The organism is Streptomyces cyaneus (assembly GCF_004028635.1).
Lineage (GTDB): Bacteria > Actinomycetota > Actinomycetes > Streptomycetales > Streptomycetaceae > Streptomyces > Streptomyces cyaneus.
On sequence record NZ_RQJW01000016.1, the window covers coordinates 1 to 55644 of the forward strand.

A 55644-nucleotide genomic window follows, 5' to 3' on the forward strand; every position below is an offset into this window, starting at 1 on the left:
GTGTATCTGCCGTGCGCCACCGAGGACGACGGCGGACTGCTGTTGCTGCGGGCGATCAGCAACGTACGCACCCGCCGCAGCGAGGTGGATCCACTGCTGGTGCTGGCCGCGATACCGGCGGCCGCGCGGTTGCGGCCACCGGGTTCCGAACTGCCCGGGGAGCCCGGCCCGCCCGCCGCACCGCGCCCCGACGGGCCCGCCCAGGACGATCCGGAGCGTGCCTTCGCGGCGGACGCCAGGTACCAGGAGTGGGTGACCGGCCTCAACGTCGGCCAGTCCCCCGGGCGTTCGGCCGCGCTGCCGTGGATCCTGTGGATACCGCTGTCCGCCGACGAGTTGCGCCGCCGGCACTCCGCACAGCACTCCACCACACGGATCCGCCGTACGGCTGCTTGGCTGCTGTGGTCCAGGCCCTGCCTGGCGGTGGTCCTCGCCATCGCCCTCGCCCTCGGCTTCCTGGGCAACCGGTGGATGGCCCAGCGCTATTGCGAGGGCCGGCTGATCGGCTCCAACACGGACTCCGTCCTGGTGGGCGGTGAGTGTGTGGGGGTCGCGACCGGGGACGTCCGGCTGGCCGCGGGCAACGAGCTGGAACTGTACGGGGCCGGAAAGGGCGTCACCGTCGACGCCGTCGAGCAGGCGATCAGGGCCGAGAACGCGAAGATCGGCCCGAAGGACACGTATGTGACGATCGTCTACGCCGGCCCGGTCACCGCGGCGGACGAGTCCGCCACCCGCAAGGGACTTGAGGAGATCACGGGTGTCTACCTCTACCAGCACTACGCCAACGTCAGCACCCACCAGCCGACCAAGATAAGGGTCCTGCTCGCCAACGGCGGCGAGAACATGCTCCAAGTGCTGCCCATGGCCCGGCACATAGCGGAGCTGGCTCGGCGCGATCGGTCGGTCGTCGGTGTCGTCGGCCTGGGGCGCGACACCACGGAGAGCGATGACGCCGTGGAGATCCTCAAGGGCGCGGGCCTGCCCGTGGTGAGCACCACCAACTCCGGCAGCCATCTGGCGCGCGAGCTGTCGAACTGGTTCGGTCTGGCCGCGACCGACGAGGAGGAGGCGAACGCGCTGCTCGTCGTCGCCCGCCAACTCGCCCGGCGCGAGGACGGCGCCCGGGCCGTGGTGCTGGCCCGCAAGGTCGGCAGCGAGAAGGACTTCTACACGACCGAACAGGCCAGGGTGGGCAAGCAGATGCTGGACCGGGCCGGCTTCACGCCGCTGCCCTCCCACTCCTACCGGCTCAGCCCCAACGGCGAGCCGGAACTCACCGACCCGGTGGAGGACATCTGCGCGAGTGACCCGGTGCCCAGGGCCCTGTACTTCGCGGGCCGGGTGGAGGACGTGCCCAACCTGATGTCCCAACTGGGCTCCACGCCCGGCTGCTCCGGCCGGCACATCACCGTGTTCACCGGCGACGACCTGGCCAAGAGCAACTACGACGAGGGCGAGAGTCTGCGCATCCCTCCGGAGGTCACCCTCTACCACTTCGCGCTGGCACCGATGGACCTCGTCGGCGCGGCCGGCTTCTACGAGGACGCCCACCGCGTGCTCGGTGACCTGCTCCCCGCGAGCACGGCGGCGACCGCGCTGGCCGAGCCCGCCCGGCCCTGGGACGACGCGCTCTTCTCCAGCGGCCAGACGGTTCTGGCCTACAGCGCCACCGCGGTGCTCTACCGGGCCTCGAAGAACGGCGACGCCCCGCAGACCGCCCCGGAGACCTGGGCCGACCTGCGCTGGCGCCCCAACCCGAACCTGCCGGTCGGCACGGTCAGCTTCGCCGGCAGCCAGCCCTATGCCGACCAGCGGGGACACGGCTACAAGATCGTGCGGGTGACCTACCGCGGCCACAAGGTGCGCTCGGTCACCGTGTGCGGGCGACCGGCCGGCAGCGACGAACCGCTCTCCGAGCCGCCGGGCCGCAAGGGCGCAGACCCGGACACGGTGTGCCGCGAGGAGTGAATCTCGCCGTCCAGAGGTGGGGGCGGTCCCCGAGCGTCAGAGCACCGACCGGGGACTGCCCCCACCGCGCGCGCTGCGACCAGCGCCGACAACCTCGCCGTCCGCGACATCGTCCTGTCCGCATTCATCCGCACAGCGGCGAGTAGGACGCCCGGAACCAGGCCTGCGTACGCACTCTTCGCCCGCTTCGGCCTTCAGCCCTGGTGCCCCAGGCCGTAGCGATCAGACCGGTCTGGCAAGCTGTCAGCCAGCCAATGATGCTCGATCCTGCTCGGAACTGCTTTCTATCGAGCACATATTGACACGCCTCCTCGAAGCCCTCAGAGTCATGCCCCGACAGTGCCCCCGGCAGTGATGCAAGCCACCCACCGAGGAGTGTTGCCGTCATGTCCGAAACACCCGCTGTCTCACGTCGACTGCTCCTGGGCGGAGCCGTCGCCACCGGCGCGCTCGCGGCCGGGATGACCGCTGCGGCACCGGACGCGTCCGCCGCGACCGAGCCGGTACCCCGTCGCCGTCCCGGACAGAAGTCGATGATCGGCGTGCCGTTCGAGGTCCACAGAACCGTCCGCGTCGGTGTCGTCGGCCTGGGCAACCGCGGCGCAGGCATGATCACGGGATGGGCGGCCGTACCCGGCTGTACCGTGACCGCCGTCTGCGACATCCGCGCAGACCGCGCTCGAAGCGCCGCCGACCGACTGGTGAGCAAGGGCGAGCCCCGCCCCGCCGAATACGGCGGATCAACCGACTCCTACGCCCGGATGCTCCAACGCGACGACATCGACCTGGTGTACGTCGCCACGCCGTGGGAGTTCCACTACGAGCACGGCAGAGCGGCGCTGCAAAGCGGCAGGCACGCCGTGGTGGAACTCCCCGTCGCGACCGAACTGCGCCAGTTGTGGGATCTGGTCGACACCTCTGAGCGCACCCGCAAGCACCTGCTCCTCGCCGAGAACTGCAGCTACGGGCGCAACGAACTGGCCATGCTGAGGATGGCGCACGCCGGCCTGTTCGGCGACATCACCGACGGCCATGGCGGCTACCTCCACGACCTGCGTGAACTCCTCTTCTCCGACACGTACTACACCGACTCCTGGCGACGGCTGTGGCACACCCGCAGCACCGCGTCCCTGTACCCCATGCACGGGCTGGCCCCGATCGCGGCGGCCATGGACATCAACCGCGGCGACCGGATGACCACCCTGCGCGCCACCGCGACCGCCCCGAGGGGGCTTGCCGACTACCGCGAGCGCTTCATCCCCCGGGACCACCCGTCCTGGAAGGAGACGTACATCAACGGCGACCTGGTCACCTGCCTCATCGAGACCGAGAAGGGCAGGATCATCCGGGCCGAGCACGACGTGAGTTCACCCCGGCCGTACAGCAGGATCAACACCCTCGCTGGCAGTCGCGGGATCGTCGAGGACTACGCCGGACCCACCCCCACCGGCGCACGCGTCTATCTCGAACCGGACCACGCCGGCCACACCTGGCGCGACTTCGCCGACTACCGCAAGGAGTACGACCACTGGCTGTGGCGCAAGGTCGGCGACGACGCCGCGAACAACGGCGGTCACGGCGGCATGGACTACGTCCTGCAGTGGCGCACCGTCCAGCTGATGCGCGCCGGGCTGGTACCCGACATCGACGTGTACGACTCTGCTGCCTGGTGCGCGGCGGTCCCCCTGAGCGCCGCGTCCCTGGCGAGGCAGGGCCGCCCGGTCGAGATCCCCGACTTCACCCGCGGCGCCTGGGCCGGCAAGCGGCCCGGACTCGACTCCAGCCCCACGGACATGCCGCCCGCCGGCTGACGGGCGGCGCGCCGAAGCCGAGGGTCCCCCTCGCACCACCCGAGGCCGAAAACAGGCTCACAAATTTCAGGCCATTTCATACGCCTGGCACATCGGCCACACCTTCAACCGGCGATCGAAATGAAAGACCTCTCACCTCCCCGACCATGAGGACCGATCGGTCATTCGAGCCACTGATTGAATAGGCAATAGGGTCCGAATCCCAGCGGCCGGACAGAATTCAGCTCCATACTCCTGAGACGACAGCAACAAGGCGGGTACTTCGAGGCATCGAACACCGCAAACAGAAGGGAGTTACACCATGCGACCAATGACACGCTGGGCAATGACAGGAGCCCTGCTCACCGCGGCTCTTGCGGGTCCCCTGAGCGTGCCTGCCCACAGCGCGCCCGCCTCGGCACCCGCCTCCCTGTACGCCCCCTCGGCGCTGGTCATGACCACCGGCCACGGGGAGAAGGCCGCCACGACCACACCGGAGCGCGCCGTGACTGTGAACTGTGCGTACAGCACCTCGGGAACCCACCCCGATCCGCGTCAGGCCTGTGCGGATCTGGATCGTGCGAACGGGGACCTCGACCGCTTGGCCACGCTCCGCGGGAATGGCGCGGGGCAGCCCTGCACCAGGGAATACCGTCCCATTGTCGTGACCGTTCAAGGGGTATGGCGTGGTACACGCATAAACTATGAGCACACCTTCGCCAATCCTTGCATCAAGGAAACTCAGGGGGCCGCTGCATTTGCCTTCTGAGCCACCACGGCCGAGGTAAATCGCACATCGACGGGGCGGGGCGCACACTGGCGGGCGGCCCGCCCCTTCCGTATGCGCACTCCCTTTCCGCATGCGCACTCCACCCGGACCGTGGTCACGGCAGCAGACGTCGCTCCTTCGCGACCGCCACCGCGCCCGCGCGCGTGTCGACGCCGAGCTTGTCGTAGATGCGCCGTAGGTGGGTCTTGACCGTGGCCTCGCTGATGTACAGGGCGCGGGCGATGTCGCGGTTGCCGATGCCTCGGGCGAGCTGGGCGAGGATGTCGCGTTCTCGTTCGGTGAGGGTCGGGCGGGGTCGGCGCAGGTGGGCCATGACGCGGCCGGCGACCGGTGCCGACAGGGCGGTACGTCCCTCGGCGGCGGCGTGGATCGCGGCGAACAGCTCGTCGGGGGGTTCGGCCTTGAGCAGGTAACCGGTGGCGCCCGCCTCGATGGCGCGGGTGATGTCGGCGTCGGTGTCGTAGGTGGTCAGGACCAGGACATGGGTGCCGGAGCCGGGGGTGGAGGCGAGGCGGCGGGTGGTCTCCACGCCGTCGATGCCCTCGCCGAGCTGCAGATCCATCAGCACCACGTCCGGAGCAAGCTTCGCGGCCAGCGCGAGCGCCTCCTCGCCGGTGCCCGCCTCGCCGACGACCTCGATGTCCGGGGCGCTGTCCAGCAGGGCGAGCAGCCCGGCCCGTACGACGGCGTGGTCGTCGCAGACCAGGATCCGCACGGGGGCGCGGTCGGGGGTCATCGGGGCGCCTCCAGGGGGACGGCGGCGGACAGGACGGTGCCCTCGCCGGGCGCGGATTCGACGGTCAGGGTGCCGCCGAGGGCACGTAGCCGGGCCCGCATCGCGGGCAGGCCGTGGCCGCGTTCCGCGTCCGGGGAGGCAGGCAGTGCGGTGGGGTCGAAGCCGTGGCCGTCGTCGGTGACGTCCAGGACCACCGCGTCGTCGAGGAGGGTGAGGGTGAGGGCGGCGTTGTCGGCGGCGGCGTGTTCACGGACGTTGGCCAGGGCTCCCTGAGCGATGCGCAGCAGGGCGGACTGGACCCGGTCGGGCAGCTCGGGGAGGCGGCCGTCGTCGTCGACGTGGACGACCACAGCAAGGTGCGCCCCGGGACCGGAACCGGAACCGGATTCCCGTGCGGCCAGGGCGCGCAGTGCCTGAGCGAGGCCGCCGCCGCGGGCGAGGTCGGCGGGGGCCAGGTCGTGCACGAAGCGCCGGGCCTCGGTGAGGTTGTGCTCGGCGACGGACGCGGCGGTGCGGACGTGGGCGCGGGCCTTGTCCGGTGCGGTGTCCCACACCCGGTCCGCCGCCTGGAGCAGCATCCGCTGGCTGGACAGGCCCTGGGCGAGCGTGTCGTGGATCTCCATGGACAGCCGCTGGCGTTCGGCGAGGGTGCCCTCGCGGCGTTCGGAGGCGGCGAGTTCGTGGCGGGTGCGGATCAGGTCGTCGATCAGGACGCGCTGGCGTGCGGTGTGCCGTTCCATCTGGAGGAAGACGGCGGTGGCGAGGGCGGCGACGGCGGGCGGCGCCAGGACCAGGTTGGGGTCGAAGCGGCCCCCGAGCTGCACCTGCGCGGCGACGACGAACACGGTCAGGAGCGCCACGAGCGCGAGGGCCGCGCGTGGCGGCAGGGTGCGCAGGCCGGTGTAGAACAGGGGCACGGCACACCAGGCGAAGCTGGGGGCGAGGACGACCAGGATCATCCACACCACGACGACCTGCACCAGCCAGGCCGCGTGCCGCCGTGTGGGCCGTGGGCCCGCGTCACCGGCCTTGGGGCCCAGCAGATGCAGCACGGTGAGCACGACGCACAGCGCGATGATCCACGGTGTGCGCGGTTCGCCGGGGTGACGCAGCAGGAAGCGGGCGAGTGCTCCGCCGAGCAGCAGGAAGAACGCCGCGTGCATCACGGCGCCGAGCCACCGGGTGTCCACGGTGTCCGGTTCGCACGGCCGGTTCCCCATGCGGGGTCGCCTCCCTTCCTGCTCGTGGGCGCTGAACTGGGCAAACACCTCCATTGTGGCCCGGTGAACGGGCCGGTCAGGTCAACCGATCGGATGACACCGGTGTCGTCCGTCGCGCGACCGGGAGGCAGCCGGAACGTCGACCGTCGCGGCCTGGTTCCGGGTCGAGGGTGGAGAGCGGACGAAGCGGGGCGGCAACCGGGCCGCCCGCCACCGAAGGAGTCGACCGACCCATGAACCGAGTGCACAAGAACTTCTCCCGCCGCGCCCGCGTCGCAACCGGCGGCGCCGTGCTCGCCGTCGTCGCCCTGGCCGGCTTCGGCGCGGTGTCCGCGAACGCCTCGGCACCTGCCACGACGCCCGCAACCGCCGCCGCGGCCGTCGCACCGGACCGCGTCACCACCACTTCCACCCACCTGACGATCGACGCCGCCACCAAGGCCGCGCAGGCCGCGCTCGACGCCGCCGAGAAGGAGAACCAGCGCGTCACGGTCGCCGTCGTCGACCGCAACGGCAACACGATCGTCACCCTGCGCGGCGACGGCGCGGGCCCCCAGTCCTACGAGTCCGCCGAGCGCAAGGCGTTCACCGCGGTCGCCTGGAACGCCCCCACCTCCCAGCTGGCCGAGCGCCTGGAGCAGGCCCCCAACCTCAAGGACATCCCCGGCACCCTGTTCCTGGCGGGCGGCGTCCCCGTCACCGCCGAGAAGGCACCGATCGCCGGCATCGGCGTCGCGGGCGCCCCGTCCGGCGCGCTGGACGAGAAGTTCGCGCAGGCGGGGGCGGACGCGATCGCTCGCTAGGTTCGCACCTCCGGGCCCGGGTCAGCCGGTGCCGAGGGCCATGAGGAGTCGGGTGCAACGGGCCGTCATCTCGGACGTGTTCTGGTCCGGGTGCTCGAACCACCAGCGCATCACGGCCGTGACGGCGTGCTGCCACACGTGGTTGAGCAGGTCGTGGTCGAGCGGGTCGTCCTGTCCGGCACCGGACAGCAACTGCGCGGCACCGGCGGCGCCCATGTCGGCGAGGCGCTCACGGTAGTGGTTCACCGCGTCGCGCATCTCGCCGGCCGGCGGCAGGGCCGGGTCGTAGAGCACGGACCAGGCGTACCGGCAGTGCTCGACCGCGGTGAAGATCGCAGTGAGCGTGTCGACGGCGTGACCGGTCGATCCGCTGCGGGTCCGGGCGGCGGCCACCGAGTCCACCAAAAGGGCGCCGACGTGGTGGACGCAGGCGAGGTACAGGCCGTCCTTGGAGTCGAAGTAGCTGTAGATCAGCGGCTTGGAGATCCCCGCGCGGCGGGCGACGGCGGCGACGGACACGCCCGCGTAGCCGTGTCTGCCGAACTCCTCCACGGCTACGTCGATGATCTGCCGCTCCCGATCGACGCGGGATACGCCCTTGGTTCCGGCCTTGCCCATGGCGCTCATCCTAGCCAACGATATGACCAAGCGGTAATTTACCCAGCGGTCAATTCGGCGGACGGCAGGGAGAGCGGGCGACATGACGCGATCGTGGTGGGGCTGGGGCAACGTCGAGGACGCGGTGGGCGGTGCGGAGCTCGACGCCCTGCTGCGGCGGGTGCGGGCCGTGATGCCGGGCGAGCTGACGGCCCACGAGCCGCCCGGCGTCGCCTCGCTCGATCTGCCCGGGCCGCGGGTGGCTCCCCCGGCCTCCCTCGCCGACCTGTGCTCCGCCGATCCGGCCGACCGGGCCGCGCATGCGCACGGCAAGGCGTTCCGGGACGTGGTGCGCAATCTGCACGGGGACCTGCGCCATGTACCGGACCTCGTCGCCCGCCCCCGTGACGAGCACGACGTGACCGACCTGCTCGACTGGTGCACACGCGACGGCGTCGCGGTGGTCCCGTTCGGCGGCGGCAGTTCGGTGGTCGGCGGTGTAGAGGCGCGGTGCGACGACCACCCCGCCGTCATCACCATCGACCTCGAGCGTCTGAGCAGGGTCATGGAGATCGACGCCACGAGTCGTGCCGCACGGATCCAGGCGGGCGTGTTCGGCCCGCAGTTGGAAGAGCAACTGAGGCCGCACGGCCTGACCTTGCGTCACTTTCCGCAGTCCTTCGAGTTCTCCACGCTGGGCGGCTGGCTCGCCACCCGGGCGGGCGGGCACTACGCGACGCTGTACACGCACATCGACGACCTGCTCGAATCGATGCGTGTGGTGACGCCCGTCGGGATCAGCGAGTCGCGGCGGCTGCCGGGCTCGGGTGCCGGACCGTCGCCGGACCGGCTCTTCCTGGGCAGTGAGGGAACGCTGGGGATCATCACCGAGGCATGGATGCGCCTGCAGGAGCGCCCGCGTTGGCGCGCCGGTACCTCCGTGCGGTTCAGCGACTACGAATCGGCGGTGGCAGCCACCCGGGCCGTCGCGCAGAGCGGGCTGAACCCGGCGAACTGTCGCCTGCTCGACGCGACCGAGTCACTGATCAACGCGGGCGTCAGCGTCGGCGGCGGCGTCCTCGTCCTCGCCTTCGAGTCGGCGGACCACCCGGTGGGCGCCGGGCTGGAGCGAGCGGTGGAACTGTGCCGGGACCACGGCGGCGAGCCGTCCGCCGACGCGGTGGGAAGTTCTGCCGGCGACACGCGAGGCGGATCCGGCGGCAACGTCCGCGGCGAGTCCGCCGCCGAGACATGGCGCTCGTCGTTCCAGCGGATGCCGTACCAGCGGGACGCGCTGGCTCGCCACTCGGTGATCGCCGAGACCTTCGAGACGGCCTGCACATGGGACACGTTCGGCGCACTGCATCAGGCGGTCACCGAGGCGGCACGGCGGGCCATCGACGAAGTCGCCGGGATGGGGGTGATCGCGTGCCGGTTCAGCCATGTCTACCCGGACGGCCCGGCGCCGTACTTCAGCGTGTACGCGCCCGGCCGCTGGGGCAGCATCGTCAGCCAGTGGGACCACATCAAGGCCGCGGTCTCCGAGGCGATCGCGCAAAGCGGCGGCACGATCACCCATCACCACGCGGTCGGCCGCGATCACCGGCCCTGGTACGACCGCCAGCGCCCCGGCCCCTTCGCCGCCGCGCTCACCGCCGCCAAGTCCGCTCTCGACCCGGCCGGCGTCCTCAATCCCGGAGTGCTGCTGCCGGCTCGGTGAGCACCGGGCTGCGAGCATGGCCCTCTCGACTCACCACTCCCCCAGCGCGCCCCGAAAACCGAATGCCTGCCGACGAACGCCTCGACTATGGTGAGCGTCGTTCAGGTGCGCAGGCTGTGGCTACTTCGCCTCTCAAGCGGGTGACGCGGGTTCGAATCCCGTCGCCGGCGCCATGCCGGTGTCGTCCAGCGGCCCAGGACGCCTACAGTGCGCCGCCGCCGATCTCGATCTCTGAACACCTACGGCACGAGCCGCCCGCCACGGGAAACCGGCGGGCGGCTTCGTCGTTCATGACCATCTTCGTCGTTCATGACCATCGGGATGAATGCCGCACTCATGGCACAACAGAGGGAAACTGGAACTGAGAGCCGTTGATGACGCGCGGAGGGAGCACGCGATGAGCCAGGTCAGGACGAGTTCCTCGGATCTTCCTCAGCCGTTGCGGAGCTTGGGCGCCGGGCTGCGCCGCTTGCCCGGAGCTGGGCAGGTGACCAGGGTCGCCGACGGTGCGCTGGATCGGATCGGAGCGGTCTCGCCACGCGGGCGGCGGATCGCGGTCTACACCGGCGCCGGGGTGCTCGGCGTGGCCGGCGTGGTGGAATGGCCCCTGGCTCTCACCGGCGCGGCCGTCGCCTGGCTGACCCAGCCGCGTCCCGGCCAGGGCTCGCAAGACAAGACGGCGCAGGACGACATGGCGCAGGACAGCAGGCGGCGGCCAACTGCGGTCGGGGCCGGCGGTGCTCCCGCCGGACCCGCCGCTCCCTCGCCGGAGTCCCAAGGTCCCGGCGACAGGCTGGCCCCCTCCCGCTTCCCGCACGACCGCCCTCAAAACGGCAGGCACGATCAACCCGCCAAGGTCGGCGACCCAGCCACGACGTCGGCGCTCAAGAAGGTCGCGGAGGCCTCCGCACACCACGCCGAACCGTAGGCATCCTCGAAGGGGTCGGCGAGCTGCGCCCCCACGATCCGCTCAGGCCCCCGTTTCCTCCGGTGTCGCCGGCGGCTCGGCGGGGGTCGTTGCCGGGGGGCGGAAGAGGACGGCTCGGGCCACCGGCGGGGCGAACAGGGCAGTGACGGGTGCGGAGAGGGTCAATACGGAGCGGAAGGCGCGCCCTACGACAGGGTCGCCAGGGGCGCACTCCTGGACGCGCGCCAGGTACCAGTCGGCGGCGCGGTCCGCGGGCCTGCCGGCCACCGCGTTGCCGATCGCGCCGGGCATCTTGCGGTCCGCCCCCGCAGAGATGTCCCACGCCTGCCGGGACGCGGCGAAGATCGCCCGCTGTACGCGCCGGGTGGTGGGGGTCCGGCGTGGATCGGCCAGTGCATCGCGCAGAGCGACCGCGCTCATCGCGGCGACGGCCATGCCCTGCCCGTAGATCGGGTTGAAGGTGCACAGGGCGTCGCCGGTGGCGACGAAGCCGGCCGGGCAGTTGCCGGGCACGTCGTAGCGGCGGCGAATACTGGCGGTCCGTCGGTAGCCGAACGCCGGCGAGAGCGGTTCGGCCTCGTCCAGCCACCGGTGCAGAAGCGGATGCGGCAGCCTCTTGGTGTACGTCACGAACTCGTCGTCGTCCGTGGGCGGTTCGTCACCGCGCAGCCCCGAGACGATGACCAGGTGGCTGCCGTCCTCCAGCGGTAGGGCACCGCCGGCGTGGACCTGATCGGGGCTCGGGTAGACGTAGTAGCCGAGGGTGTCACCGTCGAGGACGCCGCTTTTGCCGCGGTAGATGCGCGAGGCGTACGCAAGTCCCGTGTCGATGGTCTCCTCGTGCGGGACCTCGGCCCCGATCGCGGTGAGCCACTGGAGGGCCTTCGTGCCGCTGCCGGAGGCGTCGACGACCAGGTCGGCCTCCAGGGCCCGCTGCTCTGCGCGGGCGTCGCCGGCGCGGTCCCGCAGCATCACGCCCCGCACGCGCGAGGCGTCACCGAGGAGCCCTACGACATCGGTGCCCTCCTCCACGCGGATCACCGGGTTGGCCAGGACCCGTTGCCGCACCAGTTCCTCGAGTTGCGCTCGGGAACCGGTGTAGATGTGCGTCGTGGCGGGCGTCCGGCGGAACCAGCGGCCGTTCTGCCACAGCACCATGTCCGAAGGCATGCCCACTCGCGGCGCCCCCGCCGCCCGCAGCTCCGCCAGGCTGCCTGGCAGCAGCGACTCCAGGGCCACCTGCCCGGCCTCCAGCAGGACATGCGGATGCCTGCCCTGCGGTACGCCCGGCCGCGGCTTCGTCCCGTCCGGGAACCGGTCGCGCTCCACGACGGTCACCCGGTCGGCGTGCCCAGCCAGAACGTGCGCCGCGAGCATCCCCGCGAGACTCCCGCCCACCACCACCGCGTGCCGCCCGCCCCAGTCGTCGCCCACGCCCCAACCGCCCTTTTCTCCGGCAGAGTTCACCGAGCCGCTCCCCTGATCGCCGCGTCGCATGAAGTCACCAGTATCCCGCTCCGCAGGACGGGTTGATCGCGTTCAAGCCCTTTTGCGCCTCCCCGAATACCTCCGTCAGCCCCCTCCCCTCTGGCCCCGGCCACGACGACTTCGACGACAGCAGAGGACAGCAGGGGACAGAGGACCGACAGGGATCTACGGCAGAAGCGGCATTCCTCTCCGCTGGGGTCGGAGCGGGGGTTGCAGTGAGCTGCCCGACCTGTGAATCCGGCCGGCCGTCAGGCGACGCAGCGCAGCATCTCCAGTGGCGGGTTGGTGCGGAAGTCCGCCCAGAAGTCCGCACCGAACTTGCGCACTCCGGCTTCGGACACCTCCAGTGGGACCCAGGTCAACTCGCTGAAGCCGGCTGCCCGCAGACACGTTTCGTAGACCTCGCGCCGCACGGCGGTGCTGACGATGCTGATCGGCGGGTCGAGCAGGGCCGTGACCCGGAAGCGCGGTCCGGTCTCGATCTCCTCGCCGGTCGGCTCGCAGCGGAAGCCGTACTTCTCCAGGGTCTGTGTGTCGGGACGGTAGTCGGGTGACTGGGCGAGCACGAAGAACTCGGCCCCGGGCACCAGGCTCCGGTGCACGTTGCGGCACATCCGCTCCAAGTCGGCCATGCTCTGCGCGTAGTTGAGCAGCTGGACCCCGGCGGCGACGTCGTAGCGCCGCTCGAGGGGCCGCAGTTCGCCCACATCACCCACCTCGTAGCGCACACCCAGCGGAGCGAGCTCCTCCAACTTCTGTGCGGCGGCGACCATTTCACCGGAGATGTCGATGCCGAGCACCTCCGTGGCGCCGCGCCGCTTGAACTCCCTGCTGTAGAAACCGGTGCCGGAGGCGAGGTCGAGGACCGACTTGCCGCGCACGTCCCCGACCATGGCCAGGAAGCTGGGCACCTCCCCGTACCGCGTCAGCGGAAGGGACTTGAAGCCCTCGAACGCCTCACCGATCTCGTCGTACTGCTGCACGCTCATCGTGTGGTCCTCCCCTGTGCTTCGTCAGGTCTTGGCGGGCAGTCTTCCCGCAGCCCGGCAGGCCGCCGTACTGGCAGAAGCCACGAAGATCCGGACCTCGTTCCGGCCTCCTGTACGAGCGGGCGTACGGGTTCGGGCCCGGCCTCGTCCGTATCCCCTGGCCGACGGCAGGGCCGCGTGTGGGGTGGGCGAGTCGGGGCATCCGGATTGCGGGGAGGTCGACATGGATGCGAGTGCATTGGCATGGACGGGACGGTTGCGGGCCCGGCGGGCGGCGCGGGGTTCGGTCACCGAGGGGGCTGCGCGGGCGGGCCTCGCTGCCCGGGGTGTGATCTATCTGCTCGTCGGTGCGCTGGCGCTGCAGATCGCCTTCGGCGACACGAACGCGCAGGCCGACCGTGGCGGGGCCTTGGCGGAACTGTCGCAGCAGCCGTTCGGCGCGGTGCTGCTGTGGACGCTGGGTATCGGGCTCGTCGGCATGGCCCTGTGGCGGCTGTCCGAGGCGATCTTCGGTTCCGTCGGGCAGGACGGCCGTAGCGCGCGCAAGCGGTTGCTGGCGGCCGTCCGCTGCGCGTTCTACGTCTTCGTCGCCTACTCGGTGCTGTCGTTCGCTGCGAGCCGTAACCGGAGCGGCGGTGGATCCAGCGATCAGCAGTCCCGGGATGCCACGGCCAGGGCGCTGGAGATGCCCGCCGGCCAGTGGCTGGTCGGCGCGGCCGGGGTCGCCGTCGTCGTGGTCGGCGGCTGGATCGGCGTACGGGCGGTCCTGCGCAAGTACCACGACGAGCTCAGGCTCGGGCGGATGAGCCACCGGGCACGGCAGCTGGTGGACGTCACGGGCGTGGCCGGCGGCGCCGCCCGCGGGCTGGTGTTCGCCGTGGCCGGTGTCTTCGCCGTCCGCGCGGCCATCGACTACGAACCCGAACGGGCCAAGGGGCTGGACGACACCCTGCGCGCTTTCGCCGACACCCCGCTCGGCCCCTGGCTGCTGGCCTGCGTCGCCGCCGGGCTTGTGCTGTTCGGTGTGTTTTCCTTCGCCATGGCCCGCTGGCGAAAGGTCTGAGCGCCGTCGTACGGGGAACACGGTGCGGATGAGCGATTCCGAGATTCCGTATGGCGACGGCCGGCCCGTGGACGTGTACCTGGACCTCCTGCGCATCCGGATGGACACGGAGGATTACCGTCTCCTGCTGCGCGTGGTGGAACCAGCCCTCCAGGCGATCGAAGAGGAGCGCCTCTCCAGTCACGACCTCGCGCTCGACACCACAGCTGACGGCGACGAGCTGCCCCAGGAGGTCCGTGACGAGGCGGCGCTCGTCATCGCCACCGCTGTCACCGGCCGCCTGGACAACGAAGTGGTCGAGATCGATGTCGACGAGACCGGACCGGTCAGGATCGTCACGGACGCGACCACCGCATCCGATCCCGTCCGCCTCGGCGAGATCGCCGACTACATCAGGGAACGACACAGGCAGACGGAAGAGCTGCGGGGCATCGCCGAGGTGAGCGGGCTGTCGACGGACTTCTGAACGAGCTGGGTCAGTGCAGGTCCGCCGGGCCTGCCGACGACCACGCCTGTCTCGACGCCGCCGGCCACGGATGAGTTCCTCCAGCTGCGGACGGAGCTCAGGGGGCACCGCTGTCGACGTCGGGCAGGGGGCATTCCGGGCCGGATCAGCGGCTGCGGGTGAAGACCCTGTCCTGGGTGGATCCGGTGGAGCAGAGCTTCTTCTCGGCGGCCGTCATCTTGCGGGATTCGACCACTACCGCGCTGTGCTTGCCGTCGGTGCCGTTCGGGGCGGGGCCGGTGATCACGTCGGGTACGAACCAGTAGTAGTGGCCCCACTTGGGGTCGTCGTAGTGGGTCTGCCAGGTGCCGGTTATCCGCTGCATCACTTGGGCGCGGGAGATCCAGCCCACCTCGCCCGGCCGCACGGTCACGGTGAAGGTGCTTGTCTCCGTGTGCGAGCTCTGCCATGTGTAGTTGTACGTCGCGGTCACACTGGCGGTGATGATGCCCTCGATGCCGCCACCGACGGTGACCGAGCCACCCACCGAGTGGGAGGAGCCCACGGTGTCTGCCCACGACATCGACTGGGACGCGGGTGAGGCGGTGCAGTTGTAGAGCAGTTCGGAGACCTGGCGGGGCTTACCGACGTAAGCTTCGCCGATTTCCGGGGAGTTGAAGCTGCACTTGCCTTCTCCAGAGGCGCAGTCGGCCATGATCTGTTCCCCGGCGGGCTGCTCCTCTGCCACAGCGGGCACGGCCGCCGCGATCACCCCGAGCGTGGTCGCCGTCAGCGCCAGCGTGCGGCCGCCGTACCGCAGTGTGCGGTTCATCGTCATCGTTGTTGCCTCTTACCGTACGTGGGGGGACGGTGACCGTGTTGCCCCTGTTCCGGTGGGGCTTGCAGTCACCTCTTGGTGCCCACGAGGCTCACGTAATCGACGGTCGAGCTACACCAAGAACTGGCAAAGTTGTACTTGATTTCGGAACTGATGCGCGGTCAATTTCATTGCCAGCACGTTGACTTGAGATCGGTCGGCAGTCGAATCACGTACGCGAGCGAGTCTCCGCACTCCTTGACGGCCCGATTTGGCACCATGGCCACGTGGACGGAGATCCGGCTCTCGGCGGGGCCGAGCCGATGGATGCGCTCAAGGTGGCGCCGACGGCCCGGACGGCGCTGGCGTGGCTGCCGCCGAGGGAGCTCTGGCCGGCCATTCAGGACATCCGCTGGGAGCACGATCCACAGGTTCGGCGCTGGCCGCCGCATGTGAATCTGCTGTTCGGCTTCGTCCCCGAGGAGGAGTTCGCCCGGGCCGTGCCGCTGCTCTCCGCCGTCGCCGCACAGAGCACGGCATTCACGGCACGCCTGGCCGGTGTGCGGTACTTCCGGCACCGGCACTACGCGACGATCTGGCTCGATCCGGCCGCGGCGGACGCTGCGCCCTGGGCCCGTCTCCACCGAGAACTACAGCTGCGGTTCCCGCTCTGCCAAGGGCGCGGCGGCCGCTTCACCCCGCATCTGTCTCTCGGCCGCACACAGGACCCGAAGCACCTGGCGGCCGAGTGCGCCGTCCGGCTCGGCACGCTGTCGGCATCGGTCGAGGAAGTAGTCCTGCTCTCGCGCCGCGGCGAGGAGCCCATGCGACCCCGGGCCGTGATCACCCTGGGCACGGGCGAGGTGCACCAACCGCGCACGAGCTGAGTGTGCGCCGACGGGCGCGGCAACCGGCCGCTGGGTCGTATCAACCGATCGTGGGCTTGGCGGTACTTCGGTCCGGGACGGTCGTTGGGTCGGTCGTGATCGATGACGACTTCCCCGTGATGACGAGTACCGGCGCCGGGCGGACAAGCCGCCGCCGGTTCGCCCTGGCGCTGGTTCCCCTGCTGGTGGGTGCCTGCGTCCTGCTGGCTGGTAGTGCGGCAGGTGCCGTGTCCGTGGCGTTCGCGGGGGAGGTTCCGGTCACCGTGCATGCCGCGCGGGTGTCCGCCTCGGGTGTGTCGGCCTCCCCGGCCGCCTCGGGCCGTGGCGGACTGTTGCCGGCGCTGGCGACGCGGGTGGAGCAGGCGACGGTGGAGGATGCCTGCGTCACCTCCACAGCCCGCCTGCCGGTCGTCGGAGCGGTGACCGCCGTGGTACGCATCGAGCGGGCCTCGGCCACTGGCCTGACGGTTGAGGCAGGCAAGGCCACGGCCCGGTCGGTGAAGCTCTCCGGCGCGAAGTTCAGCACCCCGCGGGTGTCTCTGCGGGAGCCCACGGGCCTGTTCACCGTCGGCGCGCAGAAGGTCAGCGGCAACACGGTGACCACTCAGCCGCATGCCTTCACTGCCGGGACGATCACCTCCCGGGGTGTCTCCATCGACGTGCGCCGGGATGCGGGCGGCTGCGAGCCGGGAGCGGCCCGATGAGTACGGCGATTCGGCCTGGCCGGCGGTGCGGCCTGCAAGAGTGGCGGCGCAGTCGCCCGTTCGCGGCGGGGCTGCTGTTGGGCCTCGGCGGGCTGGAGTTGATCTGCGTCTCCTGGGTGGGGCTGGGCTTCCTGCGGTTCACGGGTACCGCGGGCGCCGCCTCGTGGGCCCTCGGTGCGCTGTTCGTCGTCGCCGGTGTGACGACGTGGCGCAACCCGGCCCTGCGTTACTTCTCCGGCGTCCTGGCCGCAGTGCTGTCCCTGGTCAGCCTGGTCGCCGCCAACCTCGGCGGCCTGCTGCTGGGCTTCCTGCTCACCGCCGTCGGCAGTGCCCTGGCCCTGGCCTGGATCCCCCAGCAGGCGCCCGCGACCCCACAGGAGGCGTGAGGTGAGGTCCCCGGCTGTACCCGCCGCGCGGGTCTACCAGCGCAGCGGCATCCACGACGTGGCCCTGCGCCGCGGCTACGAGGCATGCCGCCGCGCCACCCGAGCGACGGGCGAGATCGAGTACGCCGTCTCGCTGCTGCTGCCGCCTCCACTGCGAACCGCCACCTGGGCGCTGTACGGCGCCGTACGGGCCGTGGACGACCTGGCCGACGCATCCTGCGGCACAGAAACCCCCGGCAGCAGCAGCGGATCCGGCGGCGGGACGGATCCGGGGCGGGCCGGACGGCTGGAGGCATGGATCTCGGGGTTCGACGCGGACCTGCGCGACGGCCGGAGCAGCGACCCGGTACGGCAGGCCCTGATCCACACCATGCTGACCTGGAACCTGCCGCCGGGGTTTCTGCACACGCTGTTCGAGGAGCTGCGCCAGGACGTCCAGGGGCGGCAGTTCACCACATGGCAGGAGTGGCGGCACTACAACAGCCTGGTCAACACCCCGCTCGTGCTACGCGCGGGCTCACTGCTGCTGCGGGCTGCGGGGGTGTCCGCCGAGCCGGAGGCGATCGCCGCGGGCGTGCCGGGGGCGGCGGTGGCGTGGCAGACCGCCGTCGACGGCCTCTACCTCACCGACGCCCTCGTCGACCTCTCCGACGACCTGGCCCGCGGCCATGTGCCGCTGCCGCAGGAAGCCCTGGACGAGGTCGGCGTGTGTCAGGCGGACCTGCTGGCCCGGCGCGCCACCCCGGCGTTCGAGGAACTGGTGCGCCGCCTGGCCGACCGGGCCCGCGCATGGCTGGACCGCACGCCGCTGCCACCGGTGATGCACCCGGCGGTCGGTGTCGCGCTCGGCGCCTACACCGACCTGTACCGGCTGCGCCTGAAGTCCGCGGCCGACGACCCCGCCGCGCTGCTGCACCGCCGCCCGGCCCTGCCGCGAGGCGCCCGCCTGCGCCTGCTGCTGCCCGCCCGGGCGAAGGCCGCGCTGGCCTGGGGCCTGTTCCCCTTCCCCATCCGGTCCTGCCCGCCGGACCCCGCGTCGGCAGACGCGCCCGAAGCGGCCGGCCGGGCCGAGGAGAGGCGCACGGGGGCCGCCCAGCGGCGTCCGACGGTCCCTCCGACCCCGCACCCGTCCGGCGCCCGCCCGCCCCAGCTGCCCGCCGAGGCCATGCCGCGCCACGTCGCGATCGTGATGGACGGCAACGGCCGTTGGGCTGCCGCCCGCGGCCTGCCGCGCAGCGACGGCCACCGGGCGGGCGCCGACGCTCTGATCGACGTCGTCCACGGTGCCCTGGAGATCGGCCTGAAGCACCTGACCGTGTACGCGTTCTCCACCGAGAACTGGAAGCGCCCTGCCGACGAACTGCACGCGCTGATGCACGAGATCCCCGAGGGCCTGCGCCGCCTGACGGACGACGGTCCGCCACTGGACGTCCGCGTGCGCTGGGCCGGCGTACGTTCCCGCCTGCCGGCGGACGTCATCGAGACCCTCGTCGAGGCCGAGCGGACCACCCGTGACCGCACCGCGCTGACCCTGACCATGTGTGTGAACTACGGCGGCCGCTGCGAGATCACGGCAGCCGCGGCCAAGCTGGCCCAGGACGCGGTCGCCCGGAGGATCGACCCCGGCTCCGTGTCCGAGCATGCCTTCGCCCGGTACCTGCACGTCCCCGAACTGCCCGACGTCGACCTGCTGTTGCGCACCGGCGGCGACCAGCGGACCTCCAACTTCCTTCCCTGGCAGGCCACCTACGCCGAGTTGCTGTTCCTCGACACCCCCTGGCCCGAGGTGGACCGACGCGACCTGTGGGAGGCGATCGAACAGTACGCCCGCCGCAGCCGCCGCTACGGCTCACTCCCCCGCATCCCCGCCCAGCTCTCCACCACCGGGCCTTCGAAGCCATGACGGAACACGGGCTTTGTCACGTGAGTATCTAGAACTCTGCGGTGCGCTGGTTCACGGTGGTCCCTCCTGTCCGGCCTTGTCCGGCACTATCCGGCGCTGTCCGGCTCTATCCGTCTGGGGGATCCATCAGTGAGACGAAGGCGATTTGTCGCAGGGGCGATCGGCGCACTTTCGGGGATCGCGCTCGGCCCGGATCCAGCCCGGGCCGACGAGCCGACGCCCCGTACGCAAGGCTGGCAGGCTGTGCCGGCGCCCGGCAGCACTCCGGCCGCGCAGCTGCGCCGTATCGCCGCAGTCGGAACCCATCTGGCCTGGGCGGTCGGTGAGGAGGGCCGTGCCGGGCCGTCGCAGGGGCGGGGGCTGGCCATGCTGTGGAACGGCAGCGCCTGGACGAAGACCGACCTGTCGCACCTGAACCACACGCGGCTGAGCGACGTCGCCGGGGTCTGCTCCACCGCGGCGTGGAGTGTGGGCCAGCCTGCCGGGAACGGCAGCCCGCTGCTGCGCTGGGACGGAACCACCTGGCGCGAAGCAACCTTCCCGGGCATTGGCGAGCCGGACGTCCGGTTGAACGCGGTGGCGGTCGGCCAGGACCGACGGGTGTGGATCTGCGGCAGCCGGGGCGGCGCCGTCCGTCTGCTGCACTGGGACGGGCAACGATGGCAATGGCTGGACCCGTTGCCCGTCGCGAGCGCGAACCTGTACCGGGTCGTACTGCGCTCGCCGGGCGAGGTCTGGGTGAGCGGCGACCAGTCGAACGGCGGAGGATGGTCCGGGCTCGTCGCCCGCTGGGACGGAGCGTGGACGGTGCTGCCCCCGATCGCGGGCCTGCGTCTGGGGATCGCCGATCTTCACTCGGCCGGCCCGGACGACGTCTGGGCAGTGGGCACGGAGGCCGGCGTCGGCGGGCCGCCCGGCCGCCCCGGCAACCCCGCCCTGAGCCACTGGGACGGCACGGCCTGGACGCGGGTGGAAGCGGGCTTCACAGTCGGGTCGTTGAGCGGAATCGCGGGCGATGCGCAGGGTCGCGCCGCGTGGATATCGGGCTGGAACTACCAGGACCAGAGCCGCAGCACGTACCTGCGCCGGGACGGCGACGACTGGACCGTCGTTCGCGGCCCCGCGGGCGCGGCGCCGGCGCCGTATCTCAACGGCGTGACGTCGATTCCGGGTACCGCGGGGTTCTGGTCGGTGGGCATGACCAGTCCCACGCCGGCTCCGCCGACCGAGGCGTACACGGAACGCATCGAAGCCTGACGCGGATTCCGTACGGAGCCGGGGCCGAAATCCAGCCACCTGATCCACGACAGCCGGGGCCCCGCGATGCCCTCGCGCGGGCCCCGTCCAACGGCGGGTCAGGCGCCGGCGTGCCCGCGTTCGCGCCACCACGAAGCCGACCAGGCAAGCAGCGCACCGCCCGCCGCGTAGGCGCCGAGCACCCAGAGTGCCGACGAGGTGGCGTTGCCCGAGAAGTACACGGTGTTGCGGACCAACGTGGTGCCCGCCCCGGGCAGGAGCCGGGGCCGAAATCCAGCCACCTGTTCCACGACAGCCGGGGCCCCCGCGATGCCCTCGCGCGGGCCCCGTCCAAGGGCGGGTCAGGCGCCGGCGTGCCCGCGTTCGCGCCACCACGAAGCCGACCAGGCGAGCAGCGCACCGCCCGCCGCGTAGGCGCCCAGCACCCAGAGTGCCGACGTGGTGGCGTTGCCCGAGAAGTACACGGTGTTGCGGACCAACGTGGTGCCCGCCCCGGGCGGCAGGGCCTGGCCGATCGCGCTCCAGAACGCCGGGAGCAGCGGCGCCGGGTACACACCGCCGGAGCTCGGGTTGCCCAGCACCACGAAGAGGAGGACGACCACGCCGGTGCCGAGCAGGCCCAGCAGGGTCTGCAGCGCGAGCGCGGTCGCCGCCGAGGCGAGGACGACGAGGGTGCCGATGCCGCTCAGGGCCCAGAAGTGGCCGCCGAGCGCGTCGAACACCGGTCCCACGATCACCGCTCCGGCGATGCCCGACACGATCGCGTACGGGACGAGGACGGCGAGCCGGATGAGGGTGCGGTGCCGGTTGGCGGGCCGGGAACCGGCGGCCATGCCCATGATCGTCGCCGTGAGGTAGCCGCCGATCACCCAGCCGAGGACGAGGTAGAAGGACGTCATGCCGCGCCCGTCGCCGGAGTTCGGGGACCGGATGTCGGTGACGGTGATCTGGCGCTTTTGCGCCGCCTCGATCTTCTGGGCGATCTGCGTGGCGGTCTGCGACACCGAAGGCCCGCCCGCCGAGGCGACCAGGAGGGTGTCCTTGGTGCCGGTCGCGTCGAAGAGGAAGGCGGCGTCGGCCTTCCGGGTGAGGACCCACTGGCGGGCGGCGGCGCTGCTGGGTGCCGCCGTGGCCTCGACCGGGGTGCCGTCGAGGGCGTTGAGCTGGGCGACGATCTTCGCGGACGCCTGCTGCGGAGCGGCCACCGCGACCGGGATCCGGTGTGGCGTGGGCGAGTGGAAGGCCCCGACGTAGGAGACGACGAAGGCGAGCTGGACGAGCAGGCCGCCGAGCACGAGCCCGAACGCCCGGAGCGTCACGGCGTCCCTCAACTCGGAGGCGAAACCAGGGGACTTGGCGGCGGAGTCGACGGGGGCGTCGGCGGTGTCTGCGGCGGAGTCCGTGGGGGATATGCCCGAGGACGGGCTGGACTGGGAGTTCACGCGGCTGATGATCGCACGGGGGCGTGAACGAGCCCCTCGGTGTGGCTGTCGTACGTCGCGCCGCCTCAGCCCTAAGGGACTGTTAGGACTTCGTTCGCGCTGTTGAACGGCCCTGTCGTGCCGTCGACTCTGTGTGCTCCCGGGCCGCAGACAAGGGAGTTTTCGATGGCCACACAGACCACGCCCGTGAGCGCGCAGCAGTCGCGCCGCACCGAACGCAGGGTCGTCAGCAACATCGTGCGCGGATCGATCGGCAACCTGATCGAGTGGTACGACTGGTACGCGTACACCGCGTTCAGCGTGTACTTCGCCGCCGCGTTCTTTCCGTCCGGCGACCAGACCGCCCAGCTGCTGAACACCGCCGCGGTGTTCGCCGTCGGGTTCCTGATGCGCCCGATCGGCGGCTGGATCCTCGGCCGCTACGCCGACCGCCGTGGCCGGCGCGCGGCGCTGACGCTGTCGGTGACGCTCATGGCGGCCGGTTCGCTGATCGTGGCGCTGACCCCGTCGTACGGCTCGATCGGGGTCGCCGCGCCGGTGCTGCTGGTGACGGCGCGGCTGCTGCAGGGGCTGTCGGTCGGCGGTGAGTACTCGACGTCGGCCACCTACATGTCGGAGGTGGCATCGCCGGGCCGGCGCGGCTATTACTCCAGCTTCCAGTACGTCACGCTCATCGCCGGCCAGTTGACGGCGCTCGGTCTGCAGATCGTCCTGCAGCAGGTGCTCAGCGCCGCCCAGATGGAGGCGTGGGGCTGGCGGGTGGCGTTCGTCGTCGGTGCGGCGGGGGCGATCGTGGTGCTGTGGCTGCGGCGCGGCATGGACGAGTCGGAGAGCTTCGAGCGGGCGGCGGCCGAGGGAGACGACGGCAAGAGCGGTGGGCCGGCGCGTGGCAGTCTGCGGATGCTGCTGTCCTACCCCCGGCAGTGCCTGGTCGTGGTCGGGCTGACCATGGGCGGCACGCTGTTCTTCTACACGTACACCACGTATCTGCAGAAGTTCATGGTCAACACCAGCGGTATCGCCAAACCGACGGCGGCCTGGATCAACTTCTTCGCGCTGCTGGTGTTCGTGGTGCTGCAGCCGGTCATGGGGCTGCTGTCCGACCGGGTGGGGCGCCGGCCGATGCTGATCGCGTTCGGCGTGCTGGGCGCGGTGGTCGTGGTGCCCTCGCTGACGTTGCTGTCGCACACCAGCAATCCCGTGTACGCCTTTCTCCTCATGGTCGGGCCGCTGGCGGTCAGCTCCCTGTACACCTCGATCAGCGCGGTGGTGAAGGCCGAGCTGTTCCCGACCTCGATCCGGGCACTGGGCGTCGGCCTGCCGTACGCGCTGACGGTGGCCGTCTTCGGCGGGACCGCCGAGTACGTGGCCCTGTGGTTCAAGAACGCCGGTCACGAGAGCTGGTACTTCTACTACGTCACCGCCTGTGTCCTGATTTCGCTGCTCGTCTACATTCGGATGCGCGAGACGTCCCACGGATCGCCGCTGGAGACCGAGACCCGCGACCACTGACGGAAGGGAGGCGACCGTGCGCGTGCTGCTGGCCGAGGACGACGACGGGGTGGCCGACGCCCTCACCGAGGCCCTGTACGAGCACGGTCATCTGCCCACCCGGGTGCGGCGCGGCGAGGAGGTCCTCGTCCGCCACCGGCGGGCCGACCTGCTGCTGCTCGACCTCGGCCTGCCCGACCTCGACGGCCTCGAGGTGCTGCGCAAGCTGCGCGCGGTGAGCGGTCTGCCGGTGGTGGTCCTCACCGCGCGGGGCGACGAGCGGTCGGTGGTGCGCGGGCTGCGGTTGGGCGCCGACGACTACCTCGTCAAACCGGTACGGCTGGCTGAGCTGCTGGCCCGTATCGAGGCCGTCACCCGGCGCAGCGCGACGGCCGCCGCCCCGGCGCCTCGTATCGTCCGCGCCGATGACGTCGAGGTCGACCTGGACGCGCGTCGGGTGACCGTCGGCGGCGCCGAAGTACGGTTGACCACCAAGGAGTTCGCGGTCCTCGCCGCGCTGGCGACCAGGGCCGGTACGGCGGTCAGCCGCCAGCAGCTGATGGACGAGGTGTGGGGCGACGCCTACCTGGCGGTGTCCCGTTCGCTCGACGTCCATCTCACCCAGCTGCGGGCCAAGATCGGCCGGCCCGAGGTGCTGACCACGATCCGCGGCTTCGGCTACCGGTTCGGCGGCTGAGCCGGCAAGGGCCCTCATATGCGTACCCGGGTGTTGACCGTCGTCCTGGCCTTCGCCGTGCTCGCGGTGGCCGGCTTCGCCGTCCCGTTGCTGGGCGTCACCGCCACACAGCGCACCGAGCAGCTCCTGGCGGCCCGCACCGCCGACCTGGACCGCTTCGCGGGGCTGGCCGAGCAGGCCGCCGAGAGCGGCGACACCGGCATACTGACCGCCGAGGTGAGCCGGTACACCGAGCTGTACGGCGAGGCGGTCGTGGTCGTCGACGCCCGCCGCGCCCCGGTGACGCAGACCGGCGGCATGCGCGCCGCCGACCCGGCCGTCGCCCGCCTGGTCGACGCGGCGCTGCGCAATCAGCCCGTCTCGCCCGGAGGCACACTGCGCCCCTGGTCCCGCGGCGACAAGCTGCTCGCCCGCCCGGTGGGCACCGGCACCCGGGTGTCCGGCGCGGTGGTGCTGCGGGCCTCGGTGCGGGCCGCCGCCGACGACATCGCCCTGCGCTGGGCTCTGGTCCTGGCCGGCGCGGGCCTGTTCGCGGTGGCGTGCGTGCTGCTCGCCCGCGCCGCCACGCGGTGGGTCGTACGGCCTCTGCACCGCCTCGACCGCGCGGTCGGCACGCTCGCGGCCGGGCTGCCGGCCGAGCACGCCAGGGCCGGCGGCCCACCCGAACTGCGCCAGCTGGCCACCGGCTTCAACCGCATGGCCGACGCGGTGACCACCGCACTGGAACAGCAGCGCCGCCTGGTCGCCGACACATCCCACCAGCTGCGCAACCCGCTCGCCGCACTGCGCCTGCGCATCGACTCACTCCAGCCCCGCCTGCCCGACTCCGCCACCCGCACCTACACGGGCGTGACCGCCGAACTCGAACGCATGGAGCACCTCCTCGACGACCTGCTCGCCCTCGCCAACGCCGAACACCGCGCCGGTGAACTGGCCGTGACGGACGGCTCGCAAGCGTGCTGCGACGCGAGGGCGGTCACCGCCGCCCAGGCACAGCTGTGGCAGCCGTTGGCCGAACGGGCGGGAATCCACCTGGAGTTCTCCCCCGGCCCCGCCGTCCTCACGTCCTGCACGGAGGGCGAACTGGCTCAGGTGGCCGACATCCTGCTGGACAACGCGATCAAGTACGCCGGCAGCCGCGCCCGCGTCGAGACGCGCTGCTTCACCGAGGGCCAAGACGCGGTGTTCGAGGTACGGGACGACGGCCCGGGTCTCGCCTCCGGCGAGCTCCCCCAGGCCGGCACCCGGTTCTGGCGCTCCGAGCGGCACCGCGCGGTGCGCGGCAGCGGCCTCGGGCTGGCGATCGCCGAGCAGCTGGTGGCCGGCCGTGGCGGACGCGTCGAGTTCGCGGCGGCCGAGCCGCGCGGCCTGCGGGTCCGGGTCCTGCTCCCCCGCGCCGAGCGCGGGGCGTCCGGCCAGAAGGGGCTTACGGCATGACCGGCCCCGCCCGCCGCACCGCACTGCGCGCCGCCCTCGGAACGGCGTGCACCGCCCTGCTCGCCACCGCAGCGACGGCCGACGCCCGGCACACGGACCGCGGTCCGAAGGGCAGGCTGCGCATTGCGACCGGCGAGTCCGGCAACTTCTACGCGGCCTTCGGTCGGCTGCTCGCCGAGCAGGTGACGGCGGCCTACCCCCAGCTGTCCTGCGAGGTGATCAACAGCGAGGCCAGCGTGGCCAACATTCGGCTGCTTCGAGCACGCCGGGCCGACGTGGCCCTGTCACTGGCCGACATCGCGGGGGCCGCGTACGCCGGCTCTGCACCGTTCGGCAGTCGGGTACCGCTGCGTGCCATCGGCCGGGTCTACGAGAACTACCTTCAGCTGGCCGTGCGCGCCGACGCGCGGATCCCCACCGTCGCCGACCTGGCCGGGCGCACCGTCTCGCTGGGCGCGCCCGCATCCGGCGGTGCCGTCCTCGGCGACCGACTGCTACGGGCCGCGGGCCTGACTCCGGGCACCGACGTCCGCGTCCGCCATCTGTTGCTGCCCCAGGCGGTACGCGCCATGCGGGACGGCGCGATCGACGCCCTGCTGGTGTCGGGCGGCCTCCCGCTGCCGGCACTCTCCGGCCTCGGCGTCCGCCCCGGCATCCGCCTCCTGCCGCTGGCCGACCTCCTGCCCCGCCTGCGTGCCGACGCGGGACTCTTCGCCTCGGGTGTGGAGCCGGTGACGGTGCCGGCCGGGGCGTACCGCGGAACGCCCGAGATGACCACCATCGGCGTGGCCAACCTGCTCCTGTGCCGCCCCGACCTGCCGGCGCCCGTCGCCGCCGCCCTCACCCACGTCCTGGTGCGCCGCGCCACCCGGCTCGTCCCCACCACGGCCCTCGGCACCCAGTTCCTCGACGCCCGCAGCCTGATCTCCACCGGGGTGGTGCCCCTGCACTCCGGGGCGGTTGTCGCCTACCGCGAGCTGCACGGCTAGCCACTCCTCCCGGAGCCGGAATTCGTCGTTCGTCGGCGCCTACCTGCAAGGTTCTTTTCGAGTTCGTCGTCGCCACCACCGTCCAGCCCAGCGGGGCGGCGGAGGAGGATCTCGGCGCGCTGAACCTCTACGCTCGCAAGCCCGGCGCCTTCACCGAGGCCGGCGAGCTGGCCGGCTGGCTGCCGGCCTCCCACGCCGCGGTCGCCTTCTCCAGCGCCCGCACGCACGCCCAGATGGAACATGCCGTCGCCACCCGTCCTGATCTGCGAGCGCGCGGCCCTCTGCCATGACAGCACTCTGTCATGGCCACGCGGGCGGCTCCCCCGGCTCGTGGTCTGAACCAGAGGAGCCTGGCCGGACCAGCCCCCAATGGGTACGCCGCTGAGCCGGCCTGAACGCCAAGTCCCCAGCCCCGGGCATTTCACTCGGACCGAGGCCGTCACATTGCGAGTGCGTCGCCGCACCGAGACGCGTTCAGGGAGCGCCGCGCGCGGCCGATTCGATCTCAGGCCGCCAGATGTGGAGAATCATGACCATGAGCGAGAACGTGTTTTTCAAAGTTTCGGCCGGTGGCGAGGACCTCGGCCGCATCGTCTTCCGACTTTTCGACGACGTGGTGCCCAAGACCGCGCGCAACTTCCGTGAGCTGGCGACGGGCCAGCACGGGTTCGGCTACAAGGGTTCGCCCTTCCACCGGGTCATCCCGGAGTTCATGCTGCAGGGCGGTGACTTCACCAACGGCAACGGCACCGGCGGCAAGAGCATCTACGGTGAGACGTTCGCGGACGAGAACTTCCAGCTCAAGCACGACAGGCCGTTCCTGCTGAGCATGGCCAACGCGGGTCCGGGCACGAACGGCTCGCAGTTCTTCGTCACCACCGTGGTGACGCCGTGGCTGGACGGCAAGCACGTCGTCTTCGGCGAGGTCGTCGAGGGCGAGGACGTCGTCAAGGCGATCGAGGGCCTCGGCAGCCGCTCGGGCGCGACGGCCAAGAAGATCGTCATCGACGACTGCGGCACCGTCGCCTGACGACCTTGCGCAGGGGGCAGGCCCTGACGGGCCTGCCCCGTCGCAGCCGCGGTCAGTGTGACTCGCGGCTCACCTCCGAGCCGCTGGACCCCACGAGGAAGTCGAGATCGGCGCCGGTGTCGGCCTGGAGGACGTGGTCGATGTAGAGGCGTTCCCAGCCGCGCCGGGGATCGGCGAAGCCGGCCACGGTCGCCTTGCCGGGGGTTCTGCGGGCGAGTTCGTCGGTGGGTACGTCGACGTCGATGCGGCGGGCCTCGACGTCCAGGGTGATGAAGTCCCCCGTCCGCACCAGTGCGAGGGGGCCGCCGGCCGCGGCCTCGGGGGCGACGTGCAGGACGACCGTGCCGTACGCCGTGCCGCTCATGCGGCCGTCGCAGACGCGGACCATGTCGCGGACGCCCTGTGCGAGAAGTTTTTTCGGCAGGGGCATGTTGGAGACCTCGGGCATGCCCGGGTAGCCCTTGGGGCCGCAGCCGCGCAGGACTAGGACCGAGTCGGCGTCCACATCCAGGTCCGGGTCGTCGATACGTGCGTGGAAGTCCTCGATGGAGTCGAAGACGACGGCCCGGCCGCGGTGGCGCAGCAGGTGCGAGGAGGCTGCGGCCGGTTTGATGAGGGCGCCGTCGGGTGCGAGGTTGCCGCGCAGGACGGCGATGCCGCCCTCGGCGACCAGGGGTTCGGCGCGGGTGCGGATGACCTCGGTGTCCCAGATCGGGGCGTCGTCGAGTGCGTCGACGAGCGGCTTGCCGGTGACGGTGAGGGCGTCGGGGTCGAGCAGGTCGCGGACCTCGCGCAGCACGGCGAGCAGGCCTCCGGCGCGATGGAAGTCCTCCATGAGGAAGCGGCCGGCCGGCTGGAGGTCCACCAGGACCGGGACGCGGGAGCCGATGCGGTCGAAGTCGTCGAGACAGAGGTCGATGCCCAGGCGGCCCGCGATGGCCAGCAGGTGGACGACGGCGTTGGTGGAGCCGCCGATGGCGGCGAGCGCGACGATCGCGTTGTGGAAGGAGGCCTTGGTGAGGATCGTCCCGGGCCGGCGGTCGGCGCCGATCATGTCCACCGCCAGTCGGCCGGTGTGGTGCGCGGCCTGAAGCAGACGGCTGTCGGGGGCGGGGGTTCCTGCCACGCCGGGGACGACCGTGCCCAGGGCCTCGGCGACCAGGGCCATCGTGGAAGCGGTGCCCATGGTGTTGCAGTGGCCGCGGCTGCGGATCATCGCCGACTCCGAGCGGGTGAACTGCTCCTGTGAGAGCGTCCCGGCCCGCACCTCCTCCGAGAGCCGCCACACGTCGGTGCCGCAGCCCAGGGGTGTGCCTCGGAAGGTCCCGGTGAGCATCGGGCCGCCGGGTACGACGACGGCGGGCAGGTCCACCGACGCGGCGGCCATGAGCAGCGACGGGATCGTCTTGTCGCAGCCGCCCAGCAGGACGACGCCGTCGATGGGGTTGGCCCGCAGCATCTCCTCCGTGGCCATCGCGGCCATGTTGCGCCAGAGCATGGCGGTGGGCCGTACGTTCGTCTCGCCGAGCGACACCACGGGCAGATCCAGTGGGATGCCGCCCGCCTCGTACACGCCGTCGCGCACCGAGGAGGCGACCTGATCGAGATGGGCGTTGCAAGGGGTCAGGTCCGAGGCCGTGTTGGCGATGGCGATCTGCGGTCGGCCGGTGAAGGCGTCGCCGGGCACGCCTCTGCGCATCCACGCCCGGTGGATGTAGGCATTGCGGTCCTGTCCCTCGTACCACTGTGCGCTGCGCAGTCTCACCATGGGACCTCTTCCAGCAGTCGGTACGGAGGTCTACAGTCTGGAACGCCATGGAGCATACGCAGACGTACGACGGATCGACAGCCCTCGGCGCGAACGGCTCAACTGCCGCCGACGGCAACCGTCTTGTGGGCTCGGACCGGGTGCTGGCGGTTCTCAAGGAGCTCGCCCGGTATCCCGACGGGGTGGGGCTGGAGGAGCTGACCCGGGTCGTCGCCAGTCCGAAGCCGACCGTCCACCGGGCGCTCGGCGCGCTACGGCGGGCCGGACTGGCCGAGCAGGACGTCCGCGGACGCTACGTACTGGGGGACGAGTTTCTGCGTATGGCGTTCGCCCATCACGAGGCCCGCCCCGAGCAGGTCCGTGTCCGCCCCGTGCTCGAAGCGTTGGCGCACCGGTTCGGCGAGACCGCGCACTACGCGGTGCTCGACGGCCGTGAGGTCGTCTACCGCGCCAAGGTCGACCCGCCCACCGGTGCCGTCCGACTGACGTCGACGATCGGCGGGCGCAACCCCGCCCACACCACCGCCGTCGGAAAGCTCCTGCTCGCCCGGCGGTTGGGCACGGTGGAGGAGGTCGCGGCGTGGATCGGCGACTGCCCGCTGGAGCGTCGTACGGAACGTTCCTTGGGTACGGCCGCCGCCCTGCACGACGATCTGACGGCCACGCGTGAGCGGGGATACGGCGTCGACGACCAGGAGAACGAGATCGGGGTCAACTGCCTTGCCCTCCCTGTCTATCCGACCTCGCCCACAGTCCCTTCCGGGGCCGTGAGCGTCAGCGCGCTGGCGTACCGGACCCCGTTGACATCGCTTGTCGAGGCCCTCGACGACATCCGCGACCTGCTCGGCCCACTCGGCGAACCCCACTCCTGAGAGGACCCTCGTGTACCTCATACGCCGCGACACCGCCGTCTCATGCGCGCGTTCGTCCTGACCGCGCCCGGCGCGTACGAGGTCCAGGACCTCCCGGCACCGGTGGCCGCACCCGGTGAAGTCGTCGTCGACGTCGAGCGGGTCGGTGTGTGCGGGACCGACGTGGAGTTCTTCACCGGTGCCATGGCCTACCTCCATCAAGGACACTCCACCTATCCGATGAGGCCGGGTCACGAGTGGGCCGGGCGCGTGGCGGCGGTCGGCGACGGCGTCGACGCGGGCTGGATCGGCCGCCGTGTCATGGGGGACACGATGCTCGGCTGCGGCAGCTGCCGCCGCTGTCTGCGGGGTCATCAGCATGTGTGCGACAAGCGCCAGGAGGTCGGTATACGGGGAGCGCGGGCCGGGGCCCTGGCGGAGCAACTCGCGGTACCGGCGTCCTCGTTGCACGCCCTGCCCGACTCGGTCGACGCCGTGCTCGGCGCGCTCGTGGAGCCGGGCGGCAACGCCCTGCGCGCGGCGCGGGCGGCCGGGCTCCACGCCGGGGACCGTGCTCTCGTACTGGGTCCGGGGACCATCGGCCTGCTGGTCGCGATGTTCCTGCGGGCGTCGGGCGCGGAAGTCCACCTGCTGGACCGCGCCGACAGCTCGCCCGCCTTCGCCCACGCCCTGGGCTTCGAGCACGTGTGGGACGAGCATTCCCTTCCGGACGTGCCCTTCGACGCGGTCGTCGACGCCTCGAACGCCGCCCATCTGCCGGACAAGGCAGTGGAGTTGGCCGAACCGGCCGGCCGCGTCGTGTACATCGGGCTCGCGGGCGAGCCGAGCAGGATCGACACGCGCGCGCTCGTGCTGAAGGACGTGACCGCGGTGGGTATCCTGTCCGGCTCTCCCGGCCTGGACGCGACCATCCGGGCCTACGCGTCGGGAGCCGTCGACCCCAGGCCCCTCGTCGCTGCCACGGTGGGCCTCGACGAGGTCGGAGCGGTGCTCGCGGGCAAACGGCCGGAGGGCGCGGGACCCGGCCCCAAGATCCACGTGGACCCGCGATCCGGTGCTGTGACCGCACAGGTGCGACGGGTGGGGCGGTGAGGTTTCCGTTCAGCACTCCGGTGCCCGCTGCCGCCGCGCGCCGCTGTGCACGTGGCACAGCAACAGGCATACGTCGTCGTCGTGTTCGGAGTCGTGCAGCAGGGGGTGCAGGAGTCGGTCGGCCGACGCTTCCAGGTTCTCGTCGAGTTCGGTCGGGTGGAAGGCGCCCAGTTCCTCGGCGAGGCGGCGGATACCGGGGTCGATCCCGTGGGAGCGGCGTTCCACCAGGCCGTCGGTGTACATGGCCAGCGTGGATCCGGGCGGGAGCGGCACGGTGTGGTCGCTGATCTCCTGTTTCAGTGGGATGCCGAGCATGGCACCGGGTTTGGCGTCGAGGGTGTGGACCTGGCCGTCGGGGGTGCGCAGCACCGGTGGGGGGTGGCCGGCGGCGGCCCAGGTGAGCGTGGGGTCGTCGGGGTGGAAGCGGGCGATGACCGCGGTGGCGTAGAGGTCGAGGCGCAGGCGGTGCAGGAACAGGTGCAGTCGCGTCAGGAGTTGGCCGGGGCTGCTGCCGTCGACGGCGTAGGCGCGCAGGGCGGTGCGCAGTTGGCTCATCATGACCGCGGCGTGCAGGCCGTGCCCGGTGACGTCGCCGATGACGGTGATCAGGCTGCCGTCGGGCTGGCGGAAGGCGTCGTACCAGTCCCCGCCGATGTTCAGGCCCCGGGTGGCCGGGAGGTAGCGTGCGGCCAGGCTCAGGCCGGGTGTGGTGGGCAGTTCGGTGAGCAGGGCTCGTTGCAGGGTCTCGGCGATGTCCCGGTTGTGCTCGAAGCGTCGGGCGTTCTCCAGGGCGATGCTGGCCCGTCGGGTCAGTTCGATCAGCATGACGGCGTCGTCCGCGTCCCAGCGCTCCTCGGCCGACGACAGGGTGAGGACGCCCTGGGATGCCCGGCGGGTGACCAGGGGGATGCACAGCAGGGGTCTGCCGGGGTCGAGGGCCGAGGGGGGCTGGTCGTCGACGCCGGGCAGATTGCCGGGGTGGTCGGCGGCGTACTGCGGGCGGCCGCGGCGGGCGGCGAGGACAGCTGCGGCCGGATGCGGGCCGCCGCGCAGCGCGTCGTCCACGTCGTCGAACAGCCAGACGTCGACGGTGCGCGCGTAGCGCGGTACCAGCAGAGCGGGCAGCAGCCGCACGATGGCCTCGTGGTTGAGGGAGGCCGTCAGGGCGGCGCTGGCGTCGGCCAGGAAGGTCAGTCGGCCGCGGGCGTTCTCCGCCTCCCTGCGGGCCTGCTGCTCGGCGTCGAAGAGCTCGCGCTGGGCCCGGCCGGAGGCGTCCAGCTCGGCATGCAGCGCCAGTACGCCCTGGTTGGTCTGGTGGAGTTCCTCGCGGTGGAAGGCGACCAGCGCCTCCTGCTCGTCGAGCCGCTCCAGCAGCTGGGCCGCGTCCTCGTCGGCACCGAACAGGGCCTCGGCCAGCGTCGCAGGGTCGTCGGCGGCATGCTCGGCACCGGAGACGTCGGCGCCCTCGGCGCACGGGACCGACGCGCGCCACGCGGGCTGTCGGTCGTCCGGGCGGCGCTTCGCCGCAGCCACCTCGACGCTGAAGTCTCCCCCACCGGGCGACAGGGTCGCTGTCACGCCGACCCGCCACTCGCCTCCCTTGGTGAGGCACTGCCGTAGCTGTGCGGTGAGGGCGGCCACCAGACGGGTCCGCTCGACGGTGGTCACTTGGCACGCGGCGGCCAGCCGCGCCGTGGCGATGCGGGCCTGCGCGGCGTCGGTGATGGTGCGGACGTGCCAGGTGCGGGTCATGAGGAGGGGTCCGAGGGGCAGGGGCTCAGCACGACGACGGCGGTGTCGTCGCGCACCGGCCGGGCGGGGCTGCTGGCGTCCCGCACGATCGATGCGGCGATCACGGCGGGGTCGGGCGACGGGTCATGGGCGGCCGGGCCGGGGCTCCAGCGGCTCGGCAGACCGTCACTGTGCAGGACCAGGAGGCAGTCGTCCGTCCAGGTCTGCTGCTGTTGAGGCAGGTGCGTGGGGAGGTGGGCGCCGACTATGCCGGGGCGCGAGACGAGCCCCTGCCAGCTGTCGCCGCGCCGCAGCCGGGCCCCTACGTTGCCCACTCCGGCGAAGTGCAACTTCCCTGCGGTGACGTCGAGTTGGGCCACAGCAACGGCTGCTCCCCTGGTGTCACGCAGGGCGCCGTTCAGCCGCCGCAGCAGGTCCGCCGGCGGCAGGTGGGGCGCGCACCGCACCGTCTCCACCGCGGCGGAGGAGGCACGGGCCGCCAGGGGGCCGTGGCCGAGGCCGTCGGCCAGCATCAGTGTCACGCGGTCGCCCGTACGGACGCACGCCCAGGCGTCGCCGGAGAACTCCGCGCCGGCTAGGGGGATGTTGACGCCGCCGGCCCGCACCGGGAGCGGGACGGGACGCGGGCCGGTGGTGTCGCGGTTCGGGCGCGGAGCGATCCTGGCCATGACGACCGTGCCCCGCCCCGGTGTGCTGTGCAGGCCGAAGTCGTCGGCCGTGCGCAGGCAGGTGCCGAGGCCGGCGCCGAGGGAGGCGGTGGTCGAGTAGCCGTCGCGCAGCGCCGCGGCGGTGTCGGGCATGCCGGGCCCGTGGTCGACGGCCATGATCTGCACCATAGCGATCCTCTCGTCGCCGTATGCCGGAACGGGTGGGTCCACGAGGTCGAGGAGTATCCGTCCGCCGCCTGCGTGCTTGAGCAGATTGGTGGCGAGTTCGGTGGCCACGAGTTCGGCGGCGGCGATCCTGTGCTCGGCGAGCCCGGCCTGGCGGGCGGCGGACCCGGCCGCCACGCGGGCGTCGCGTACGCGGGTCGAGTCGTGCACCGGCACCTCCCAGACGCGCGGCATCAGTGCGCCTCGCGCGGGCGGGGCGGCCCGGAGATCCACGACGTCACGGCCACGGTCGTGCCGACGCCGCGGCGGCTGTCGATGGAGAACTCGTGGACCAGGCGCCGCGCGCCGCCCAGGCCCATCCCCAACCCCTCACCGGAGGTGTAGCCGTCGGACAGGGCCTGTTCCAGATCCGCGATGCCGGGGCCCTGGTCGCTGAAGACCAGACGCAGTCCCCGTATCCCGCCGGTGGTCACCGGCGCGCACTCCATCTGGCCCCCGCCGCCGTGCACGAGGGCGTTGCGGGCCAGCTCACTGGCCGCGGTGACGAGTTTGGTCTGCTCGACCAGACCGAACCCGAGGTGGGCGGTCATCTGCCGCACATGCTGCCGTACCCGCACCAGATCGAGGTCCGAGTGGATCGGCAGGCAGGCGGAGACGCTGCCGGTGCTGTGGGTCACGGGCGCTCCCGGTGTGGGCGCCCGGCGCGGGGCAGGACCGACCCCTCGTCCCCGAGCTGGCGCATGGCGTCCTCGGTGCTGAGGGCGGTGCGCAGTCCCGGCAGGGTCAGGCCGAGTTCCACCAGGGTGATGGCCACCGCGGGGCGCATCCCCGCCACCACGGTCTGGGCGGCCAGCAGCCGGGTCATGGCCGCGACATCGCTGAGCACGCGGCCCATGAAGGAGTCGACGATCTCGACACCGGAGAGGTCGATGACGACGCCGGTGACCGCGCTGTCGGAGGCGGTCTCGCCGATGTCCTGCCGGAGTTGCTCCGCCGTGCTGTCGTACAGGTCGCCCTGGAGGGTGACGAGGAGGACCCCGCCGAGCCTGAGGACGGGCACGTGTCCTTCGTAGGGGAAGGTGGACGCGGCCGTCACCGGGGCTCCACGGCCGAGGCGGGGTTCGGCACGATGTGGTCGCCCTGCTCCTGCAGGGCGTAGGCGAGGGCGTCCGCGAGACTGGCGCGGGTGAGCACCGAGCTCAGGTCGATGCCGAGGTGGACGATGGTCTGCGCGATGGCCGGCCGGATCCCGGAGACTATGCACTCCGCTCCCATCAGCCGCGCTGCCGCCACGGTCTTCATCAGATGCTGCGCCACCAGGGAGTCGACGGTGGGCACTCCGGTGATGTCCAGGATCGCGAAGCGGGCGTGCTGCTCGACGACGGCGTCCAGGAGGATCTCCATCACCACCTGGCTGCGGGCGCTGTCGAGCGTGCCGATCAGCGGCACGGCGACGATGCCCTCCCACAGCTTGATCACCGGCGTGGCGATCTCGAGCAGTTCGAGCCGCTGGCGGTTGATGAGGTCCTGCCCGGCGTTCATCGTCGTCTCCAGCATGACCAGGCGCAGGGTGCCCATCAGCACGGTCAGCGCCGTCGTGCACTCCCGCAGATGCTCGGCGGGCGCGTCGGAGAGCTCGTCGAGCAGGAGGTCGGTGACGGGCGGTCGCAGCGCGTCCATCTCCGCCGAGATCTGCGCGATGCCGGCGCCGGCGCGCGCCCGGGACTGTGCCGTACGGGCCAACTGCTCGCGGACGACGGCGAACCCGTCCGCCTCCGAATCCGCCACCCGTCCCGAGGCGGCCACTGCCGCCAGCGCCTCCACGACGGTCCGGGCGGCTTCCACCGCCTCGTCCCGGGAGACGGTGAACACGGTGCGCAGCAGCGCCGCGTCGGCCCAGCGCTGGGCGATCTGCTCCCGGCGCTCCCGCAGGAAGGCCCCGACCTCCTCCGCGGGGTTGCTCTGATGCTCTGCCGCTTGCTGCTCCGGCACGTGTTTCCCTCCTCATACGGTGTGCGCCGCCCCGGTCGTGCGGGGAGCGCCGGACGGTACGGTCAAGGTGTCCGACGCGGCCCGAACCGGTCGAGGAAGACCACGAGCGCGTCGTCGTCGGCCACGGGCGTGCCCGGTGACCGGACGGTTCTCTCGGGACGGCACGGGGGACGTCGGCCGCGCGCCGTTCGCCGGTGGACGCGATGGCGCGGGCCGACGGCTGCCTCGCCAACGCCGTTGGCGGTGTGCAGCATCAGGTGGTCGGCGGTCGCGGACCGGTCGAGGTTGCCTGCGAAGGTTGCACAGGCGGGCTCCGGTTGACGGCCGAGCGCGAAGGTGAGCCGGTCGGTGCGGCGGGCCTGGAGGTACGGATCGGTGTCGCGGTCGGCGAGGATCACCTCGTGCCCCAACGCCCCTGCCAGGTCAGTCAGTTCGGCCAGTTCGGCCCAGTACAGCTGGACGGTGGTCGCCGCGTAGTCGTTGCACAGTGCTTCGCGGACCGCGGCCACCAGCCGGTGCGGGGGCGCGGAGCGAGGCGCCCGCTCGGCTGCCACGAATCGGTTCACGATGTCGGATACGCCATTCTCGTCACGTCGACGGCGCCGGACCCGCGCTGTCGGGGAGGCCGTCCATCGGTCCTTGTCGTCCGTGTCTAGCGCTCTGTAGGTATGGCCCGAACCGGCCCGCTGACAGTGCCCGTGAACCCTGAAGGAGTGGAGGCGTGACTTCCTCCTACTCGGATCCCCGGCCGGACGAGGTGGCGCATGTGACCTTCGCTGCCGCCGAGTTGCTGAAGGTCTTGTGGGAGATCCATGAAGGCGACGAGGCCCACGGTGTCAGGAGCGCCTGAATCCCGCCGCCGACAGTGGAAGCCGTCGTTGCTGACCGGCACGTTCCACACCCCTCCCGCGCTTGACTCGCTCACTCTGTTGCCTCACGACGACGGTTGTCAAACGACAACTGTCGGCACTATGGGCGCGGTTCGCGATCGATGAACTGCCTTTCCAGGAACGGGACTTCACCCCTCGGTCGGGGCCTCGGGCTCGGGGCCCGTCGACCCGGAGTCCGCGGCGGCGAGCGCCTCCTCGGCGCTCCCCACGATCGGGACGGTGATGCTGACGCCGGTGAGATCCAGGATCCGCCGGACGGCGGGCGCCGGGGAGATGACGTACACACCGCCCGGAATCTCCCGCACCTCCTGATAGGCCCGCAGGATGATGTTCATGCCGGACGAGTCCATGAAGGGAACGTCGGCGATGTCGAGCAGGAAGTGGCGCCGACCGTGGTGGAGCTGGTTGGCGAGGTGATGCTGCAACTCGGTCGCGGTATCCATGTCCAGGTCACCCTCGACCGTGAGCAGCACGGCGTCCTCACGGGGCAGTTCCACCTTGATCGACAAGGGATTCTGGGCAACGGACACAAGTACCTCCCATAGGCGTTGACGATCGGGACGGGTGCCCCGACGGACGGATTTGATGCATCGTGGAGCGACACTCCTGTCGACCGTCCGTCGGCGCGTTCGGCCGCCTACCCCCGAATCTCCCCAGCACACTGCCCGAAGAGCGGTTTGGCGGCTGGTCGACCGGTCACGCGTAGAGAGAGAACTCCTCGCCTCTGTCAGGGAGCGAAAGGATGAGTGAGAAGTACCGGACCGGCGCCACCAGGACCCCGGCGGACGCGGGCCGTGTGTGCCACGGACCGCTGAGTCCGGCCGAGGCACGCGGAGCCGTGCGGCGGGTTCTGTCCGAACAGTCGCGTACTCGGGGCGCCGCGTGCGGGCCTGACACTCTCTCGGACGCGTTGCTGGTGGCATCGGAGCTGACGACCAACGCGATGCTGCACGGCGGCGGCGTCACCGGCTTCGACGTCGAGGTCGTCGGCCAGAACCTGTACCTGTCCGTCAGTGACCGGGAGCAGGGCCGGCCGGTCGCTGTGGACTCGGTCGACCGTCACGGTCGGCACCGCTGCGGAGGCCGCGGCTGGCCGATCGTGTGCCGGCTGTCCCGGACCGTGCAGGTGTCCGACCTTCCGGCCGGCGGCAAGCGCGTCACCGCGGTGATTGCCCTGCCGGTCCAAGGCGGGCACTCGGTCGGCGGAAGCTGACCCGGACGGGCCGAAGTGGGCCGACGGCCACTCGCACTCGGCCGCGGCCCACTTGGGCCGACGTCCACTCCAGACGCGGGCGAACCGGCCGGCGCCATTCACGCGTACGCGACGGCGATCCGGCCGGAACCGCTCAGGCGACCCCTGGGGGCTGGGGCTCAGGCCACCCCGGGCTCCAACAGCCCGGCGCGCAGCTGCTTGATGATGCGGCCGATGAGCCGCGACACATGCATCTGGGAGACGCCGATCCGGTCGGCGATCTGCGCCTGGGTGAGCTCCTCGACGAAACGAAGGTGAATGATTCGGCGCTCACGCTCGTCGAGTCCGGCGATCAGGGGTGCCAACGAGTGGAAGTCCTCGACCAGTTCCAGCGAAGGGTCCTCCTCACCGAGGAGGTCGGCCAGGACGGACTCACCGTTCTCGGCATCGGATGTGACGGCCGCGTCGAGGGAGGCGGACTGGTAGCCGTTGGCGGCCTTGCGGGCCTCGATCACCTCTTCCTCCGACAGCGACATCAGCTGCGCGAGCTCGCGGGTGGTCGGCGTGCGGCCCAGCCGGGAGCGGAGCTCCTCCGTCGCCCTGGCCAACTCGACGCGCGCCTCCTGCAGCCGGCGCGGCACATGGACCGCCCAGCTGGTGTCGCGGAAGAACCGCTTGATCTCGCCGACGATGTACGGGACGGCGAACGTCGTGAACTCGACCTCCCGGGCCACCTCGAAGCGGTCGATGGCCTTGATCAGCCCGATGGTCCCGACCTGGACGACGTCCTCCAGCGAGTCCCCACGGGCGCGGAAGCGCGACGCGGCGTACCGCACGAGCGACAGGTTGATCTCGATCAGCGTGTTGCGTACGTACTGGTGTTCATGCGTGCCCTCGTCCAGCATGACCAGTCGGTCGAAGAACTGACGCGACAACTCGCGTGCGTCCTGGGGCCTCACCCTCGTCGGATCCTCGATCAGCGGCAGCGCCGCCCCGTCCGTCGTGACCGTCTCCTGTGCCGTGGCCGTTGCCTGCGCCACCGTCACGGCTGCCATGCCGCCCTCCCGATCGCCGGAACCAGTTGTTCTTCCCCGCGTGCCCGGGCTCGCGCGGCTCACTCCCCCTCCGTCGCCGGAAACACGGTACGACGGCGAGTTCTGGCGTGAAGTCGCCCTTGGGCGCGGCCGATTCAGGACAGGTCGTCCGCGGAAGTCCCCGCCCGGTGCCCGTCTCTTTGTCGCCCTCATGCTTCCGCGGCCGTTTGCGTGCTCGGTCGTGGGGCATGCGGGATTTCGTGCTTCGGACCAGAGGCGCACCGGTGCTACAGGTGTGACCGATCCGGGCCTTCGTGCCCCGTGCCCTGCACACCGTTTCCCACGGAGATTCCCTGAGAACCCCGTTCAGGAGCTGTTCCTCATGCTGGTTGAGACGTCCGCACATGGTTCCGACCTCGCTGCCCGTCCCCGCGTGTCCGGTGGACGCGTCCACGACGACGCCCCCGACACCGCGGCCGACTTCGCCCGCCTGGCCGCTCTGCCGGAAGGGCCGGAACGAGACGCGGTACGCGACGAGCTGACCAAGGCGTGGCTGCCCATGGCCCACCGCATCGCCGGCCGATTCCGTAATCGCGGGGAGTCGCTGGAGGATCTGCGTCAGGTCGCGGCTCTCGGACTGGTGAAGGCGATAGACCGGTTCGAGCCCGGCCGAGGGGCCTTCGAGAGCTACGCCGTGCCCACCGTCACCGGAGAGATCAAGCGGCATTTCCGCGACCGGATGTGGGCCCTGCGGGTTCCCCGTCGCGTCCAGGAGCTGCGCAACAAGGTGCGGTTCGCGCGCCGCGACCTCGCCGAGACCGCCGGCGGCTCCACGCCCTCGGTCGCCGAGATCGCCGCCCACACGGGGCTCACCGAGGACGAGGTCAACGCGGGGCTGGAGGCCCTGGAGAGCTTCAGCACGCTGTCCCTCGACGCCGAGATGGCATCGAGCGACGACGGCTTCAGCCTCGCCGACACGATCGGCAGCTGCGACGAGGCGTACGACGTCGTCGTCGACCGGGAGGCGGCGAAGGAGGGGCTGCGGCGCCTGCCCGAGCGCGAGCGCGCCATCTTGTACATGCGGTTCTTCGAGGACATGACGCAAAGCCGCATCGCCGATCGCCTGGGCATCTCCCAGATGCATGTCTCCCGCATCATCAGCCGGTGCTGCGCGCGGGTGCGGGACGAGGCACTCGCTCCGGGGCCGGAGACGGGGCACAGCAGTGACGGCAGGAAGGAGGAAGCGATGTGAGCACGCAGAGAATCTGGTCGTACGCTCCCGGGAGCGGCCACCAGGAGGGGCGGACGCTCACCGGGTTCACGGTCGAGGCGACCGACGGGGTCGTCGGCCATGTGGACCGCCAGGCCGACGGCATTCCCCTGCGGCACTTGATCGTCGACACGGGCGCGTGGGTGTTCGGCAGGAGCCTGCTGATCCCCGCGGGCGCGGTCACCGGCGTCGACATGAAGACCCGGGTGGTCACGGTGGGGTGCACCCGGGCGCAGGCCAAGGCGGCTCCCCGGTTCGAGACCGACCGCGAGACCCTCGATCCCGAGTATCTGTCCGCCGTCGGTGCGTACTACGCAGCTCTGCCCCATGGTTCGGGCGCGAACGGGTAGCCGAGGCACATGGACGCAGACGGACGACGAGGGGCGGAGACGACAGCGTGCGAGGAGTGGTGAAGTGACACAAGCCGCAGTCCTCTTGGTGTGTGCCTGCGATGCTCGGGGAACGACGAGCGTTTTGCAGGCAGCGAACGAGCAACCGTGAAGCCGGCGGAGCGCCGTCCGGCCGGGGACCGCCGGACGGCGTGCGGCCGGTCGGTCCCGGTCACCAGCGCGGCGACGGCACGCAGCCATGTGCGGTCGGTGGTGGCTGAGCACTGGCGTGCCCCGTCCGGCCCGGCGAGTGAGAGAGCCGTCATGGACCTCCTGCTGGTCGTGTCGGAGCTGGTCACCAACGCCATCCGGCACGGCGGCGGCCTCGCGGGGTTCGAGGTGGCCCTGCTTCCCGAGGGGGTGAGGCTGAGCGTGCACGACTACAGCGACGCCGTCCCGTCCGCCGCCTACGGGCCCGGCACCTTGCCCCACACGCACGAGGGCAGCGGATACGGATGGCCGCTGATCATCCGCCTGTCCCGCGAGATCCTCATCGAGCACCGCCGGGAGGGCGGCAAGACGGTCGGCGTGCTGGTGCCGCTGACGACGTGAGAGCCGCTCGCGCGTCAGTCCGCCGGTCGGGCCGTGGGCGCTCACCAGGGCAGGAACGCGTGCACGTCCTTGCCGTCCGCCCGCACCACCACGCTGACCTGGTCGCACAGCGTGTGGATCAGGTACCAGCCGATACCGCCGCCGCCGCTCTTGCCGGGGTGGAAGGGCCGCGGCGCCGGTGGAGTGGTGCTGGTGTCACTCAGCGTCACGTGCACACCGTCGAACGCCCTGCGCAACGTCAGCCCGAACGGCCCCGGAGCGTACTGGATGGTGTTGGCGGCGAGCTCGCTGACCACCAGCAGGATGTCGTCCCGGTACTCGGGCGCCGCCGGCGGTGAGGCCCGCGCCAGCGTGGTCAGGAACTCCTCCGCGCACTGGCGGGCTCTCGTCACGTCACCGAATCCACCGTCAAAGCCGACCTCCCAGTCCTCGATCTCTTCGGAGGACGGTTTGCCGCCCCCACGCGATTCGGTCGCCATCACACCTTCTTCGGCACACCTTCTTCGGCCCGTCCGCCCTCGGCCGCGGTGATTCGTCGTACTGTTTCCACCCCGCTGGTTCCCAGCCAGAGCGCGGCTACGCGTCCGGAATTGGTCGCACCGGCGGGGCACCACGGACGAGGGGGGACGACAGAGCCTGCTGTGCCGACCGGATCGGGGGTCAGCCGGCGTACACCCTGCCTTGCTTCACCACGTAGTGCGTGGGCTCCGAGCAGCCGATGGAAGGCGTGATCAGCAGGCTCACGGTGAGCGGGGCGGGCTCCGTGCTCGCGGTGGAGAACTCGCAGACGGAACCCCGGCCCGTCAGCGGGTACCAGAACCACCCGTCGACGTCTCCCACGGTGACCCGGTCGGACTCCTTCCAGGCGCCACCGCTCTGTGTGTAGACCTGCAGCCGCACCGAGGCGGCGTTCTGGTCGTCGGTCGACCGCAGGGCGGTCAGGGTGACCTTGTAGTCGGCGCCGAGGACGGACGAAGCGATCTGCCGCGTCTGCGGTGCCGCGGTGCCCGCGTTGGACGCTCCGGCGCCCGCCGCACCGAGGACGGCCGCCGTCAGGAGGGTGACGGCTGCGGTCACGGCGCGACGACCGCGGTTGCGGATGCGGTTGCCGTGCTGATTGCGGACCAGGCTCATGTGTTCCCCCGTGGAACGAGATGTACTGGAAGGTCGGATTGGTTCGTACGGTGGTTGAGACCAGTCGCATGCCTGAAGGGTTGTACGGCGTCATCGGTGCATCCCGGGCGGAGCAACTCGAGCAGAACGTCGCGGCGTTGGAGAGCGTCGACTTCAGCGGCGCATTGGTATGGACCTGATACGTCGTCATGGCTAAGCTCTGCCCAACCCTGAATGAGAGCGCTCTCAGATTGCGGTTGTTCCACCCCACCTTGCTGGAACGACGAAGGGCAACTCCCTTGAGACGCATCAGACTCAAGTACGCCGGCCTCGCCGTACTGCTCGTCCTCGGCAGCTGGACCGCAGGCGGAACCACCTCGGCCGCGGCGACCGACTCCCCCACGGTGAGCGATACCGAACCCGCCTCTCCCGGACTGCTGCAGGCGATGCAGCGGGACCTCGGCCTGTCGGAGCAGCGGGCCAAGGCGCGGCTGGCGGCAGAGCGCACGGCCATGGACCTCACTCCGAAGGCACGCAAGGCAGCCGGATCCGCTTACGGCGGCTCGTGGTTCGACGCGGAGAGCGAGCGGCTCACCGTGGCCGTCACGCAGGACGCCGCGCCCGCGACCGTGCGGGAGGTCCGGGCCACCGGCGCGACCGTTCGCACCGTCGCGCACAGTGCCCGAGAGCTCGACGCGACCAAAGCGCGCATCGACCGCCTCCCCGCACCAGCGGGCGTGAGCAGTTGGCACGTCGACCCGGCGGCCAACGCGGTCGTCGTGAACGTCGTCCGCGACAGGCGGGCCGACAACGATGTCCGGCGATTCGTCTCCCGCGCCCTCGCGACGGGACCCGTCACGGTCGAGACGGTCTCCGCCGCCCCGCGCACCTTCGCGGCGGGAACGGTCGGCGGCGACCCCTACTACACGGGCAACGTCCGCTGCTCCATAGGTTTCTCGGTGCACGGCGGCTTCATCACCGCAGGGCACTGCGGTGGGCAGGGAGCCGGTGTCCGGGGCTGGGACGGCACCTACGTCGGAACGTTCCAAGGCTCCTCGTTCCCGGACAACGACTACGCCTGGGTGAGCGTCGGCAGCGGCTGGTGGACCGTGCCGGTGGTCCTCGGCTGGGGCACGGTACCGGACCGCCTGGTACGCGGCTCGGCCGAAGCACCCGTGGGCACCTCCATATGCCGGTCCGGCTCCACGACACACTGGCACTGCGGCACGGTGCTGGCCAAGAACGAGACGGTCAACTACAGCCAGGGCGCCGTCCACCAGATGACGAAGACCAGCGTCTGCGCCGAGCCCGGCGATTCCGGAGGCTCCTTCATCAGCGGTGACCAGGCACAAGGGGTCACCTCGGGTGGCTGGGGCAACTGCTCCGGCGGCGGGGAGACCTGGTTCCAGCCCGTCAACGAGATCCTCGGCCGCTACGGGTTGACTCTGCACACCGCCTGATTCACGGCGGGGAGGGGCGGTCCGGGCCGTGGCCGACCGGATCGCTCCTCCCCGGCCTTGGTGCCGGTCTTCAGGGTCCGCGCCCGGGAGTTCGGCCGTTCGGCGCGGGCGCCGTCGAGTGACCCGGTCCTGTGATGCACGAGCCGCTGCGCGTCCGGCGGCGGCCGTGCGGCAGGATGAGAACCATGAGCGTAGTCAAGATCAACGTACTGACCGTTCCCGCCGAGCAGCGCGAGACGCTGGAGAAGCGCTTCGCCTCCCGTGCGCACGCCGTGGAGAACTCCGACGGGTTCGAGTGGTTCGAACTCCTGCGGCCGGTCGAAGGCACCGACACCTACCTCGTGTACACGCGCTGGCGTGACGAGGAGTCCTTCCAGGCCTGGATGGAGGGCCCCATGAAGTCGGCTCACCAGGGTGGCGGCGGCGCGGAAGGCGCAGAGCGTCCCAAGCCGGCGGCCAGCGGGTCCACGTTGTGGTCCTTCGACGTGGTGCAGCAGGCGGGGCCGAAGAGCGAGTAGTCGTTGGAGCAGCAGGAATTGGGGAGCCGTTCGCGAATCGGTCACGAATACCGAACCGCGAACGGAGCTCCTGGGGGTACGAGCGCAACGTTCGCAAGGCGAATGACGTCTCAGCCATGGCAACCTTGAGGGTCCGAGCGACCGGGGAGGCCGTCGGTGACTTCGTTGTTCATCAGCTTTGGCGGCCAGGACCGGGTCAAGGCGACCCAGATCCGCGACCGGTTACGGGGCGAGGGCTACGAGGCGCTCTTCCTGGACTTCGACCCGTCCGACGGAATTCCGGCCGGCCGTCGGTGGGAACGCGAGCTCTACCTGCAGTTGCGCAAGTCCGACGGCGTGGTCTTCCTCGCGAGCGGCACGTCGGTCCAGTCGCGCTGGTGCTTCGCCGAGGTGAGCCTCGCGCGTTCGCTGGGCAGGCCCGTCTTCCCGGTCCGTATCGAGGGTGACGCCTGGCTGGAGCTGCTCGCGGACGCACAGTGGGCTGATCTGGCCGACGGCGAGTCCGCCTTCACCAAGCTGTGGCGGGGGTTGCGACGCGCGGGGCTCAACCCGGCGGACTCGTTCTCCTGGGATCCCGCCCGGTCGCCCTTTCCGGGACTCGAGCCGTTCGAACGGCAGGACGCGGCTGTGTTCTTCGGGCGCGACCAGGAGATCACCCGGCTGCTCGACCTCCTGCAGCCGACGCTGCGCTACGGCGCCGGCCGGTTCGTGGCGATCATCGGCCCGTCGGGCAGCGGGAAGTCCTCGTTGCTACGCGCCGGACTGCTGCCCCGCCTGGAACGTTCTCCCGAGCACTGGGTCGTGCTCCCCGCGTTGCTGCCCGGCAGGCAGCCGATCCGAAACCTCGCGCACAGCTTCGCGCGGGCGTTCGACTCGTTCGGCAGGCACTTACCGATCGAAGAGGTGACCGACCGGCTCGGCGACGGCGGACTGGCGCAGCTCGGCGCCGAGCTGCACGAAGTCAGCGGCAGCCGCAACGTGCTCGTGGTGATCGACCAGGCCGAAGAGCTGATCACCCGCAGCGGCGCCGAGGAGCAGCAGGCGTTCCTGAGAATGCTGCGCGCCGGCCTGCACGACGACAGCCCGATCTGGGCGGTCGCGACGATGCGCTCGGAGTTCCTGAGCTCGGCGCCGGACCGGGCCGGGCTCGCCGAGGCGATCGACGACTCGCTCGTGGTGGAACCGCTGAGCCGGGCGCGGCTGCCCGAGGTGATCGAGCGGCCGGCGGGGCGGGCGGGCCTCGACTTCGCGGTGGGCCTCGTGCAGCGGATCGTGGAGGAGACCACGGGCGGTGACGCACTGCCGTTGCTGGCTTGCACACTCCAGCAGCTGTACGAACGGGTCGGCCCTGAGGGCACCGTGACGTTCGCCGACTACGCGGCCATCGGCGGTGTGGTCGGCGCGCTGCACCGGCAGGCCGACCGGGTCAGCGACGAGCTCACGCGGCGCGGCAACGGCGTCGTCCTCCCTACGCTGCTGCGGCTCGCGAGTATCGACCGCGCCGGTGAGCCGACCCGCAGACGGGTCCGGCGCGACGCGCTCCGCGCGGACGAGAACGCTGTCGTGCAAGCTTTCGTCGACGCGCGTCTGCTCGTCAGCCGGGGGCCGACGGTCGAGGTCGCGCACGAAGCCCTGCTGCGGCAGTGGACTCCGCTGCGGCACGAGATCGACGCCGCGTACCAGGCCCTGCGGCTGCGGTCCGAGGTGGAGCGACTCGCGGCCGACTGGGAACGCAGCGGACATGACGAGTCCTACCTGCTGCGCGGCGGCCGGCTGGCCACGTTCGAGGAGTGGGCCGAGAAGAACCCGGGCGATCTCGGGCCGCTCGACCAACAGTTCCTGCTGGCCAGCCAGACGCTGGCGCACCGCGAACTCGTGGTCGCGCAGGAACAGCAGCGTTACGCGACCAGCCGTAGCCTGCTGTATCAGGCGGAGTCGCTGCGGAACACCCAGGCAGGTATGTCGCTGCTGTTCGGCATCGCGGCGATGGACGTGCACCCGAGCCAGGAGGCCCGCGCGAGCCTCGTGACCACATTGATCCACAACCACTACGTGGCGACGCTGACCGGACACGCCGCCGCCCTGTCGACGGTGACGTTCAGCCCGGACGGGCGCACGATGGCCACGGGTGCCCGCTACGAGCCGGGCGTGCTCCTCTGGGACGTCACCGGTGTCCCGCGCCGGTTGTCGGCCATCGACGTGCACAACGACGCCGTGTGGGTGCTGCTGTTCAGCCCCGACGGGCGTGTGCTCGCGACGGGCGGTCCCGACTCGACGGTGGTGCTGTGGGACGTCGTCGACCCGGCGAGACCGCGCAGGCTGGCCATGCTGACCGACAACGACCTGAACTGGGTGAGCTCGGCCGCATTCAGCCCGGACGGCGGCGTGCTGCTGACCGGTCACTGGGACAACAGCGACGGCGGCCACGGCGACAAGGCCGTGCTGTGGGACGTGACCGACCGGTCCCGGCCGCGCCGTCTGTCCACGATGGATTTCCCTCTCACCGGCCCGGTGCACGATGTCGCTGTCAGCGGGACCATGGCGGCCACCGGCCACGACGACGGCTCGGTGATGCTGTGGAACATCAGCGATCCGGCCGTCCCGTGCCGGGAGAAGGTGCTGACCGGCCATGTGAACTCCGTCTGGGCGGTCGCGTTCAGCCCGGACGGCACCGCACTGCTGACCGGCGGGACCGATCGGACCGCCATCCTGTGGGACATCGCGAACTCGAGTCCGCTGGCGACGTTGACCGGGCACACCAGCGGAGTGCGCGCGGTCGCGTTCGGTCCGGACGGCCACACCGTGGCCACCGGCAGCTGGGACCACACGGCGATCCTGTGGGACATCGCGGTGCGCAACCGCCCGGTACGCCTGGACACCCTGGGCGGACACCGGGAACCGTTGTCCGCCATGGCCTTCAGCCCGGACGGGCGCCGCATCGCCACCGCCAGCAGCGACCGGACCGCGGTCCTGTGGGATGTCGCGGTCGGCGCCCGGCCGACCAGGATCGGCAAGCTGACCGCGCACACCGATGACACACCCGCACTCGCCGTCACTCCCGACGGCAGCACGATCATCACCGGCAGCCGAGACGGAACGGCGATCCTGTGGCGTGGCCAGGAGCCGGTCACGACCCTGACCGCGCACACCGACACGGTGTTCGCCGTCGCGGTCAGCCCGGACGGACGCTCGCTGCTCACCGGCAGCCTCGACGCGACGGCGATCCTGTGGGACCTGTCGGGCACCGAGCTGGCGCGGCTGACCGGGCACGCCGGCGGTGTCATGGCGGTCGCCTTCTCCCCGGACGGCGCGACCGTGGCCATCGGCGACGAGGAGGCGACCACCACGTTGTGGGACGTCACTTCGGCACGGCGACTCGCGGTCCTGACCGGACACCGATGGGACGTGCGCGCGGTGCCGTTCACCCCCGACGGCCGGATCATGATCACAGGTGGCGTCGACGGGGTGATCACCGTATGGAACGTGTCCGATCGCGAGGACCCGCGGCGGCTGACGACACTGACCGACGACGCCTCGATCTACGCCGGAGTGTTCAGCCCGGACGGGCAGACGCTCGCGGTCGCCCAGGAGGACCAGAAGACCACGTTGTGGGACATGTCGGATCCATTGCGCCCCAACCGTTTCGCCACTTTGCGCGGGCAGGCCAGCTCGGTGTACACGGTGGGATTCAGCCACGACGGGAACCTGCTGTGCACCGGCGGCTACGACCGGACCGCGATCCTTTGGGACGTCACCGACCGGCGCCGGCCGCGGGAACTGGCCACGATGGGCGACTTCGCACGCCCGGTGCACGCCGTGGCGTTCCTGCCGGACCGGCCGGTGCTCGCGATCGGCGGGGACGACAGCCCGGCGCTGTGGGACATCGCGCACCTGACGGAGATCGTCGCGCGACCGGCGAAGGTGGCGCGCGAGGCCGCCGGCCGTGAGCTGAGCCATGAGGAGTGGGAGAGCTACGCGCCCGACCTGCCCTACCCCTATGACTGATCCGGCGCGAGTTGTCACAGCCCGATGCCAGAATGCGGGGATGTCGTCCTCTCACAGCCTGCCCGGTTCCCAGGACCGGGCACTTCGGGCCCGGTTGGTGAAACTGATCGAGGGCATCGCCCCTTGGGACGACCTGGAACGGGCTCATCTGCGCACGACCGGCGAGTGGCTGGCCGGCGGCGCACCGGTGTACAGGATCCGCAAGCCTGACGTCCCGACGATGCACCTCGTGACCTACTTCGTCGTACTCGACGACCGGCGCGGGGAATTGCTCCTCGTCGCGCACCGCAAAGCCGGGCTGTGGCTGCCGCCGGGCGGGCACGTGGAGCCGGGTGAGGACCCGTGGGCCACGGTGGTGCGCGAGTGCCGGGAGGAGTTGGGCGTCCCGGCGATCGCGTCGGACGTCACGGGTGAGCTCCCGCTCTTCCTCACCGTCACCCGAACCCGGGGACAAGGGGAACACACCGACGTCTCGCTCTGGTACGTCATCAGCGCGGACGCGGAAGCCCTCACCTCCTACGACGAGGAGGAGTTCACGGCGATCCGATGGCTGACTCCCGATCAGGTACTCGCCGCGCCGCTCGACTCGATGGATCCCCACATGCACCGCTTCACCCGGAAGCTGGTGCAGGCCCGGGCTTCATGACCTCGGCGGTGTCGTGCCAGGACTCTCGGGTTCGGGGTGCTGCGATCGGGCGACCATGGCCACCAGCACGACGGTGACGCTGATCAGCAAGGACCAGGCGCCGAACTTCTCCACTCCCACGGGTTGCCAGCCGTTGAGCTGGTAGGGGTAGCGCCAGGCGCCCAGGTAGGTGGCGAGGTTCTCCGCCACCCAGAGGAAGAAGCCGATCAGGACGAACGACAGCGCGAGCGGCATCCGTCGGCGTGCACCGCGCACCGTGAAGCGCACCGAGGTGCCCGCGGTGACGGCCAGCAGCAGTGCGGCCAGGAGCCAGCGTGCGTCGGGAAGCCAGTGGTGGCTGAAGAAGTTGACGTAGATGGCCGCGGCGACGAGCGCCGTCGAGCGTGGGCGGTACCGGACGAGCTCCAGGTCGTGGAGGTGCCAGGCGCGGCAGACGTAGCTGCCGACAGCGGCGTAGAGGAAGCCTCCGTACAGCGGCACGCCCGCGAACTTCAGTACGGCCGGTTCCGGATAGCTCCACGAGCCGAGGGACACCTTCACGACCTCGAAGGCCAGGCCGATGACGTGGCAGATCGCGATGACGGCGACGTCCCGCCCGTTCTCCCAGCCGCGCAGCCAGAACAGCAGCGTCAGCAGCACCCCGTAGACGACGAGCAGGTCGTAGCGGGCCACGGGGAGGCCGGGCAGCAGGGTGGATGCCGCCACGCCGGACATCAGGGCGATGGCGAAGGCACAGGACCGTGTCTGTATCCACGCGAAGTCGAGCAGCTGGCGCAACGATGCCGCCAGGGGGCCTGTGATGCTTGTGGTGACCATGATCCCAAAGACGAGACTGTGGCTTCCTCGGTTGCCACCGGTCCCCGTCTCCGCCCAGGCCCCCGCTCCCGTCGGTCGGTGTGGTTGCCGGCGGAATACGGCGCGGCCTGGCGGTGCAGGCCGCAGGTCCGGCCTGGCACCGCTCGTCGTCGGTGCCGGTGCGCTCGCTCTGCTCGGGCCGCTCACCGCGGCGACCGCGGTCGCGGCTTCCGACACGGACGGGGGCGATGCCCGCATCATGGCCGCGCCGTACGGCGAGACCATCAGCGACAACGGCTACACCAACAACGTGTGGGTCAAGCTCGTCGAGGGCTATGTGAGCGCCGTCTACCTCATGGGCAACGAGTACGGGGACCTGCCCGCTTCCGCGACCTGCTGACCTCGAGGAGGGGGCGCCGTCGCCGAAAATCCGTTGCGGCGGCACTCCCCTCCCCCGGACCCTGAGCCCATGTCCTACGTCTTTCGTCCCGCCGGTCTCACCGATGCGGCCGCCATCACCGAACTGCTCAACGAGGTCGACCGGATCGAGATCGGCCGGCCCGAGACCGACCAGCACGAGGTCGAAGCCGATCTGAAGCGGAGCGACATCGCTCTGGAACGCGACTCGTGGCTGGCCTTCGACGGCGACCGCCTGGTGGCGTACGGCCTGCTGTGGGACGAGTCGGGGGGCGAGCGCATCGACGTCGACCATTACGTGCTGCCCGACCACCAGCGGGCCGGGGAGTTGATTCTGGACTCGATGGAGGCCCGGGCCCTGGACAAGGCCCGCGAGAACGGTGCGGCGAGGGCGGTGGTGCATCTGCACCTCAACACGGAGCCCACACTCGACACGGGGCTGATCGAGGAGCGGGGCTGGTCCGTCGTACGGCGCTATCACGTGCTGCAACGGCCGGTGGATGCGGCCACGGACCTCGTGCCGGAGGTGCCGTCCGGCGTACGGCTGCGGTCATGCGCCGACGAGGCCGACCGTGCCCGTGTCCATGCGCTGCACCAGTCGAGCTTCGCCGAGCACTTCGACTTCCAGCCGCGTACCTACGACCAGTGGCTGGAGGACGTCGACGCCGACCTGCTCGACTGGTCCCTGGTGTGGATCGTCGGTACCGAGGAGCTGGGGGACGCCGGGTTCCTCCTCGCCCGCGACGACCGGGCGGCGATGGGCTGGATCCGGAGCATCGGCGTGACGCGAGAAGCCCGTGGTCTGGGCCTCGGTGGCCTGCTGCTGCGGCACGCGTTCGCCGCCTTCGCCGCGCGGGGACGCCAGACGGTGGGGCTCGGCGTGGACACCGCCAACGCCACGGGGGCTCCCGCCCTGTACGCCCGGCACGGGATGGCCGTCCATTACGCCGTCGACAGCTGGGAGGCGGTCCTGAAGTAACCGGGGGCAGCAGTGCTGAGTCGCACGAAGTCCTACGTGGGCCGGGGCAGTTGAGGCTCAGGTACCCCTGCATACCGTGCGAGCCCCGGTGCGCAGAACACCGGGGCCGACGGGGACGGCGCAGTCAGCGGCCTCTGACGCCCTGCTGGGAGCTGCTTCTGCGGGCGTTGTTGTACAGGCGCAGCAGGTGCTTCGCGACCGCGCACGGCGCCGAGTCGGCGTGACACTGCCGACAGGTCTGCATGTGGTGTTCGTAGTCGGTACGTGTCTGCTGCAGGGCATCGCCTTGAGACGGCATCGAGTTCCTCGGAGTCGACTGTGGTGGGGGGTGGAGGTGGCGGGGCGGGTGCCGAAGGGACCGCGCGACGCACCTGACAGCGAAGTTGATCATGTTACTTGCGGTAGAAGGAAGCCCGGCCCCGACGCCGCCCCCATCACCGGCCAGCTGGAAAACACTTGGACTTCGCGGTCACCGTCGCGGGACACTGCGTACTCAAGCAGTAACTCGACGTAATCACAGGGGTGGGATGGGAACGCCTGAATCGCGCAGGGTCCTGCCGGGCAAACGCTCGGTGCTTCTCGCACTTCGTTACTACGGACGGGAGTTGGCCCGGCTGCGGTGGCTGACGGCACCGGCGATGCTGCTGTCGGCGCTCGGCAACATCGGGATCAACTACATCGCGCCGCTGATCGTCGCCAAGCTCGTCGGCGACATCGCGGGCGACACGGACGTCACCCTCGGCTCGACATTGCCGTACGTCCTCGGCTTCGTCGGTGTCCTGCTGCTCGCCGAGACGCTGTGGCGTATCGCTCTGCACTGCCTGAACCGCCTGGACGCCCTGGGCATCGAGCATCTGTACGTGATCGGGATGGACGAGCTGTTCGCCAAGGACGCGGCGTTCTTCCACGACAACTTCGCCGGGTCGCTGACGAAACGCGTCCTCAGCTTCGCCTCCCGTTTCGAGCAGTTCGTCGACACGCTGACGTTCCAGATCGTGGGCAGTTTCGTGCCGCTGGTGTTCGGGGCGGTGGTGCTGTGGCGCTACGAGCCTCTGCTGGTCGTCGGGCTACTGACGATGATCGCGGTGACGGCGGTGTGTGTGGTGCCCCTCATCCGGCGCCGCCAGGCGCTCGTCGACGAGCGTGAGGAGGCGATCGCCCGGGTGTCGGGCCACGTCGCCGACAGCCTGATGAACATGGACACGGTGCGGGCGTTCGCCGCCGAGCGCCGCGAGGCCGCCGAGCACCGCTCGCGTGTGGCGGTGTCGCGGGCGCTCACCCTGCGGTCGTGGGACTACGGCAATCTGCGCATCGACACACTGGTCGCACCGATGTCCGTGCTGACCAACGCGATGGGCCTGCTGCTCGCGGTCACGCTCGGTGGGGGCGAGCACGGAGTGGAGGCGGTCGTGGTCGCCTTCACCTACTACACCAACGCGACGCGGATCATGTTCGAGTTCAACCAGATCTACCGTCGGCTGGAGAGCTCGATGACGGAGGCCGCACAGTTCACCGAGCTGCTGCTGACGCCGCCGACCGTGCTCGACCCGCCGTCGCCGGAGCCGCTGCTGCCCGCCACCGCCGCCACCGCCGCCGACGTCCGCTTCGAGCAGGTCCGCTTCGCCCACGCCGGCGGTCGGTCACTGTTCGAGGGTCTCGACCTGGCCGTGCCCGCCGGGGCGAAGGTCGGCCTCGTGGGCCGGTCCGGCGGCGGCAAGACCACGCTCACCCGGCTGCTGTTACGGATGACGGACATCGACGGCGGCCGGATCCTGATCGGCGGTCAGGACATCAGCAGGCTGCGCCAGGCCGACCTGCGCAGTCTGATCGCCTATGTGCCGCAGGACCCGGCGATGTTCCACCGCACGCTGCGGGACAACATCGCGTTCGCCCGGCCGGACGCAGACGACGACGAGATCCGCCGTGCGGCCGAGGCGGCGCACGTCACGGAGTTCGTCGATACGCTGCCGAACGGCTTCGACACCATGGTGGGCGAGCGTGGCATCAAGCTGTCCGGTGGTCAGCGTCAGCGGGTCGCCCTCGCCCGGGCGATCCTGCGCGACGCGCCGATCCTGCTGCTCGACGAGGCGACCAGCGCTCTGGACTCCGAGAGCGAGATCCTCGTCCAGGAAGCGCTGTGGCGGCTGATGGACGGGCGCACGGCGCTGGTGGTGGCGCACCGGCTGAGCACGGTCGCCACCATGGACCGACTCGTGGTCCTCGACCGCGGGCGGATCGTCGAGCAGGGCACCCACCACGAACTGCTCGCCGCGGAGGGCGCCTACGCAAAGCTCTGGGAGCACCAGTCGGGCGGCTTCCTCGACGACAACCCTGCGCGGGCGGAGTTGCCCTGAACCGGAGACGGGCGGGCGGCGAGCGGCGGACACGCCCAGCCGCCCGCCTGCAGCGCCTGGGCGGGACTTCGCCTTCTCAGTCGGCGCAGCAACCGGTGGCGTCTCGGCCGCTGGCGTCTCGGCCACTGGTGTCTCGGCCACTGGTGTCGAGTCGGCAGAAGCAGGACGCCTCGATCGGTACGTCCGCCATCGCGGCAGCGAGTCGCAGCTGCTGGGCGACCATCTGTGCCTCCGCGGTCCTGCCCAGACGCATCAGGCACTCGTGGAGGCCGTGCAGGGACCAGACGTTGCCGGGATGCTGCAGGGCGCGCGGGAGGGTGCCGTCGAGGCCGAGGTCGGCCCGGTAGACCGCCTCGGCCTCCTCGATGCGTCCCTGTTCGAGGAGGAGGGCGCCGTAGGCGTGCCGGGTGGGCTGCATCCAGCCCCACGGTTCGTCGTAGGGGAGGTTGTCGTCCAGTTCGATGGAGCGTTCCAGGGCGGCGAAGGCGGTGTCGAAGTCGCCCTTGCGGTACTCCAGTTCGCCGTCGAGCATCGCCGAGGCGATGGCGAGGATGTCGGCGCAGGTGTTGTTGAAGAGCATGCGGGTCTCGGGGACACGGGCGACGGCCTCGCGGAAGAGCCGGCGTTCCGTCTCGGCCTCCGGGACGCGGTGGGTCGAGGAGTAGGCGACGCCGCGGGCGTAGTGGAGCATCGCGGTCGTCACACAGTACAGCTCGGGGTCGGCGGGCAGGGGCAGCTGCAGGATGTCGTCCCAGCGTCCGAAGCGGATCAGGGCGTGGACCCGCATGGCGAGGAAGCCCTCCAGCCAGTCGGCCATGGGCGGGCTCGGCACACGCAGCAGGTCCGCCGGGATGGATGCCTCGAGCTGCTCGACGGTCTGAAGGGCGACCTCGGACTGGCCGAGGAACATCGCGCCGTAGATCTTGAAGTGGTAGTTGTGCGTGCGGTACAGGGTGTAGAAGTTCATCGCCCCTGCTCGGGAGCGGTACTTCTCGTCGGCCGCGATCGCCGCGGTGTTGTCAGAGACCACCCGCCGGTAGTCGCCGCACAACACCTCCAGGTGCGAGGGCATGTGCAGCAGATGCCCGGCGTCGGGCATCAGGCTACGCAGCCGGTCCGCGACGAGCAGGGCCGCCTCGGGGGTCGGGGACATCTCCATCAGGTGGATGTACATGTGCACCACGCCCGGGTGGTCACGTCCCGCGTCGGTGGCGAGGGCCCGGTCGAGGGTGGCCTTGGCCTCCGGCGTGCGTGCGCCCTCGGCCGGTTCGCCGGTCCTGAGGTCCCACAGCTGCCAGGGGGTGAGGTTCATCAGGGCGTCGGCGTACAGGGTGGCGATGTCCGGGTCGTCGGGGGCGAGTTCGTAGACCGCGCGCATGCTGTCGGCGTAGGGGGCGTTCCAGATCGAGCAGTCCGCCACGGCCTTCGCCTGCGGGTAGCGGGCGCGCAGTGCGGCGATCAGGGCCTGTTCCACGGGGGTGGCGGTGTCCGCTTTCGCGTGGGCCAGTTCCACGGCGGCGTGGGTGCGGTCGACGGTGCGGGCCAGGTCCTGGTCGTCGAAGAACTCCCAGGGTTTGTTGTAGTTCGGGCCGAGCGCGTAGGCGATGCCCCAGTGGGCCATGGCGCAGTCGGGGTCGGCCGCGACAGCCGCCTCGAAGCAGGCGACGGCTTCCTCGTGGTGGAAGGCGTACGTCCACATCAGGCCGCGGTCGAACCAGAGCTGGGCCTGGGCGGAGGACGTGGTCACGGGGCGGGTGTAGGTGCCGAGGTCGTAGTACTCCATCGTCTGTCTCCTGCCTGTGCTGCGCCCGCCGTGTCGTTCCCGAGTCTTGCCGAGAGCATCCGTTCTGCCGACCCCTGGGAATGCGGTGTCGGTGTCGGATGTCCGGAATGCTCCGGGTGGCTGCGGCCGCTCCGGGTCGGTGGTGGTACGGGTCTCGCAACGACAACGGGGAGAGCTGATGCCCGGTTGCGGGTTCGCGCATTTCGCAGGGTGTGGTGGAACAGGGGCTCACGGGCCCCCTCCGCCCCGTGGGTACCCGGCCCGGCGGAGCGGAGCGGAGCGGTGCGGCGACGGCCCGGTCGGTGCGCCCGGACACCCCGGCTCGGGACGCCCAGGTGCGGGCAGGGTGCGTCGTGGC

General features: G+C 71.0%; 53 protein-coding genes and 2 pseudogenes. 33 read left to right on the forward strand and 22 right to left on the reverse strand.

The features are described 5' to 3' along the window. The 3 genes from EHO50_RS38040 to EHO50_RS38050 form a co-directional block, all read left to right on the forward strand. Window positions 1-1971: type 1 periplasmic-binding domain-containing protein (locus EHO50_RS38040; protein ID WP_128436200.1), on the forward strand; the 1971-nt coding region annotated here is incomplete at its 5' end. A gap of 386 nt (window positions 1972-2357) precedes the next feature. Continuing rightward, a complete protein-coding gene (locus EHO50_RS38045) occupies window positions 2358-3782 on the forward strand; it encodes a Gfo/Idh/MocA family protein (protein ID WP_128436207.1) in 1425 nt (474 codons plus the stop codon). 325 nt (window positions 3783-4107) lie between these two features. Then, a complete protein-coding gene (locus EHO50_RS38050) occupies window positions 4108-4530 on the forward strand; it encodes a subtilase-type protease inhibitor (protein ID WP_342787049.1) in 423 nt (140 codons plus the stop codon). A gap of 115 nt (window positions 4531-4645) precedes the next feature. On the opposite strand, the gene EHO50_RS38055 is transcribed toward EHO50_RS38050, so the two are convergent. Further along, the gene (locus EHO50_RS38055) at window positions 4646-5287 is read right to left on the reverse strand and encodes a response regulator (RefSeq protein WP_128436215.1); all 642 of its coding nucleotides are present in this window, start codon (window positions 5285-5287) and stop codon (window positions 4646-4648) included. Continuing rightward, window positions 5284-6507: a sensor histidine kinase gene (locus EHO50_RS38060; RefSeq protein WP_128436219.1), complete on the reverse strand. Its 1224-nt coding sequence runs from the start codon at window positions 6505-6507 to the stop codon at window positions 5284-5286. The genes EHO50_RS38055 and EHO50_RS38060 overlap by 4 nt, the downstream gene beginning before the upstream one ends. A gap of 233 nt (window positions 6508-6740) precedes the next feature. Between EHO50_RS38060 and EHO50_RS38065 the strand changes: the two genes are divergently transcribed. Then, a complete protein-coding gene (locus EHO50_RS38065; protein WP_181449769.1) occupies window positions 6741-7310 on the forward strand; it encodes a GlcG/HbpS family heme-binding protein in 570 nt (189 codons plus the stop codon). A 21-nt stretch (window positions 7311-7331) separates the two neighbouring features. Here the strand turns inward: EHO50_RS38065 and EHO50_RS38070 are convergent, their stop codons facing one another. Further along, a complete protein-coding gene (locus EHO50_RS38070) occupies window positions 7332-7928 on the reverse strand; it encodes a TetR/AcrR family transcriptional regulator (RefSeq protein WP_246101793.1) in 597 nt (198 codons plus the stop codon). 82 nt (window positions 7929-8010) lie between these two features. Here EHO50_RS38070 and EHO50_RS38075 point away from each other — a divergent pair, with 82 nt between their 5' ends. Both EHO50_RS38075 and EHO50_RS44325 read left to right on the forward strand, forming a co-directional pair. Further along, window positions 8011-9627 (forward strand): FAD-binding oxidoreductase, encoded by a 1617-nt coding sequence (locus EHO50_RS38075; protein ID WP_128436229.1) that lies wholly within the window; start codon window positions 8011-8013, stop codon window positions 9625-9627. 487 nt (window positions 9628-10114) lie between these two features. Next, window positions 10115-10555, forward strand: a complete 441-nt coding sequence (locus EHO50_RS44325) for a hypothetical protein (protein WP_342787041.1) — start codon at window positions 10115-10117, stop codon at window positions 10553-10555. A gap of 42 nt (window positions 10556-10597) precedes the next feature. On the opposite strand, the gene EHO50_RS38080 is transcribed toward EHO50_RS44325, so the two are convergent. Both EHO50_RS38080 and EHO50_RS38085 read right to left on the reverse strand, forming a co-directional pair. Next, window positions 10598-11953, reverse strand: coding sequence for an FAD-dependent oxidoreductase (locus EHO50_RS38080; RefSeq protein WP_281288303.1), 1356 nt, complete (start codon window positions 11951-11953; stop codon window positions 10598-10600). Window positions 11954-12291: 338 nt separating this feature from the next. Next, window positions 12292-13032, reverse strand: coding sequence for a class I SAM-dependent methyltransferase (locus tag EHO50_RS38085; RefSeq protein WP_128436233.1), 741 nt, complete (start codon window positions 13030-13032; stop codon window positions 12292-12294). 223 nt (window positions 13033-13255) lie between these two features. Here EHO50_RS38085 and EHO50_RS38090 point away from each other — a divergent pair, with 223 nt between their 5' ends. Together EHO50_RS38090 and EHO50_RS38095 are read left to right on the forward strand one after the other, a co-directional pair. Further along, window positions 13256-14095, forward strand: coding sequence for a DUF1206 domain-containing protein (locus EHO50_RS38090; protein WP_128436237.1), 840 nt, complete (start codon window positions 13256-13258; stop codon window positions 14093-14095). Window positions 14096-14123: 28 nt separating this feature from the next. Next, window positions 14124-14561 carry a hypothetical protein gene (locus EHO50_RS38095; RefSeq protein WP_128436241.1) on the forward strand — a complete coding sequence of 146 codons (438 nt, stop codon included), beginning with the start codon at window positions 14124-14126 and terminating at the stop codon, window positions 14559-14561. A gap of 145 nt (window positions 14562-14706) precedes the next feature. Here EHO50_RS38095 and EHO50_RS38100 read toward each other — a convergent pair whose 3' ends face one another. After that, window positions 14707-15372 carry a hypothetical protein gene (locus EHO50_RS38100; protein ID WP_246101795.1) on the reverse strand — a complete coding sequence of 222 codons (666 nt, stop codon included), beginning with the start codon at window positions 15370-15372 and terminating at the stop codon, window positions 14707-14709. Between the two features lie 272 nt (window positions 15373-15644). Here EHO50_RS38100 and EHO50_RS38105 point away from each other — a divergent pair, with 272 nt between their 5' ends. The 5 genes from EHO50_RS38105 (at window position 15645) to EHO50_RS38125 (ending at window position 20494) form a co-directional block, all read left to right on the forward strand. Beyond that, the gene (locus EHO50_RS38105) at window positions 15645-16244 is read left to right on the forward strand and encodes a 2'-5' RNA ligase family protein (RefSeq protein ID WP_128436248.1); all 600 of its coding nucleotides are present in this window, start codon (window positions 15645-15647) and stop codon (window positions 16242-16244) included. A 95-nt stretch (window positions 16245-16339) separates the two neighbouring features. Next, the gene (locus EHO50_RS38110) at window positions 16340-16948 is read left to right on the forward strand and encodes a DUF6230 family protein (protein ID WP_128436252.1); all 609 of its coding nucleotides are present in this window, start codon (window positions 16340-16342) and stop codon (window positions 16946-16948) included. Continuing rightward, window positions 16945-17334: a DUF6114 domain-containing protein gene (locus EHO50_RS38115; protein WP_128436257.1), complete on the forward strand. Its 390-nt coding sequence runs from the start codon at window positions 16945-16947 to the stop codon at window positions 17332-17334. The genes EHO50_RS38110 and EHO50_RS38115 overlap by 4 nt, the downstream gene beginning before the upstream one ends. A 1-nt stretch (window position 17335) precedes the next feature. Continuing rightward, a complete protein-coding gene (gene uppS, locus EHO50_RS38120) occupies window positions 17336-19237 on the forward strand; it encodes a polyprenyl diphosphate synthase (protein WP_164905070.1) in 1902 nt (633 codons plus the stop codon). Between the two features lie 129 nt (window positions 19238-19366). After that, window positions 19367-20494, forward strand: coding sequence for a ligand-binding sensor domain-containing protein (locus EHO50_RS38125; protein WP_128436266.1), 1128 nt, complete (start codon window positions 19367-19369; stop codon window positions 20492-20494). A 98-nt stretch (window positions 20495-20592) separates the two neighbouring features. Here EHO50_RS38125 and EHO50_RS38130 read toward each other — a convergent pair. Together EHO50_RS38130 and EHO50_RS38135 are read right to left on the reverse strand one after the other, a co-directional pair. After that, window positions 20593-20754: pseudogene (locus EHO50_RS38130) on the reverse strand (DUF3533 domain-containing protein); the annotation flags it as partial. Window positions 20755-20835: 81 nt separating this feature from the next. Continuing rightward, window positions 20836-21936, reverse strand: coding sequence for a DUF3533 domain-containing protein (locus EHO50_RS38135; protein ID WP_246101797.1), 1101 nt, complete (start codon window positions 21934-21936; stop codon window positions 20836-20838). A gap of 165 nt (window positions 21937-22101) precedes the next feature. Between EHO50_RS38135 and EHO50_RS38140 the strand changes: the two genes are divergently transcribed. The 6 genes and pseudogenes from EHO50_RS38140 (at window position 22102) to EHO50_RS38165 (ending at window position 27580) form a co-directional block, all read left to right on the forward strand. Beyond that, complete coding sequence (locus EHO50_RS38140; protein ID WP_128436271.1) at window positions 22102-23448, forward strand: MFS transporter; 1347 nt, start codon at window positions 22102-22104, stop codon at window positions 23446-23448. Between the two features lie 16 nt (window positions 23449-23464). Next, window positions 23465-24124 carry a response regulator transcription factor gene (locus EHO50_RS38145; protein ID WP_128436275.1) on the forward strand — a complete coding sequence of 220 codons (660 nt, stop codon included), beginning with the start codon at window positions 23465-23467 and terminating at the stop codon, window positions 24122-24124. Between the two features lie 18 nt (window positions 24125-24142). Continuing rightward, window positions 24143-25561, forward strand: coding sequence for a sensor histidine kinase (locus tag EHO50_RS38150; protein ID WP_128436280.1), 1419 nt, complete (start codon window positions 24143-24145; stop codon window positions 25559-25561). After that, window positions 25558-26550, forward strand: a complete 993-nt coding sequence (locus EHO50_RS38155; protein ID WP_128436285.1) for a TAXI family TRAP transporter solute-binding subunit — start codon at window positions 25558-25560, stop codon at window positions 26548-26550. Before EHO50_RS38150 ends, EHO50_RS38155 begins: the two co-directional genes overlap by 4 nt. A 101-nt stretch (window positions 26551-26651) precedes the next feature. Beyond that, window positions 26652-26807 (forward strand): annotated as a pseudogene (locus EHO50_RS45460) (antitermination regulator); the annotation flags it as partial. Window positions 26808-27085: 278 nt separating this feature from the next. Continuing rightward, window positions 27086-27580: a peptidylprolyl isomerase gene (locus EHO50_RS38165; RefSeq protein ID WP_128436289.1), complete on the forward strand. Its 495-nt coding sequence runs from the start codon at window positions 27086-27088 to the stop codon at window positions 27578-27580. A gap of 52 nt (window positions 27581-27632) precedes the next feature. Here EHO50_RS38165 and EHO50_RS38170 read toward each other — a convergent pair whose 3' ends face one another. Further along, complete coding sequence (locus tag EHO50_RS38170) at window positions 27633-29348, reverse strand: IlvD/Edd family dehydratase (protein WP_220096491.1); 1716 nt, start codon at window positions 29346-29348, stop codon at window positions 27633-27635. Between the two features lie 47 nt (window positions 29349-29395). Here EHO50_RS38170 and EHO50_RS38175 point away from each other — a divergent pair, with 47 nt between their 5' ends. Continuing rightward, window positions 29396-30220: an IclR family transcriptional regulator gene (locus EHO50_RS38175; RefSeq protein WP_128436294.1), complete on the forward strand. Its 825-nt coding sequence runs from the start codon at window positions 29396-29398 to the stop codon at window positions 30218-30220. A 42-nt stretch (window positions 30221-30262) separates the two neighbouring features. Beyond that, window positions 30263-31312, forward strand: a complete 1050-nt coding sequence (locus EHO50_RS38180; RefSeq protein ID WP_128436297.1) for a zinc-dependent alcohol dehydrogenase — start codon at window positions 30263-30265, stop codon at window positions 31310-31312. 9 nt (window positions 31313-31321) lie between these two features. Here EHO50_RS38180 and EHO50_RS38185 read toward each other — a convergent pair whose 3' ends face one another. From EHO50_RS38185 to EHO50_RS38210, 6 genes are all read right to left on the reverse strand, one after another. After that, window positions 31322-33064: a PP2C family protein-serine/threonine phosphatase gene (locus tag EHO50_RS38185; protein ID WP_128436301.1), complete on the reverse strand. Its 1743-nt coding sequence runs from the start codon at window positions 33062-33064 to the stop codon at window positions 31322-31324. Next, a complete protein-coding gene (locus EHO50_RS38190) occupies window positions 33061-34131 on the reverse strand; it encodes an ATP-binding SpoIIE family protein phosphatase (RefSeq protein ID WP_128436305.1) in 1071 nt (356 codons plus the stop codon). The genes EHO50_RS38185 and EHO50_RS38190 overlap by 4 nt, the downstream gene beginning before the upstream one ends. Continuing rightward, the gene (locus EHO50_RS38195) at window positions 34131-34574 is read right to left on the reverse strand and encodes an anti-sigma regulatory factor (protein WP_128436310.1); all 444 of its coding nucleotides are present in this window, start codon (window positions 34572-34574) and stop codon (window positions 34131-34133) included. Before EHO50_RS38195 ends, EHO50_RS38190 begins: the two co-directional genes overlap by 1 nt. After that, window positions 34571-34993, reverse strand: a complete 423-nt coding sequence (locus tag EHO50_RS38200) for an STAS domain-containing protein (protein WP_128436315.1) — start codon at window positions 34991-34993, stop codon at window positions 34571-34573. Before EHO50_RS38200 ends, EHO50_RS38195 begins: the two co-directional genes overlap by 4 nt. Further along, on the reverse strand, window positions 34990-35889 hold the full coding sequence (locus tag EHO50_RS38205) for an STAS domain-containing protein (protein ID WP_128436319.1): 900 nt from the start codon (window positions 35887-35889) through the stop codon (window positions 34990-34992). The genes EHO50_RS38200 and EHO50_RS38205 overlap by 4 nt, the downstream gene beginning before the upstream one ends. A 62-nt stretch (window positions 35890-35951) precedes the next feature. Next, window positions 35952-36455, reverse strand: a complete 504-nt coding sequence (locus EHO50_RS38210) for an RNA-binding protein (RefSeq protein WP_128436324.1) — start codon at window positions 36453-36455, stop codon at window positions 35952-35954. 155 nt (window positions 36456-36610) lie between these two features. Between EHO50_RS38210 and EHO50_RS45710 the strand changes: the two genes are divergently transcribed. Continuing rightward, the gene (locus EHO50_RS45710; protein WP_281288300.1) at window positions 36611-36739 is read left to right on the forward strand and encodes a hypothetical protein; all 129 of its coding nucleotides are present in this window, start codon (window positions 36611-36613) and stop codon (window positions 36737-36739) included. Window positions 36740-36907: 168 nt separating this feature from the next. Here the strand turns inward: EHO50_RS45710 and EHO50_RS38220 are convergent, their stop codons facing one another. After that, a complete protein-coding gene (locus tag EHO50_RS38220) occupies window positions 36908-37309 on the reverse strand; it encodes an STAS domain-containing protein (RefSeq protein ID WP_128436328.1) in 402 nt (133 codons plus the stop codon). A gap of 212 nt (window positions 37310-37521) precedes the next feature. Here EHO50_RS38220 and EHO50_RS38225 point away from each other — a divergent pair, with 212 nt between their 5' ends. Further along, window positions 37522-37992, forward strand: a complete 471-nt coding sequence (locus EHO50_RS38225; RefSeq protein WP_128436333.1) for an ATP-binding protein — start codon at window positions 37522-37524, stop codon at window positions 37990-37992. Between the two features lie 158 nt (window positions 37993-38150). Here EHO50_RS38225 and EHO50_RS38230 read toward each other — a convergent pair whose 3' ends face one another. Then, window positions 38151-39026 (reverse strand): RNA polymerase sigma factor SigF, encoded by an 876-nt coding sequence (locus EHO50_RS38230; protein WP_246101798.1) that lies wholly within the window; start codon window positions 39024-39026, stop codon window positions 38151-38153. Between the two features lie 361 nt (window positions 39027-39387). Here EHO50_RS38230 and EHO50_RS38235 point away from each other — a divergent pair, with 361 nt between their 5' ends. From EHO50_RS38235 to EHO50_RS38245, 3 genes are all read left to right on the forward strand, one after another. Continuing rightward, a complete protein-coding gene (locus EHO50_RS38235) occupies window positions 39388-40257 on the forward strand; it encodes a SigB/SigF/SigG family RNA polymerase sigma factor (protein ID WP_128436338.1) in 870 nt (289 codons plus the stop codon). Continuing rightward, the gene (locus EHO50_RS38240; RefSeq protein WP_128436344.1) at window positions 40254-40625 is read left to right on the forward strand and encodes a PRC-barrel domain containing protein; all 372 of its coding nucleotides are present in this window, start codon (window positions 40254-40256) and stop codon (window positions 40623-40625) included. The genes EHO50_RS38235 and EHO50_RS38240 overlap by 4 nt, the downstream gene beginning before the upstream one ends. A gap of 147 nt (window positions 40626-40772) precedes the next feature. After that, on the forward strand, window positions 40773-41216 hold the full coding sequence (locus tag EHO50_RS38245; protein WP_128436348.1) for an ATP-binding protein: 444 nt from the start codon (window positions 40773-40775) through the stop codon (window positions 41214-41216). A gap of 41 nt (window positions 41217-41257) precedes the next feature. Here the strand turns inward: EHO50_RS38245 and EHO50_RS38250 are convergent, their stop codons facing one another. Beyond that, window positions 41258-41695 carry an ATP-binding protein gene (locus EHO50_RS38250; RefSeq protein ID WP_128436353.1) on the reverse strand — a complete coding sequence of 146 codons (438 nt, stop codon included), beginning with the start codon at window positions 41693-41695 and terminating at the stop codon, window positions 41258-41260. 181 nt (window positions 41696-41876) lie between these two features. Then, on the reverse strand, window positions 41877-42350 hold the full coding sequence (locus EHO50_RS38255) for a hypothetical protein (protein ID WP_246101799.1): 474 nt from the start codon (window positions 42348-42350) through the stop codon (window positions 41877-41879). A 278-nt stretch (window positions 42351-42628) separates the two neighbouring features. Here EHO50_RS38255 and EHO50_RS38260 point away from each other — a divergent pair, with 278 nt between their 5' ends. The 4 genes from EHO50_RS38260 (at window position 42629) to EHO50_RS38275 (ending at window position 48958) form a co-directional block, all read left to right on the forward strand. Then, window positions 42629-43789 carry a S1 family peptidase gene (locus tag EHO50_RS38260; protein WP_128436358.1) on the forward strand — a complete coding sequence of 387 codons (1161 nt, stop codon included), beginning with the start codon at window positions 42629-42631 and terminating at the stop codon, window positions 43787-43789. Window positions 43790-43974: 185 nt separating this feature from the next. Beyond that, complete coding sequence (locus tag EHO50_RS38265) at window positions 43975-44307, forward strand: antibiotic biosynthesis monooxygenase family protein (RefSeq protein WP_128436362.1); 333 nt, start codon at window positions 43975-43977, stop codon at window positions 44305-44307. 156 nt (window positions 44308-44463) lie between these two features. Then, window positions 44464-48312 carry an nSTAND1 domain-containing NTPase gene (locus tag EHO50_RS38270; RefSeq protein WP_128436367.1) on the forward strand — a complete coding sequence of 1283 codons (3849 nt, stop codon included), beginning with the start codon at window positions 44464-44466 and terminating at the stop codon, window positions 48310-48312. Window positions 48313-48352: 40 nt separating this feature from the next. Then, on the forward strand, window positions 48353-48958 hold the full coding sequence (locus EHO50_RS38275; RefSeq protein ID WP_128436372.1) for an NUDIX hydrolase: 606 nt from the start codon (window positions 48353-48355) through the stop codon (window positions 48956-48958). Here EHO50_RS38275 and EHO50_RS38280 read toward each other — a convergent pair. Next, window positions 48953-49774 (reverse strand): DUF817 domain-containing protein, encoded by an 822-nt coding sequence (locus tag EHO50_RS38280; RefSeq protein WP_128436376.1) that lies wholly within the window; start codon window positions 49772-49774, stop codon window positions 48953-48955. The genes EHO50_RS38275 and EHO50_RS38280 overlap by 6 nt on opposite strands. Before the next feature lie 238 nt (window positions 49775-50012). Here EHO50_RS38280 and EHO50_RS45465 point away from each other — a divergent pair, with 238 nt between their 5' ends. Then, entirely contained in the window at window positions 50013-50153 is a 141-nt protein-coding gene (locus tag EHO50_RS45465) for a hypothetical protein (protein WP_246101800.1), read from the forward strand. 69 nt (window positions 50154-50222) lie between these two features. Further along, window positions 50223-51149, forward strand: a complete 927-nt coding sequence (locus EHO50_RS38290; protein WP_128436382.1) for a GNAT family N-acetyltransferase — start codon at window positions 50223-50225, stop codon at window positions 51147-51149. A 124-nt stretch (window positions 51150-51273) separates the two neighbouring features. Here the strand turns inward: EHO50_RS38290 and EHO50_RS44330 are convergent, their stop codons facing one another. Continuing rightward, on the reverse strand, window positions 51274-51447 hold the full coding sequence (locus EHO50_RS44330; protein WP_164905071.1) for a hypothetical protein: 174 nt from the start codon (window positions 51445-51447) through the stop codon (window positions 51274-51276). Window positions 51448-51676: 229 nt separating this feature from the next. Here EHO50_RS44330 and EHO50_RS38295 point away from each other — a divergent pair, with 229 nt between their 5' ends. Beyond that, window positions 51677-53503: an ABC transporter ATP-binding protein gene (locus EHO50_RS38295; protein WP_128436387.1), complete on the forward strand. Its 1827-nt coding sequence runs from the start codon at window positions 51677-51679 to the stop codon at window positions 53501-53503. Between the two features lie 76 nt (window positions 53504-53579). On the opposite strand, the gene EHO50_RS38300 is transcribed toward EHO50_RS38295, so the two are convergent. Then, the gene (locus EHO50_RS38300; protein WP_246101801.1) at window positions 53580-55286 is read right to left on the reverse strand and encodes a tetratricopeptide repeat protein; all 1707 of its coding nucleotides are present in this window, start codon (window positions 55284-55286) and stop codon (window positions 53580-53582) included. Window positions 55287-55644 lie beyond the last annotated feature (358 nt).

Excerpts from the sequence above, each read along its gene's own strand:
- EHO50_RS38275 (WP_128436372.1), top strand. The coding sequence starts at position 48,353 with ATGTCGTCCTCTCACAGCCTGCCCGGTTCCCAGGACCGGGCACTTCGG.
- EHO50_RS38150 (WP_128436280.1), top strand. The coding sequence starts at position 24,143 with ATGCGTACCCGGGTGTTGACCGTCGTCCTGGCCTTCGCCGTGCTCGCG.
- EHO50_RS38265 (WP_128436362.1), top strand. The coding sequence starts at position 43,975 with ATGAGCGTAGTCAAGATCAACGTACTGACCGTTCCCGCCGAGCAGCGC.
- EHO50_RS38255 (WP_246101799.1), bottom strand. The coding sequence starts at position 42,350 with ATGAGCCTGGTCCGCAATCAGCACGGCAACCGCATCCGCAACCGCGGT.
- EHO50_RS38250 (WP_128436353.1), bottom strand. The coding sequence starts at position 41,695 with ATGGCGACCGAATCGCGTGGGGGCGGCAAACCGTCCTCCGAAGAGATC.
- EHO50_RS38180 (WP_128436297.1), top strand. The coding sequence starts at position 30,263 with ATGCGCGCGTTCGTCCTGACCGCGCCCGGCGCGTACGAGGTCCAGGAC.
- EHO50_RS38070 (WP_246101793.1), bottom strand. The coding sequence starts at position 7,928 with ATGGGCAAGGCCGGAACCAAGGGCGTATCCCGCGTCGATCGGGAGCGG.
- EHO50_RS38190 (WP_128436305.1), bottom strand. The coding sequence starts at position 34,131 with ATGCCGCGCGTCTGGGAGGTGCCGGTGCACGACTCGACCCGCGTACGC.
- EHO50_RS38300 (WP_246101801.1), bottom strand. The coding sequence starts at position 55,286 with ATGGAGTACTACGACCTCGGCACCTACACCCGCCCCGTGACCACGTCC.
- EHO50_RS38060 (WP_128436219.1), bottom strand. The coding sequence starts at position 6,507 with ATGGGGAACCGGCCGTGCGAACCGGACACCGTGGACACCCGGTGGCTC.
- EHO50_RS38065 (WP_181449769.1), top strand. The coding sequence starts at position 6,741 with ATGAACCGAGTGCACAAGAACTTCTCCCGCCGCGCCCGCGTCGCAACC.
- EHO50_RS38155 (WP_128436285.1), top strand. The coding sequence starts at position 25,558 with ATGACCGGCCCCGCCCGCCGCACCGCACTGCGCGCCGCCCTCGGAACG.
- EHO50_RS38050 (WP_342787049.1), top strand. The coding sequence starts at position 4,108 with ATGACAGGAGCCCTGCTCACCGCGGCTCTTGCGGGTCCCCTGAGCGTG.
- EHO50_RS38295 (WP_128436387.1), top strand. The coding sequence starts at position 51,677 with ATGGGAACGCCTGAATCGCGCAGGGTCCTGCCGGGCAAACGCTCGGTG.
- EHO50_RS38075 (WP_128436229.1), top strand. The coding sequence starts at position 8,011 with ATGACGCGATCGTGGTGGGGCTGGGGCAACGTCGAGGACGCGGTGGGC.
- EHO50_RS38090 (WP_128436237.1), top strand. The coding sequence starts at position 13,256 with ATGGATGCGAGTGCATTGGCATGGACGGGACGGTTGCGGGCCCGGCGG.
- EHO50_RS38225 (WP_128436333.1), top strand. The coding sequence starts at position 37,522 with ATGAGTGAGAAGTACCGGACCGGCGCCACCAGGACCCCGGCGGACGCG.
- EHO50_RS38045 (WP_128436207.1), top strand. The coding sequence starts at position 2,358 with ATGTCCGAAACACCCGCTGTCTCACGTCGACTGCTCCTGGGCGGAGCC.
- EHO50_RS38235 (WP_128436338.1), top strand. The coding sequence starts at position 39,388 with ATGCTGGTTGAGACGTCCGCACATGGTTCCGACCTCGCTGCCCGTCCC.
- EHO50_RS38100 (WP_246101795.1), bottom strand. The coding sequence starts at position 15,372 with ATGAACCGCACACTGCGGTACGGCGGCCGCACGCTGGCGCTGACGGCG.
- EHO50_RS38115 (WP_128436257.1), top strand. The coding sequence starts at position 16,945 with ATGAGTACGGCGATTCGGCCTGGCCGGCGGTGCGGCCTGCAAGAGTGG.
- EHO50_RS38175 (WP_128436294.1), top strand. The coding sequence starts at position 29,396 with ATGGAGCATACGCAGACGTACGACGGATCGACAGCCCTCGGCGCGAAC.
- EHO50_RS38170 (WP_220096491.1), bottom strand. The coding sequence starts at position 29,348 with ATGGTGAGACTGCGCAGCGCACAGTGGTACGAGGGACAGGACCGCAAT.
- EHO50_RS38290 (WP_128436382.1), top strand. The coding sequence starts at position 50,223 with ATGTCCTACGTCTTTCGTCCCGCCGGTCTCACCGATGCGGCCGCCATC.
- EHO50_RS38095 (WP_128436241.1), top strand. The coding sequence starts at position 14,124 with ATGAGCGATTCCGAGATTCCGTATGGCGACGGCCGGCCCGTGGACGTG.
- EHO50_RS38230 (WP_246101798.1), bottom strand. The coding sequence starts at position 39,026 with ATGGCAGCCGTGACGGTGGCGCAGGCAACGGCCACGGCACAGGAGACG.
- EHO50_RS38280 (WP_128436376.1), bottom strand. The coding sequence starts at position 49,774 with ATGGTCACCACAAGCATCACAGGCCCCCTGGCGGCATCGTTGCGCCAG.
- EHO50_RS45465 (WP_246101800.1), top strand. The coding sequence starts at position 50,013 with ATGGCCGCGCCGTACGGCGAGACCATCAGCGACAACGGCTACACCAAC.
- EHO50_RS38055 (WP_128436215.1), bottom strand. The coding sequence starts at position 5,287 with ATGACCCCCGACCGCGCCCCCGTGCGGATCCTGGTCTGCGACGACCAC.
- EHO50_RS38165 (WP_128436289.1), top strand. The coding sequence starts at position 27,086 with ATGAGCGAGAACGTGTTTTTCAAAGTTTCGGCCGGTGGCGAGGACCTC.
- EHO50_RS38140 (WP_128436271.1), top strand. The coding sequence starts at position 22,102 with ATGGCCACACAGACCACGCCCGTGAGCGCGCAGCAGTCGCGCCGCACC.
- EHO50_RS44330 (WP_164905071.1), bottom strand. The coding sequence starts at position 51,447 with ATGCCGTCTCAAGGCGATGCCCTGCAGCAGACACGTACCGACTACGAA.
- EHO50_RS38185 (WP_128436301.1), bottom strand. The coding sequence starts at position 33,064 with ATGACCCGCACCTGGCACGTCCGCACCATCACCGACGCCGCGCAGGCC.
- EHO50_RS38085 (WP_128436233.1), bottom strand. The coding sequence starts at position 13,032 with ATGAGCGTGCAGCAGTACGACGAGATCGGTGAGGCGTTCGAGGGCTTC.